Below are 53,928 nucleotides of genomic sequence, written 5' to 3' on the forward strand. Positions count from 1 at the left end.
GGTACGCAGCTGCTCCTGGACGGCGCCCAGGCCGACCGAAACCACCACGACCTCGCTGGCGATACCCTGTTCCTTGAGGCGCACGGCTTGTTCCACGGCGATTTCGCAGAAGGGGTTCATGGCCATCTTGGCATTTGCCAGGTCGATACCGCTGTTGTCCGCCTTGACGCGAACCTTGACGTTGTAATCGACCACTCGCTTGACGCTTACCAATACCCTCATAGGTTCTCCAGTCATTGATGGTGGGGCGGCGGGGAGGGGGTTGGCATCGACGGTAGCGCAGCGCGTGAAGGCGGGGATCGTCCGTTTCAACTAGCAGGGGCTGGCGGCCAGTCATCCATTGCAGCCTTTCCATCGCTAGCCTGATGGTCTAGGATGCCGCTCGCCGGTTTCCATCACGGAATTAATAGGGAATCCGTCGCTCGCCTGCGCGCGAGCCAAACGGAACTGCCCCCGCAACTGTAGGTGCCGAGCCTGCTCCTGAAACGCCACTGGACAAGATCCGGGAAGGTTGGAGCCAGGCCATGACGCATCAGTCAGGAGACCTGCCGGCAAACATTCACCAACCGGCGGGGTGTCCGGGATGGCCATCCTTTGCCCTGTCCAGGGGCCTGTCCCGTGCCTGCGCGGGGCACGGCGATGCCTGTCCGTGCGTCTCTCGCGCAACGTTTGACAGGAGATCGCCCCATGCAGGCTCACCACAACGGCCGGGAAAAGCCGGCCTGGGCATATGCCAGGGTCCTCACCCCCAGCGAGCACCTGATCGTGATCGGTGAGGTGAGGGGGCGGGCGGCTTCCCATGATTGATCTGAGACACCTGCGCACCCTGCAGGCCCTGCGCGAAACCGACAGCATGCCCGAAGCCGCCGAGCGCCTGCACCTGACCCAGTCGGCGCTGTCGCACCAGTTCCGCGAGCTAGAAAACCGCGTCGGCTTGCCGGTGTTCGTGCGCAAGTCCAAACCGGTGCGCTTCACCACCGCAGGCCTGAAGCTGCTGCAACTGGCCGACCAGGTGCTGCCGCTGATCCGCACCACCGAGCGCAACCTGAGCAAGCTGGCCAACGGATCGGCCGATCGGCTGTACATCGCCATCGAGTGCCACAGCTGCTACCACTGGTTGATGCCTTCGCTGGACGAGTTTCGCAGCGCCTGGCCGGAGGTCGAGCTGGACCTGGCATCAGGCCTGTCGTTCGCGCCGCTACCGGCACTAGAACGCGGCGACCTCGACCTGGTGGTGACCTCCGATCCGCTGCCCCTGCCCGGGATCACCTACGTGCCGCTGTTCGGCTATGAGGCGATGCTGGCCATCGACAAACATCATGCCCTGCGCGACAAGCCGTATGTGGAACCCGCCGACATCGCCGGCCAGACCCTGATCACCTACCCGATCGAGCGCAACCGCCTGGACATCTTCACCGGCTTCCTTGACCCCGCCGGCACCGAGCCAGCCCAGGTTCGCACCGCAGAGATGACCGTCATGATGATGCAGCTGGTGGCCAGCGGCCGTGGCGTGTGCTGCCTGCCTAACTGGGCGGTGCATGAATACACCTCGCGTGGCTATGTGATTGCCAGACGCCTGGGCGAACATGGCCTGCAGGCGACGCTGTACGCAGCAGTGCGCAGCGACATGCTCGAAGTGCCTTACATGAGCGATTTCCTGCTCACGGCAAAAGACATTTCCTTTGCCACGCTGGAGGGCGTGAACGCGGTTACAGGGCGCTCTGCCTGACAACCCCGCCTCGCCGCCCAGCACTTTGGCGAGGCGCTACGGCGTTCATGGTACTTGTCCCTCCTGGCGCTGGTGTGAGGTCAGTCTGCAGCGTAGGCGAAATGCAGCCAGGATGAGGCTCAGTTCACCAGCACTTCGTCCAGTGCCTGTTCAAGGGTGCTGACCGTGCGCTCGATGTTGTGCAGCTTTTCCAGCCCGAACAGGCCGATGCGGAAGGTCTGGAAGTCGGCTGGCTCGTCACATTGCAACGGCACCCCGGCGGCGATCTGCAGGCCGTGCTCGGCAAATTTGCTGCCGTTCTTGATGTCGGCATCATCGGTGTAGCTCACCACCACGCCCGGGGCCTGGAAGCCGGCTGCGGCCACGCTCCTGATGCCTTTGCCGGCCAGCATGGCGCGCACCCGATCGCCCAGCGCCTGTTGTTCGCCGCGCAGCTTGTCGAAGCCATAGGCTTGCATCTCGTTCATCACGTCGTTGAACCGCGCCAGTGAATCGCTGGGCATGGTCGCATGGTAGGCATGCCCGCCCTGTTCGTAGGCCTGCATGATCTGCAGCCACTTTTTCAGGTCACAGGCAAAGCTGCTGCTCTGCGTCTGCCCGATGCGCTCCAGGGCCAAGGCACTGAACATCACCAGGGCGCAGCAAGGGGAGGCGCTCCAGCCTTTCTGTGGCGCGCTGATCAACAGGTCGACGGCGCACTTTTGCATATCGACCCAAAGGGTGCCCGAGGCGATGCAGTCCAGTACGAACAAGCCACCCACCGCATGCACGGCGTTGCCGACGGCCCGCAGGTAATCGTCGGGCAGGATCATCCCTGATGAGGTTTCGACATGGGGGGCGAAGACCACCTGCGGCTTGTGCGTCTTGATCGCCGCCAGCACTTCGTCCAGCGGAGGAGGGGCGTAGGCCGCCTGGCGACCGGTTTCGACCGGCCGGGCTTTCAGCACCGTGGTGGCCGCCGGGATGTTGCCCATCTCAAGGATCTGGCTCCAGCGGTAACTGAACCAGCCGTTGCGGATCACCAGGCATTGCTGGCCGGTGGCGAACTGCCGCGCTACCGCTTCCATGCCGAAGGTACCGCTGCCTGGGACTACTGCAACGGCCTGGGCGTTGTAGACCTGTTTCAGGGTGCTGGAAATGTTCCTCATCACGCCCTGGAAGGCCTGCGACATGTGATTGAGCGAGCGGTCGGTGTAGACCACCGAGTACTCTACCAGCCCTTCGGGATCAATGGCGGGATAGATCTTGGACATGGGGTGACTCCTTTCGGCAGAGAGGTTTCGGCAGAGATGTCAGTGGTATCGACCTTGGCCCAGGATTTGGCAAATGACAAGATTGGGCGGAGGTGATTGCAGGTATTGCACAGTTTCTGCTACTGGCATCGTTTGAACGCAGCCGTTCGCGAGTGAGTGCTGACGACCCTTTGCGGACGTTCACCATGACACCGTTTGCGGCTGTCAGATCGAGCGCCGCCCGCGCGGCGCATCGCGAGCTGCGCTCGCTCCTACGTCTGTTTCGGGCCAGTAAAGCCTGTGCCAGCCGCACGCGACCGCCTTGTGGGCACCACGCACTACCGCGCTGTGCACCAAGGCGTTCGCGCGCAAATCCCCAGGAGTAATTGGCCCGAAACAAACGTAGGAGCGAGCGCAGCTCGCGATGCGCCGCGCGGGCGGCGCTCGATGTCATAGGCGCTAAAAATTCCACGGCGAACACACTGGAACACTGCACTGCCCCCAAGGCATGGAATGTCCGCCACGGGTCGAAAGCGGTCGTGTGCCAATAGTGACAACCAACCCGAAGCTGCCTGTCACTAACCCTACCCGTCGCGCACAGGAGGGTCTGTTAGCAGAAACATGGGTGCGTATCTCAAAGCCGGATGCTCTGGTATAAAATACCCCTTCTCAAGTCACGGATGACAACCATGCATGTACGCAAGATGACTCAGGAGGACCTGCCAAGTGCTAACGCCCTGTGCCTGGAGGCGTTCATGCTTGCGGTTGCGCCATCTCTGTCGGCGCAGGGCGTGGAAACCTTCGCAAAGGTGGCTGCGCAGAAGGCGTTTGCCGAGCGAATGGCAAGTGACAACCTCATGCTGGTCTGTGTCGCAGAGGAAACTCTGGTCGGGCTGATCGAGCTTAAGGAAGGGCGTCATGTGGCGATGCTGTTCGTTGCGCCGGTCTGGCAGCGCCATGGCATTGGCAGGCGTTTGGTCAATGCGGCTCTGGATCAGGCCAGGGCCAATGTAGTAACAGTCAAAGCGTCGCTATCTTCAGTTGCCGCTTATGAACGTTACGGTTTTGCGTTGGCAGGGGAAGTTGGCGAGTTTGCCGGGCTGATCTACCAACCGATGGAGAAGCGGTTGACCACTTGAAGGGCCGCCTTTGATCCAGGCTACCGTTTACTAAAGACTTCAGATGGCCGTTAGGGGGCCTTGCGCCAAAGGCCGCAATGGGTCGTTTGCAGCCATCAACGACCGGTTGCAGCGATAGCTCGCTAGCTGCCGGCAAGGCCAACAGTGACCATCGTGGGAGCGGGTTTACCCGCGAAGCAGGCACTGCGGTGGATGGCACGGGGTTCGCCCGTGTTCGCGGGGCAAGCCCGCTCCCACAGGGATCGCGTCAGCTTTTAGAAATTGAGCCAGACAGTTGTTCCCTCATGTGTAGCATTTCGCTACAGGACAAAGGCAACGTCAGAAGTGGTACTTGACCAGGGCACTCGCGGTGTTCTGGTCGGTAGTAAAGCCTTTCGAGTCCCTGATGCCGTATTTGTCCGACCAGTAGTCATACTCCAGCCCCACATACAGGTGCTTGGCCTCGTACCCCATAGCCTTGCCGAGGTCGTACTTGAGCTGTGGGTTGAAGTGCAGGTTGGCGTGGTAGTCCGACTGGTTGCGGTGGCTGGAACTGGCGTCCTTGTTGTTGACCACCCAATCCATGAAGCCGTCGAACAGGATGTCCGAGTTGCCGACGGGAATCGTGATGGCCCAGGCCGGCGTTACCTGCCACGCGCCGGAGGGCACGCGATTGCCGTCGGGTTTGCGGTAGTAGACGTTGAGCTGAAAGTAGTCGAAACCGGGTATGGCCAGGTCCACGGCAGGGCCGAGCAGGTAGGTCTCGACATCCCCCTCGCCGAATTCGTAGGTGCTGGCGATCAGCACATCCTTGATCGGTCCGAATGACAGGTCGGTGCCGCTGATCTTGCCCAGCGACAGGCGCGGGCTGAACTCGCCGTAGTAGCTGCTGTTGCCGTTGTTGGCGCTTTCCTTGCCGTTGTAGTTGATCTGGTCGACGAAGAACCAGATGTCGCCCCAGGTCCAGTTGCTGGCACTTTCAAAGGTGAAGGTCTGCTGGATTGGCGGGTCGACCTTGTAGTTCTTGCCCCAGAGATAGGTCAGGCTTTCGTTGTGCCAGAGCAGTGGCCCGTCGTTGACGGTCGGCCCTGGCGCCAGGTCCTTTCCGCCGGCAAGGGACTGCCCGGTTACCAGCAGGCCACTCGCGATCAGCAGCGAAGCCAGGGTACGTTCCATGTTCATGCGCCTCACATCGCGATTTGACAAACCTATTCACTAGTTTGCCTGGAGGGGGCTGTCAAATGCTGCGGGCCTTCAGAGCCAGCACGGCAGCTCTTCCACCGGTAGTCGGAACCCGTTGGCATTCTGCGTCGGTCGCGTTGCGCTATCGGCCTTCTCCGCTATGGTGTGGTGAGCCATACACATAAGACTAAAGTCGTAGGAGGGCGGCATGCGGATTCGCGGGGATGTGTTCTGGAACTGGGCTGATCCGATACTTCACCATCGGGCTCACGAAGAAACCCTGGACGATGGCACGACCATCGATGTCCAGGTACGACTGTCGCGAACAGGCAACACGCAAATGTTCATCGGCGTGTACGCCGGATGCGGGATGGCGCTGCATGAAGAAGCCTTTGCTTCAAGGCCTGGCGAGTCGATGACCCGGGCGCTGGCCTGGGGCGTGGGGCAGGCGAGGCGTGTCGCCGTCGAAGCGCCGCCTCGGTTCAGGCAAGCGGCTTACGCATGAGCCGAGGCTGGCGGCGAATCGCGGGTCACACCGCAGCGAGCGCCTTGCCCCGCGCCGTCGCGCCGTTTTGATGGGTGAGGGACAAGCGTTTTAACAAGGGCAGTAGCACCAGCGCCAGGGTCATGCCCGCGATCGCTGCCCAGCCAAGCCCGCTGAACAAGCGCATGTAGAGCGGCAGCGACAGGGCCGCCTGCATGCCTGCCGGCGGCAATTGCGCAAGGTTCGCCACCGCACTGCCCGCGTACTGGGCCACGCCAGCGGCAACCAGGTAGGCGCCCATCATGAAGCCACTCATTCTTATCGGCACATAGCGTGAAATCATCGCCAGGCCCAGGCCACTGATGAGCAAGTCGCCGAGTGCGTACAGCGCATAGCTCCAGACCACGAACCAGGACGACACTCTGCCATCTACCCCGAACTGGCCACTGATCGCGAGCAGGAAGAAGCTGGCCGCTACCGCAGCGAAGCCGAGGGTGAACTTCACCGCGACTGGGGTATCGTGACCACGGCTGGCCTGCCGGTTGTAGAGCAAGACCAGGAACGGCCCCAGCACGATGATCCAGATCGCGCTGAGCGCCTGGAGCTGGGCTGCACTCCAGGTAAACAGCGTGTGCCCGAAGAAGGTGAAGCGGGGGTCGACATTGCGCAGTGCGAACAGCGTGATGGAGGTGTATTGCTGTTGGTAGAAGATGAAGAACAGGAACACCTGCAGGGTCAGTATGAGCGCTGCCAGCAGGCCGGCGCGTTCAGCTGGCGCCGCTCTGACCGTCATGTAAACAAAGATCGCCAGAATGCTGAGCCCGGCGGCCCAGATGGTGAAGGTGGCCAGCAAGGTGTGTTCGAGGACCAGGGCGGTGAACAAGCACAGTGCCACAGCGCCGGCCACGATGCCGGCGACGCGCTTCCAGCACACCGGTTGGCTATCGGCGGGCGAGCCAATGTGCGCCAGCGTGCGGTACATCAGCAGGAAGTTGAGGATGCCGATGGCCATCCCTGCGCAACATACCGCGAAGGCTGCGCTCCAGCCCCAGTGGTCCTTGATCCAGGGCGTCGCCAGCATCGAGGCCGCGGCCCCGAGGTTGATCGCCAGGTAGTAGGTGGTGAAGGCGCTGTCGATGCGCGCCTCATCGCCTTCGTAGATGCGCCGCACCAGGCTGGCGGCATTGGCCTTGAACAGGCCGTTGCCGACCACGATCACGCTCAGGGCGGCAAACAGGTAGGGCAGTTCCTGGCGGGCCAGGGCCAGCATCAGGTAGCCGCTGCACAGCACCACGGCGCCAGCGATCATGGTGCGGCGCGCGCCAAGTACCCGGTCGCCGATCCAGCCGCCGATGGCGGGGGCGGCAAACGCCAGGGCACTGAAGGCGCCCCAGGTCAGGTTGGCGCGGCTGTCCTCGAAGCCGAGTTTGTCGATCATGAACAGCACCAGCAGCGCGGCCATGCCGTAGAAGCCGAAGCGTTCCCACAGTTCGACCAGGAAGACGGTAGTGAAGGAGCGATGTGTGGATGTCGGGCGCATGAAGGGCGGCTCTCCGATTATTGTTTTTCGAGTGATCGAGCACAGGCGCCGCACCCGTTTGGCCTTGGGCGGCGCAGGGGCAAGGCTACGATCTCCACGGCGGGTTAACGAGCCAACAAAAAGCCACGGTGTTCACCGTGGTTTGCCACCTTCGACGCTCAGGCCAGCCCGCGTCTTCTGGCAGCGTCCCGCAGGCAGTCGATCAACAGGCTGGCCGCCGGGGTGGGCGGGCTGTTGCGCCGGGTGACGATCTGCATCGATATCGGCGGGATGTTGTCTTCAAGGGGCAGCACCGACACCGAGCGTTGCCACTTGAAATCCAGCAACTGGCGGGGCATGGCCGTGATCAGGTCGGAGCCCTGGACCAGGCCATGGGAAACACCGTAGCTCAGGCATTCGACGATACGCGACGGTGTCGGCAGGCCCTGCCGGTGGAAGGCATCGAACAGCACCTGGGACGAGCTGTCCGGCGCCAGGTTGAGCAGCCAGTCGGCATCGACCAGTTCTGCCAGGCTGGTGGCGTGCGACAGGGGATGCCCGAGCCTTGCGACCACCACCAGTTCGCTGCGGTACAGCGGCGCGTGCTCGAATTCGTCGGCGATCGTCTCGGCGCCCATCGCCAGTACAGCGAAATCGAGCGTACCGTCGTGCAGTTGCCGTAGCGCGGTACCCGGGAACCCCTCGCTGATGTTGACCCGCGCGCCCGGAAAGCGCCGGCGGAAGGCGGCAAAGGCCTCGGGCAGGATGGTCAGGGCCGTGGCCGGGGTGATGGCGGCAGCCAGCGAGCCGACGGCGCCGTCGCGTGCTTGCTCGACATCCTCGCGGGCGCGCTGCATCTCGGCCACGATAAGCCGGGCGCGGACGTTGAGTTGTTGCCCGATGGCAGTCAGTTGCACGCCCCGGGTGGTGCGCACGATCAACGACACCCCGAGGACGTGCTCGAGTTCCTTGATGGCTTTGGTCAGCGCGGCAGGCGACAGGTGCAGATGCCGTGCTGCCGCACGAATGCTGCCTTCCTCGACGATGGTGACGAAGGCTTTGAGCTGGTGGTATTTCATGGGCGATCCGTGGCCTGGACGGGGGAGCGGATTATCTGTGCTGCGCAGGTGACTGCCCAGCGGCAATCGTCGGTGAACACCAACACCATTCATTGGCTTATGAGCTGCCGCCTGGGGGGATAGGCTCCTGTCACACAAGAACCACCCCAAGAGGAAAACCCCATGCACCCCGTCTTGCCCGACATCGCTGCCATCGCGCCAGAGTCGATCGCGCTGCGCAGGCGTATTCATGCGCACCCTGAGCTTGCCTTTGAAGAGACCGTGACCAGTGACCTGGTCGCCGAGTGCCTGACGGCATGGGGCTACGAGGTCCATCGAGGCCTCGGCGGCACTGGCGTGGTTGGCGTGCTGCGATCCGGCAGCGGCACCCGCAGCGTCGGCCTGCGTGCGGACATGGACGCCTTGCCGCTCACCGAGCACACCGGCTTGCCTTATGCGAGCGTGAATGCGGGGAAGATGCATGCCTGCGGGCATGATGGTCATACCGCCATGCTGCTGTGTGCAGCCCGCCACCTGGCGCAGTCCCGTGCGTTCAGTGGCACCTTGAACCTGATTTTTCAGCCGGCCGAGGAGGGCTTCGGTGGCGCCAAGGCGATGATGGATGACGGCCTGCTCGACAGATTCCCCTGCGACGCCGTGTTCGCCCTGCACAACATGCCCGGCATTGCCGCCGGTGACATGGCCTTCTGCGTGGGGCCGATGGCGGCATCTTCCGACAACGTGACCATCACCTTGCGCGGCGTAGGCGGGCATGGCGCATTTCCCCACCGGGCCTGCGACCCGATGCCAGCGGCTGGCGCCATCATGGTTGCGCTGCAGACCATTGTCGGGCGTGACGTCGATCCGCTGGATGCCGGGGTGATCTCGGTCGGCAGCGTGCATGGGGGCGAGGCCTTCAACATCATTCCAGAGACTGTCGAGATGAGGCTGTCGGTGCGCACGCTGGATGCCACGGTGCGGCAGCGGGTCGAGCAACGCATCCGGGCACTGGTGATCGGCCAGGCGGAAAGCTTCGGGCTGCATGCCGAGATCCACTATGAGCGTGGTTACCCGGTATTGGTCAACGATCGACGCATGACCGAATTCGCCACGGCTGTTGCAGTCGATCTGCTGGGCCAGGCACATGTGCAAGCGCAATCCCGGCCCGTGATGGGCAGCGAGGACTTTGCCTACATGCTCGAACAGGTGCCCGGCTGCTATGCCTATATCGGCAATGGCATCGGCAGCCGGGGCGGGTGCATGGTGCATAACCCGGAATACGACTTCAACGACGACATCCTGGCGGTCGGCGCCAGCTTCTGGGTGCGGCTGGTGCAAGCCTGGCTGGCCTGATCACCTCACAGGCACTTCAGCGATTGCGCCGGGTCGACAAACCGATACCCCTCGGTGATCAGCCCATCAACTTTCAGCCCCGTGCGGTTACGCTCCGCCTGCTCACGCATGGCCGCAGTGACATTGACGTTCAGCTCGATCTGCCGGGGCGTGAAGTCGGCATCCGTCTCTTTGACCGGGACTGCGGTTTTCTGTAGCTGCGCAAGGCTCTGCTCGGAGAGCTGCACCGGGTTGATGTTGCGTTGCACGTCCCGCTCGCTACGGCGGTTGTTGCTGCGGATGGTGAAATCCGGCTGGGTAACGCGGCCCGTGGGGCTGTAGAAGATCGAGGTGGCGAGCCGGTCCAGGGCGCAGTCTTCTTCCTTGCGCCGATGCACCAGATCACGCACCGGGCGCTCGGGTAGCGCCAGGCGGGTGATGCCGAAATCGTTGATCGCACCCAGAATCTCGCGGTGGTCGTCCGACACCTGGATCTCACGACGCGGCGGCCAGAAATCGAAGTTGCCATGGCCGCCCCACCAGCCGCCAACATGGATCGCGAACATCTCGGGGTAGACCTTGCGCTCGGTGCGGCGCATCGGCTTGATGTCGTAGAAACACATGCATGCCAGCTGGATGAGGTGGGTCGCCCCCAGCGCGGCCAGTGGTTCGTAGATGACGATGCCGAAGCGATCATGGGCGTTCCAGCCCGGGAACACGTCCCACATGCTGGCCGGTTTGTCTGCGCACTCGACTTCGTAGAAGTCCGAGCTCAAAGCGTCGATCACGTGCATATCAGTCCCTTATCGTTGAATGGGGTGCTCGGTCACACCAGGCATTGCACTTCATTGCCTTCGATGCGCACGGGGTAGGTTTTCAGGGCGCATTCGGCCGGCCCTTCGAGCACTGCGCCGGTGGTGATGTCGAAACGGGCGCCGTGCAGCGGGCATTCGATCTCGCTGCCTTCCAGCCAGCCGTCCGACAGCAGCGCATAGGCGTGGGGGCAGACGTTGTCAGTGGCGAAGTAGCGTTCATCGATCTGATACACCGCAATCATGCGGCCTTCCACCTCGCAGGCGAATGCCGCGTCCGGTTGCACTTCGGCGGCATCGCAGACTTTGATCCAGGCTTGTTCCATGGGGCGGTTCTCCGACCGGTTTCAAAAGGGATTGGCAACCGCTGTGGCGATGGTCGACAAGTAGACGTCCGGCAGCGCCTCGTTGCGTTTCAGCGCGCGCCTGATTGCCGACAGATCGCGCCCCCGGTTCGCGGCGATGGCACAGACCAGCTGGCTCTGCTCGTTCCAGCCCAGTGCCAGCCATTGCTCTGTGCCGGGTTCGCCGATGAACGAGTAGGTGCAGGCGAGGTGGGTGAGGCCGATGCACTGCACGTTGCTGCGGTATTGATCGGACCACAGCCAGGGCATCTCGCTGTAGGTGGCGCACGTCTCTCCGGCTGCCGCCCGACCTGCCACGCTGCCTTGGTCGCTGGCGGCGCTCCATGACTCGGAGCGGGTGCTGACGCCCAGGTGGGCCACCGGGTAGCGGGTCACTTCGCCGGCAGCGAAAATGCCTGGGTCGGACGTCGCGCAGGTCGCATCGACCACGATGCCATCGTCTACCGAGAGCCCGCAGGCCGCAGCCAGTTCAACGTTCGGCTGCACGCCAATACCGACGATGACGATATCGGCCAGGATAGCCCCGGCGCTGGTCTCGACCCGTGCTTTGTCGCCGTCGGCCTGGCCGATGTCCAAGACCTGTGTGCCGAGCTGAATGTCCACGCCATGGGCGCGGTGCAAGGCCTCGATCCACTGGCTCAGGGCCGCTGACCCGGTGCGGGCGAGCAGGTGCTGGCGAGGTTCGATGACAGTGATCCGACAGCCCCGCTGGCGGGCCGCCGCCCCTACTTCCAGGCCAATGAAGCCGCCGCCGACGATCACCACTGCGGCGCCATCGACCAGCTTGGCGCGTATGGCCTGTGCTTCATCGAGGGTGCGTAGATAGTGCACGGGGGTGCGCACCTGGTCTGCCGGCAGCTGCCTGACCCGTGAGCCGGTGGCGAGGATCAGGCGGTCATAGGCAAGGCCTTCGCCGTTGTCGAGGCGGATACGCGCCGCCGTTCTGTCAATCGCCTCCACACGCCTGCCGTGCATCAGCTTCAGCCGGGCTTGCGCATAGATATCCGCGCCGGCCAGTAGTTGGGGTTCAACACCTTCACCGGCGAGAAACCCTTTCGACAGGTGAGGGCGGTCATAGGGCCGGTGATGTTCGGCGCTAACCATCGAGACGCGAGCGTCGGGCCGCGCCTGCAAGAGGCTTCTGGCCGACTGGTGCGCTGCCAGGCCGCCGCCGACGATGACGAAATGCTCCATGTTTCCCTCACTCGGTCAGGTAGTAAACCGACTCTAGTGCGCGTAGCCTCTGTACTACAATGCACACATTTCTGTGATTTCATGTAGTACAGATGGGAGGGCGGATGCAGCGCTTCAGACAAGTTGCCGAGTTGCTGCAAAAGCGCATCGACTCAGGTGTCATCGCGCCGGGTGACAAGCTCCCTTCGCTGCGTCGCCTGGCCAGTGAGACAGGCTTCAGCGTGGTAACCGTATACCGGGCCTATGAACTGCTGGAGGCGCAGGGCGTTTGCCATTCCAGGGATCGCTCGGGGTTCTACGTCGCCAGCCCGGCCAAGACGGCGCAACATCGAATGTCTCCCAGGATGCCGGTCATGCCGCCGGATGACGTCCGTTCGCTCGACGATGGGCTGGCCCGGCTGCCGTTCCATGCCAAGGCCGCGGCCGCGATGCTGCCGGCTTCCGGGCTGATGCCCGAGGCAGGGCTGATCAAGGGCTTTCGCCGCGCACTCCTGCAAAAGCCTGTCGATACAGGCCATGGGATCGTGGAGTTGGCAGCGTTGAAAACCGCCATTGCGCAGCGCGCAGGGCAGCGGCAGGCGTTCACCGGTCAGGACGGGGTGCTGCTCACGCGTTCGGCGATGGAGGCTTTCAATCTGGGCCTGGACAGTCTGTCCCAGGGCGGGGCGCCGGTGCTGGTCGAGAGCCCGTCGTTCTATCCGGTACTGGAAAGCCTGCGTCACCGGCGCATCAAGACTGTGGAGATCTACTCCCACCCCACGTACGGCGTAGACCCCGAGCAGTTCGAGCACATTCTCAAAAGTACGGGGGTGAAGCTTTGTGTGCTGATGGGCGTCAATCGTTTCCCCACGGGCGTCACTTACAGCGGTGAAAGCCTGGCAAGGCTGGTACGTGCAGCACGGCAGAACAAGGCGTTGGTCATCGAAAACGACATGGCCGGGGAGCTGGGCCATGGCGAGCTCAACACCCTCTCGCTCAAGGCGTTCGACGACGATGACACGGTGGTGCAGTTCGGCGGCACGGCCTCATACCTGTCCTCGGCCTATGAAATCGGCTGGGTTCTGGCCGGACGGCACGCTGCCAGGCTGGTTGCCAACCGGCACCTTGCGGGCACGCACCTGCCCCATGTGGCGCTGCAGGCCGCATTGGCCGATTACTTGAAAGGCCGACAGATCGAGCGGGACCTGCGTCACGCAGGCCACGCATTGACCGAACGCATGAACCACGGCATTGAGCTGATCACCGCCGCGTCATCCGGCAGGGTCGCCGTGTCGGCCCCAACCGGCGGTTACCTGTGCTGGGTGCGAGGCCCCCGGAATTTCGACTCGATGAAGCTGGCGATGACGGCCGGGCATGACACGTTCGACTTCATTCCCGGGCCGTTTTTTTCGCCGGCCGGGGCGTTTTCGAACTTCATGGCGCTGAATTTCTCTGCGCCATGGTCCGGTAGCCGGCGGGAGCGTCTGCATCGACTGGTTGCCCAGATGCTCGGCAATGCCAGCATGGCAGGCTAGGCCGGTTGGCCAATCGAAAGTTGCAAGGCATCGCGCAACTGAATGACCCCTTCGAGTGCCAACGCCTGAGCCGAATAGCACAGGCCGATGCGCCGACGCATGTCCAGTTGCGGCAGCGGTTCGGTGCGCACATCACGCTGTTCGGCGGCCAGCGACTGCGGCACGATCGCCGACCCCAGCCCGACGGCTACCAGTTCCAGGGCCAGTGCAAAGGTTTCGGCTTCGGCCACCGGGACGCCATCGTAGAACGGCTGAAGCCGTTGATGGCTTGGCTGTGCAGGGCAGATGATCCAGCGTTCATGCCCGTCGCTGGCCAATGGCAGGGCCCGCACGAACGGGTCACTGTGCAAGGGTAGAAACAGCTCATCCTCACAGCGCAGCTCTTCGCTGGCCAGCCGCGCAGCGCCCATGCAACCGGTCACCAGCTGCAGGCGCACGGCAGGTGTGATGGCTGCCGCAGCCAGCGCAAGCTGTTTCACCGTCGCCGAGCTGACATCGTGCTCCACGCCGATCTGCAAGGCTGCACAATTACGGTCGCTGCGAAACCGGGTCAGCAGCCTGCTTGCCTCGGCGACCATGCGCTGAGCTTCGGGGTAGAGCGCACGCGCATTGTCGGTGACCTCCACGCCCCTGGGCCGACGCACGAACAGTGTGGTGCCCAGTGCATCTTCCAGTGCCTTGATGCTGCCCGACAACGCTGGCTGGCTGAGGTGTATGGCGCGTGCGGCGGCGGTGATATTGCGTTCTTCAAACACGGCGATGAACGCACGAAGCTGACGATAATCCACAGGTTACCCATAAGTTCTGCCGATGGCAGGCACAAGAATATCCCATTTTTCGTGCTTTTAACGCTTACCTATACTTGCACTGCGTTTTATCAATAGGCACTTCGAATATCAGGAGTTTCACCATGATTACCCATAAACCCCTGGTCGTTATCACCGGTGCCAGCTCCGGCATTGGCCTGGCCACCGCCAGGCTGTTATCTGGCCGCGGCCACGCGTTGCTGCTGCTGGCTCGCCGTCTGGAGCCGATGCTGCAGCTGCAACTGCCCAATACCCTGGCGCTGTCGGTCGACGTGACTGACCGGGCGGCGGTGCTGGCGGCGGTCGACCAGGCCGAGCAGCGTTTCGGCCCGGTGGATGCGATCATCAACAACGCTGGCGTGATGCTGCTGGGCAACATCGCGACCCAGGACCCTGGCGAATGGGACCGCATGCTCGACATCAATGTGCGTGGGCTGCTCAACGGCATCCATGCCGTGGCTGCCGGCATGGTCGCGCGCAAGCACGGCACCATCATCAATGTCAGCTCCGTCGCCGGGCGCAAGACGTTCCCCAACCACGTCGCCTATGTCGGTACCAAGTTCGCGGTCAGCGGCCTCTCCGAGAACCTGCGCGAAGAACTGTCGCCGAGCAATGTGCGGGTGATCACCATCGAGCCGGGCGCCGTGGATACCGAACTGCTGAGCCATACCAGCGATGAGGGCATCAAGGCAGGCTACGACGAGTGGAAGAAAGACATGGGCGGGGTACTGAGTGCCGAGCACATCGCTGAAGTGATCGACTTCGCCTATGGCCAGCCGCAATCGGTCTGCGTACGCGAGATCGTGGTCTGCGCCACGCGTCAGCAGCAATAACGGCAGGCGGCTCAGAAGATCACCGAGCGCCGATGTTCTGCGGTCGCCACCACCTTGCCACGCTTGAGCACCATCAACCGCGCTGGCAGGTCGAGAATCACATCTCTGACCGCCTGCGTGTCCATCAGCACCAGGTCGGCGTCGTTGCCCACCGCCAGGCCATAGTTGCGCAAACCGAGGGCCCTGGCCGGGCGGGTAGTGAGCATCGACAACACCGTGGCCTGGTCATCGGCGCCGCCCAGGTGGCAGGCCGGGAGGGCGAGTTGGGCGATGTTCAGCAAGTCGCCGGTACCATACGGGGTGAATGCATTGCGAATGTTGTTGGTTGCCAGGCACACGTTCACGCCGCCATCGCGCAGTGCCCGCACCGGGGTCAGGGTGCGCCGTACATTGTGGCTGTCGCCGCGGGCACCCAGGTGCAGGTCGGTGGCCGGCAGGCACATCACGCTGATGTCGGCCTCGCGCAGCACTTCGATGATGCGCGCTTGCCGCTCGGGTTCGACTGCGGCCAGGCTGGTCAGGTGGCCGACGCAGACGCGGCCTTGGTAGCCCTCGGCGAGGGTGCGGCGGGCTACGTACTCGATGGTCATCTGCTCGGCGTCATCGGCGAAGTCCTGGTGGAAGTCGATGTCCTTGCCGTAGCGCTTGGCCAGGTCGAAGACGAAGTCGATGTGATCGAAGGGGGATACGTCGTTGTAGGGAATGCCGCCGACGACATCGGCGCCTTTTTCCATGGCCTCGACCATCATCGCCTTCATGCCCGGCAGTTTCAGGATGCCTTCCTGGGGGAACGCGACCACCTGGATGTCGATGATCTCGCGAAACTTTTCGCGCAGCTCCAGCACCACGTCGAGGCCGGTGAAGCCTTGTACCGGGTCGAACTCGGCATGGGCGCGGACATGGGTGCTACCTGCCTGCACGAGGGCGCGCAGCACCTGGGTCGAGCGTTCGAGGATGTCCTCGCGGGTCAGCGTCGGCTTGAGCGCGGCGGTGACCGCGATCGCTTCCTTCAGGGTGCCGGAGCGATTGGCCTTGCGCTGCATGACGTTGGCTTTTTCCAGGTGCAGGTGGCCTTCGACGAAGCCCGGAATCAGCACATTGCCGTTGCCTTCGATTTCCTGCGCCGCCTGCGCGGCAATCGCCGGCGCGATCTGGGCGATCTTGCCGTCGTGCACGGCCACGTCCAGCAACGGTTGCGCGTCGTCGATGCGCACGTTTCGAAAGATGAGATCCATGGGCATTGCTCCTCGCATCGGGTCGGGCCCGCCGCCCTCTGGCGGCGAGCCGGTTACAGCAGGATCAGAACGGTTTGGTCGGCAGGTACTTGCCATCCAGGGTGATCACGGCGCGGGAGCCGCCTTCCGGGTCGTCGACCTTCTTCACGTCCAGCTTGAAGTTGATGGCGCTGATGATGCCGTCGCCGAACTTTTCGTGGACCAGTGCTTTCAATGTGGTGCCGTAGACCTGCAGCATCTCGTAGAAGCGGTAGATGGTCGGGTCGGTCGGGATGCCGTTCTGCATGCAGCCGCGAATCGGGATGGTCTGCAGCAGGGCGATGCCGTCAAGGTCGAGGCCGAGCTTGTCGCCCACCACCTTGGCTGCGTCGGCGGGCAGCGGGTGCTGGCCAAGCAGGGCGGCGGTGACGAAGGCTTCGGACAGGCCGGTGCCCTCGGTGATCTGGGCGTAGGACAGGTCCTTGCGGGCTTTGGCCATGAGGATGACTTCGGTCAGGGCCTGGCGAACACTTTGGGTAGCTTGCGACTGGATCATGGGTTATCTCCGTGGGTGGAAAGCAGGGTCAGGCAACGTGCCTGGCTTGATGGGAAACGGCGTGTACCTCGGGGTTGTCGGCGAGGGACACGAAGCTGTTGGTGCGGCCATCGAAGGCGTCGATGCGACCGCTCTCGATGTCGTAGATCCAGCCGTGCAGGGTCACCCGGCCTTCTTCGAGGGCCAGGCGCACCGATGGATGGGTCTGGATATTGGCCAGTTGGGCGATGACGTTCTCACGCACCATGGCCGCGACCTTGGTCGGCTGGTCCGGGTGCTGACGGGCTTCGTTGACCACCCGGGCGGAGTCGGCGTAGCGCAGCCAACCGGCAACGGCGGGCATGTGCTCCAGGCACTTGCAGGTGGCGATGGCGGTCATGGCGCCGCAGTCCGAGTGGCCGCAGATGACGATGTCGGCCACCTGCAGCGCTGCGACGGCGTATTCGACCGAGGCGGAAACACCACCTGGCTCAGGGCCGTAGGAGGGCACGATATTGCCGGCGTTGCGGATGACGAAAAGGTCGCCGGGCTCGCGTTGGGTGACCAGCTCCGGCACCAGGCGGCTGTCGGAGCAGGAGATGAACAGCGCCCGTGGGCTTTGCTGGGTGGCCAGGTCCTTGAACAGCTTGACCCGCTCCGGGAAGGCGTCGCGCTGGAATTTCAGGAAACCGTCGATGATGTCTTTCATGGCTGCTGCCTCAGTGTCGCGGTGTGTTGAAGCAGAGATTACTGAGCATGTGGCATAAGATAAAAGTCTCATTTATGATCGCTGCTATCAGATTATCTTATGTGAATGACCATGCTAGCTCGACACATCCAGTACTTCCTCGCCGTGGCGGCGCACCACAGCTTCACCAAGGCCGCAACGGCCCTGCATGTGTCGCAGCCTGCGCTGTCGCAACAGGTCCGCCAGCTGGAGGAGAGCCTGGGTGCCCAGCTGTTCGATCGCTCGGGGCGTACCACGCGGCTGACCGATGCCGGGGAGGTCTACCTGGCCTATGCGCGCCGGGCCGCGCAGGAACTGGAGGAAGCCAGGCGCGCCATTCATGACGTGAGCGACCTCAGCCGCGGTTCGCTGCGGGTAGCGGTGACGCCGACGTTCACCACATACCTGGTCGGCCCCTTGGTCGAGGCGTTCCACAATCGCTATGGGAACATCACCCTGAACGTGCGTGAAATGTCCCAGGAGCGCATGGAAACGCTGCTGCTCGCGGATGAGCTGGACGTGGGGATCGCCTTCGAGGGCGCCCAAGCCCAGGACATCGAGGCCAGCCCGCTGCTGGTCGAGACATTGGCGTTGGTGGTCAACCGCCGCCACCCCTTGGCCCAGGCAGCGTCCATCGGGCTGGAGGCCCTGAGCGCAGAATCGTTGGTACTGCTCAGCGGCGAGTTTGCTACGCGAGAACAGATCGACCGCTTCTGCCAGCAACATGGCATTCACCCGCAGGTGCGGATGGAAGCCAACACCATCAGTGCGGTGACCGAGATCGTCCGTCGCACGACCCTGTCGACCCTGTTGCCTGCGACCATCGCGCTGGCCCATGGCGACCTGGCCGCCATCGCGCTCGACCCGGTCCGCCTACAGCGCACGGCCGTGCTGATGCAGCGCAAAGGCGCCTATCAGAGCGCTGCGGCACGGGTGTTCGTCGAGATGGCTACCCAGGTGGCTGCGCAACTGGGCAATTGAACCTGGCGTCGCTTGGGTCAGCCTCGTGCGGCGAAGCGCAAGGCCAGCGGCAGTGCCAGTGCCCACACAGGTGCCAGGATGAACGCCGTTTCCAGCCGCCCCATTGGCAATTCGACGTCGGCCAGCCGGGCACCTGCCAGGTAAGCCAACGGGCCACCGAACAGGCCCAGCAGCACCGCGAGCCACGCGGGGTGGCCGAGCCCTGCCAGGCTATGACGCATGCCGCTGGCCAACACCAGCCACAGCAGTGCCAGCCAAAGCGGCAACGGCCACGTATTGAAACTGAACACACCGAGCATGCCTAAGGTGCTGTCCAGCAGGCAGCCAGCCGCCGCTACCCATAGCAGCACGCGCAGCTCACCGCCTGGGCTCAAGCAGAGATGCAGCAGCAGGCCGACCAGCACGATCAGCAACAGCCAGGGCCTGTGCGCCCCCAGTACGCAAAGCCACCAGCCAGCCTGCAGCCACAATGCATTGCCCAGCAGCCAGGCACGGCGCCCCACGTTCAAGCGCCTGGTAGCGGCGCCCGCCGCGCGTTGGGCCCGGCCCAGAGCATTTGTGCCACGCCGATGGTCCGTTCCTCGAAGCCGCCCTGGCAATAGCACAGGTAGAACTCCCACAGGCGCTGGAAGGTGTCGTCGTAACCTAGCCTGGCCAGCTCCGCGCGCGAATGGCGCAGGTTGTCCCGCCAATGGCGCAGGGTGCGCGCATAGTCCTGGCCGAAATCTTCGAGGTGCACCAGGTTCAGCGCGGTCTGGCGGCTGGCGGTGTCGAGCAGGACGCTCAGCGAGGGCAGGGCGCCGCCGGGGAAGATGTAGCGCTGGATGAAGTCCACCGAGCGCCGGGCCTGGGCGTAGCGCTGGTCGCGGATGGTGATGGCTTGCAGCAGCATCAGGCCGTCGTCCTTGAGCAGCGCGGCGCACTGGCGGAAGTAGGTGGGCAGGTAGCGGTGGCCGACGGCCTCGATCATCTCGATGGACACCAGCTTGTCGAAGCGCCCGCGCAGGTCGCGGTAGTCCTCGTGCAGCACGGTGACCAACCGCTCCAGGCCCAGCGCCTTGACCCGCTGCAAGGTGTGGGCGTGCTGCGCGGCAGAGAGTGTAGTGGTGGTGACCCGGCAGCCATGCTGCAGGGCCGCGTGGATGGCCAGGCTGCCCCAGCCGCTGCCGATTTCCAGCAGATGTTCGTCGGCCTTGAGCTCGAGCTTCTGGCAGATCTGCCGGAGTTTGTTCGACTGGGCTTGTTCCAGGCTTTGTTCGGCACTGTCGAACTGAGCGGCGGAATACATCATGGTCGGATCGAGCAACCGCTCGAACAGCGCATTGCCCAGGTCGTAGTGGGCCAGGATGTTGCGCCGCGCACCGCGCCGGCTGTTGCGGTTGAAGCGGTGCAGCAGGCGCAGGGCCGGGCGCGCCAGGCGGGCCAGGCCGCCTTCCATGGCGTCCAGCACGTCGAGGTTGGCGACGAACAGCCGGGTCACCGCGGCCAGGTCGGGGCTGCGCCAGTAGCCGTGAATGTAGCCTTCGCCGGCACCGATCGAGCCATTGCCGGCCACCAGGCCCCAAGCGGCCTCATCAACAATTTCCACTTCCGCATACAGCGGGCTGGCGACGTCGCCGAAAGTCCATTGCCGGCCCTGGCTGATCAGCCGCAGATGGCCACGGCTCAGCTGGCGCAGCTGCGCCAGCACCGCACGCCGGGCCAGGCCGCCGAGCAGCGGCGCAATGCCGGCCGATTTGCTAACGCTCAAGGTCGGTTCGGACATGGTCGGGTTCCTCGCGGATGGCTTGGCCAAGCGCCAGGTCGTGCTGGCTGGCGGTGTGGTTGTGCACGGGGGTGCGTTTGAGCAGCAGGCGCAAGGCTTGCCAGTAGATGCCGCTGACGGTGCGCAGGCTCATCCAGGGAAAGGCCAGCAGGTGCCGATGCAGGCTGGCGCGGTCGAGCGGCCGGCGTTGCACGGCGAGGTCTGCTGTGAACACCGGGCGCCCGGCGCGCCAGTTTTCCATGTGCACGCGCACCTGCAGTGCATCGACGGCGAAGCGCAGCCGGTAGTCCATGTCCATTGGCATGAACGGCGAGACATGGAAGGCCTTGGCTGCGGCAAATAGCTGGGTCAGGTCGCCCTGTACCGGCAACACGTAGTGAAAGCGTTCGCGCCAGGGGGTGTTGCGCACCTCCAGCAGTACGGCCGTGACTTGCCCTTGGCGGTCGTGGCAGAAGTAGACGCTCACCGGGTTGAACGACAGCCCCCAGCAGCGCGGTTGCGTCAGCAGGTGCACGGGGCCTTCGGGCACCTGCCCGGTGGCCTGGCCAACCAGCAGGCGCACGGCCTCGATCAGGGGCATGCCTTGGCGGGTCAGCGCGGGCAGGTAGTCGGTTTCGCGCCAACACAACGGCGCCAGGCGCGATCGGCAGAGCCAGCGGGAGAGGCTGAGCAGGCGCGGCAGTTCGTCGAGGTCCAGGTAGAACAGCCCGATACGGTAGCGGAACGCATGGGGCCTGGGCGTCAGGCGCCGGTGGCTGAGCCAGCCGTGGCACAGGCTGCTGTTCACAGCGTTTCTCCAAAGCGCCTGGCGACCGTCAGCGCACTGAGCACGCCGTCCTCGTGAAAGCCATTGGCCCAGTAGGCACCACAGTAGTAGCTGTGCAGCGGGCCTTGCAGTTCACCCTGACGGGCCTGGGCCGCCAGCGCGGCAAGGCTGTACTGCGGATGCGCGTACTCGAAGCGGGCAATGATTTGCGCCGGGTCGACCATCGCGGTCTGATTGAGGCTGACGCAAAAGGTGACCGGCGCTTCGATGCCCTGCAGGATGTTCATGGCGTAGGTGAGCGCGGCGGGGGCCTGCTCACTGCCACCGAGGCGGTAGTTCCAGCTGGCCCAGGCCCTGCGCCGACGCGGCAGCAGGCGGGTGTCGGTGTGCAGCACCACGTCGTTGCTGGCATAGCGAATGGCGCCGAGGATCTCCCGTTCCTGCTCGCTGGGGCTGCCCAGCAGCGCCAGGGCCTGGTCGCTGTGGCAGGCGAAGACCACCTTGTCGAAGCGTTCGCTGCCGCCTGCCCAGGTCACCGTCACGCCTTCATCGTCGCGGTTCACCTGTTGCACTGGGCAGTTCAGGCGGATGCGCTCGGCAAAGGGCCGGCACAGCGGAGCCAGATAGCTGCGTGAACCGCCCTCGATCACCCGCCATTGCGGGCGCTGGTTGACCGACAGCAGGCCGTGGTTGCGGCAAAAGCGCACGAAGAACTGCAACGGAAAATGCAGCATGTCGGCCCGTGACATTGACCAGATCGCCGAGCCCATGGGCACGATGTAATGTTCGATGAAGCGCTGGCCGTAACGATTGTCGTGCAAATACTCGCCCAGGGTGGTCGCGGCATCGATACGTTGCTGGTCGAGGTCGGCCAGTGACTGGCGGTTGAAGCGCAACACATCACGCAGCATGCCCCAGAAGCCTGGCGACAACAGGTTGCGGCGCTGGGCAAACAGGCTGCGCAGGTCGTGCCCGTTGTATTCGAAGCCGGTTCGCGGGTCGTGCACCGAAAAGCTCATCTCGGTGATCCGCGAGGCCACGCCCAGGTGTTCCAGCAGGCGGATGAAATGCGGATAGGTCCAGTCGTTGAAGACAATGAAACCGGTGTCCACGGCAAAGTGCTGGCCGCGCCAGTGCACATCGACGGTATGGGTGTGCCCGCCGACCCGGTCTGCCGCTTCGAATACCGTGACATCATGTCGGCGTGACAGCAGGTGGGCGCAGGTGAGGCCGGCAATGCCACTGCCGATGATGGCGATTCGCATGGTTCAGCCTTGGGGTTGGCGCGCCAGGCGCTGGCCCAGCTTCAGGCGCCAGCGTGCCGGCAGTGCGCCGAGCAGGCGCAGCAACAGGGTGAAACTGGCAGGGAAGGTGATCTCCAGCGGGCGACGGGGCAGACGTGCGGCAATGTATTTGGCGGCGCGCTCGGCGCTCCACAGCTGGGGCATGGGGAAGTCGTTGCGGCGTGTCAGCGGGGTGTCGACGAAACCGGGGTTGACCAGGGTGACATCAATGCCCTCGCTGGCAAGGTCGAGGCGCAGCGACTCGACCAGATAGCGCAGCGCGGCCTTGGACGCGCCATAGGCACCGGCCCGTGGCAGGGCGAACCAGCTGACCGAACTGCCCATCACCACCAGATGCGGCCGCTGGCTGCGACGCAGCAAGGGCAGGGCGGCGGCCAGGCAATGGCTGGTGCCGATCAGGTTGGTGTGGATGACCCGCTCGACCAGCGCCGGGTCGAACTGGCCAGGCTCCAAGTACTCGCAGGTGCCGGCATTCAGGATCACCAAGTCCAGCGAGCCCCAGGCCTGCTCGATCTGCCCGGCGATGCGTGCCACCTGCTCAGGCTGGTCGACATCGCCGACGGCCAGCAGCACTTGACCCGCAAAGCGTGTGGCCAGGTCTGCCAGACGCTCTGCCTGGCGAGCTCCAAGCGCTACCTGGTGGCCTTGCTCAAGCAGGTGCTGCGCCAGTTGCGCGCCGATGCCGCTGCTGGCGCCGGTCAACCAGCAGCGGCTCATGCCAACCTGCCCTTGAGCCAGCGAATCGCGCCGCCCAGGACTGGAACATGTTCATAGAGCAAGGCGCCGGCGTCGAAGTAGTCCTGATGGAAGTAGACCCGTCCACGCCAGCGCAGGTGGCTGCAGCCTTGCAGGCTGATCGGCTGGCCGCTGGCCAGGCGCGGGTGGCGATAGTGCAAGGTCCAGCGGATGTAGCCGTGGCCTGGCTGTGGCTCGTCAAGGTCTTCGAAGGTGTAGCGGACTTCGGCAACGTTGGCGTACAGCTGCGCGAAATAGGCACGCAAGGCGGTGAGCCCACTGACGTGATGGAGCGGGTCGCGAAAGCTGACATCGTCGCTGTACAAGTCGCCGAGCAGGTCGAGATTGTGCGGACCCAGCGTGGCAAAGCGTTCGGTGAAATGCTGCAGGTAGGTGGACATGCACAATACCTGTACAAAAAGGAGTATCTGTACAAGGTATAGTGCAGGTCAGCGGGGAAATCTATACAGCAAAATTATTTTGTACAAATATTCTGAGGCTGCTTGCGGACCAGGCCGCCACACAGCACGCCTATCTCGAACAGCAGCCACATGGGCACGGCGAGCATGGTCTGGGAGAAGATGTCCGGCGGGGTGAGGACCATGCCGACGACGAAGCAGCCGATGATCACATACGGGCGAACCTTCTTCAGGTACTTCACGTCGACCACGCCGATCCACACCAGCAGCACCACCGCCACCGGGATCTCGAAGGCAACGCCGAAGGCGAAGAACAGCGTCATGACGAAGTCGAGGTAGTTGGCGATGTCGGTCATCATCGCCACGCCTTCCGGCGTGGCAGCGGCGAAGAAACTGAACATCAGCGGGAACACCAGGAAGTAGGCGAAGGCCATGCCGGCGTAGAACAGCAGGATGCTCGACACCAGCAACGGCACGGCGATGCGTTTTTCCTGGCGATACAGCCCCGGCGCGATGAAGCCCCAGATCTGCTGGAGGATGAACGGGATCGCCAGAAACAGCGATACGATCATGGTCAGCTTGAAGGGCGTGAGGAACGGTGAAGCCACGTCGGTGGCGATCATCGTCGCGTTGGCCGGCATATGGTCGCGCAACGGCGCCGAGACCAGGGTGTAGATCTGCTGGGCGAAGGAGAACAGCCCGGCAAAGATCAGGAAGATGACCGCCACGCAGCGCAGCAGGCGGGTACGCAGTTCGGTCAGGTGCGAGACCAGCGGCATGGGCTGGTCGTGTTCGATTCTTTCGCTCATGGGGCTCGCGGCGGTTGAGGCGGTTCGGGCGTGGCAGGCGGATGCAGGCTATGCGTGTTGTGCGGCGGGTGATGGATGTCGCTGGCAGCGATCTCGCGTTCGACTTCGTGCTTGATCGCATTGAAGCTGCGCTTCAGCCGCCCGATCCACAGCCCCGCAGTACGCGCGGCACCGGGCAGGCGCTCGGGGCCGAGCACCAGCAAGGCCACCAGGCCGACCAGCAGCAGCTCGCTGAAACTGATTCCGAACATGCTTCAGGCGTTCTGCTGCGGCTGCGCGCTGCTTTGTTGCTGCGGCGCTGGTATCGGCGCGGCCGGGGTTTTCTCTTCATCGCTCATGGCCTTGCGAAAGCCCTTGATCGATTCGCCCAGGTCACCGCCAAGGTTCTTCAGCTTCTTGGTGCCGAAGACCAGGACCACGACGACCAGCAGGACGATCCAGTGTTTCCAGTCAAAAATGCCCATGGTGTTCTCTATTGTCAGGGTGGGGAGAGGCTGGCGCGCGAAGCGCCAGCCTGCCGGATCAGGCTTCCAGGCCAGCCTTGGCCTGGCCGGTGCGCAGGGTGAAGTTGACGCCCATCGACAGCACGGGCTGTGGCGGGTTCCAGTTTGGCTTCGGTGCGCTCAGCAGGAACTCGGTCAGCGGCTCCATCTTGCCCGCCAGCATGTTCGCCAGGAGGGTGCCGGTGGCGGTGCCGCGCACAGTGCCCAAACCGTTGCAGGCCAGTGCGCCATACACGTTCTCGCGCAGCTCGCCGAAGAAGCCGGCGCCATTGCGGGTCATGCCAAGGCCGCCGCCCCAGGTGTGCTCGAACGGCACCTCGGTGAGGGTCGGGAAGCGGCGTTCGAACGACAGGCGGTGGGAAGCACGGACCTTGTCGGTGTAGCCATCCTTGGAGCGGCCGTCAGGGTTGAAGCTGAAGCTGTTGCGCACCAGGATGCGGTTGTCGTGGGTACGACGCAGAGTCGAGCCGAACGGGTCGGCCGGGATCACGCCCCAGAACTCCTGGCCACCGATGCTGGCCTGTTCGGCCGGGGTCAGCGGGCGGGTCAGGCTGCCGTAGGTGAAGATCGGCAGCATGCGGTTCTGCAAGAAACCGAAATGCTGGCCGAAGTGGTTATTGCCGAGGATCAGCTTGCCGGCGGTAATGCGACCGGTCGGGTGGTGCAGCACGATCTTCTGACCGTAATCGACCGCAGTGATCACCGTGTCTTCGTACAGCGTGACGTTCTCCGGCAGGCTGTCGGCCAGGCCTTTGACCAGTGCCGAAGGCTGAACCAGCATGGTGCCCGGGGTATACAGCGCCTTGCGGTAGAACGAGGTGCCGATGTGGTCCTTCAGCTCGTTGCCTTCTATCAGCTCGACCTTTTCGCCCAAGGCTTCCAAGCCGCCACGGTAGGCATTGAGCACCGCGATGCCCTTGTCCTCGATGGCTGCCTGGTATTTGCCGGAGTGGCGCAGGTGGGCGTCGACGATGTTGTGCTGCTCGACCAGGTCGCGAAGGATGCCCTGGCCGCGTTGGTTCAGGTGCAGGATGTTTTTGGCGTTGGTCTTGTCACCGATGTAGTCCGGCGCGCCGATGTCGTGGGGCACGTCGATCAGGAAGCCGGCGTTACGGCCCGAGGTGCCGAAACCGACCTGCTGTGCTTCCACCAGGATCACCTTGTCCTGAGGGAAGTTCAGAGCCAGCTGGCGAGCAGCGGCAAGGCCGGTGAAGCCGCCACCGATCACGACCCAGGGCGCCTGGTCATCACCGATCAGCGGGGCTTTGGGTTGACGCACGCGGCTGGTGTGGAACCAGCCAGGGGACGAATCGTCACGTGGCAGCGCATCGACGCGCACCAGCGAGGCCGGGTCGGCCGGGATTCCGTCATTGAGCAGTGCGCTTGCGCCACCTGCTGCGACAACACCTGCGCCGACGCCGGCACCAATAAGTACTTTCCTGCGGGTAACTGCCATTTACATCGATCTCAGTCAAAGGTGATTGCGGCAAATCTGGGAAACGCATTGATTCGTATTTGAAGAATACAATGTGTATACAGATTGTATGGCCGAGTTTGAGGGTGCGTCAATCTGACTCTGCGACCGAGTGGCCCATTCCTTGCTTTCGTATGGCGCATGCATTCGAGGTAACAGTCACGCCATGCACGCCCAACGCCACTGCTTCAACGACGTCAACACCCATGCCAGCGCGATCCTCGGCTGGCAGCAGACCTACGACCAGATCAGCGCTGGCAGTGCACACACCGAGCTCACGCACCTCACTGCCGAGCGCTTCCAGATTTTTCGTGAATGCCTGGACAAGCGTGTGGTCCAGCACGGCGCGGCACCGGCGCGGCGCTTTTGCCTGGCGCTACCCGCTGGCAGCGCGGGTACCGGGGTGTTTCAAGGCAGCAGCGTGGGTAGCGCGGATGTCACGCTTCTTCACAGTGGTCAGGAGTTTTTCGTCCATGCGCCCGAGGGCATGGACCTGCTGGCGGTCAGTGTCGATGCCGATCGTCTGGCACAGTTGGCCGAGCGTGAGTTCAGCGCGCAGGAACTGCGTGCGCTGAACCGGGCCACCCGGTTGAACGTCAGCCCGGCTTTTTTAAGTGCGATACGCCTGCAACTGCAGGGGCTGATCGATGCGGCGCTTCAGGGCGAAGCACTGGTGGAGGTGCAGCTGGAAGACTCGCTGCTGGAGTGCATGCTGGTGCTGCTGGACCAAGTCAGCCAAGATGGCGCGGGGCGAGGGGGGAATGTTGCGGTGAGCGCCTACCTGGTCCGCCAGGCGCACCAGATGGCCCTGGATTGCCTGGACGAGCCGTTGTCGGTGCTGCAGATTTGCGAGCGGCTGGATGTCAGCCGCAGCACCTTGCAGCGCAGTTTTCTCGGGGTCACCGGCCTGAGCCCGGTCGAGTACCTGCGTGCGGTGCGCCTGAATGCCGTGCGTCAACGGCTGCAGTGCACAGCCGCCGAGCAGTTCACCGTTGCCCGGGTGGCCAGCGACCTGGGGTTTACCCACCTCGGGCATTTCTCCGGCGCCTACCGCGCACTGTTCGGTGAACTGCCTTCACACACCGCTCGCCAGGACAGCGTCGTTCAGGCAAAGCGTTCCAGGCGGTAGGGCGTGGGGTCGACCAGTGGGGTGCTGCCATCGACCAGGTCCGCCGCCAGTTGCCCGGCTGCGGGCGAGGTACCGAAGCCGTGGCCGGAGAAACCGGTCGCCAGCACCATCCCCGGTAGTTGCGGAACGTGCCCGATCACGGGCAGCGAGTCGGGTGTCACGTCGATGGTGCCGGCCCACGCCTGTTCGATGCGCGCCTCCTTGAACACCGGCCAGGCCGCCCTGAGGTTGTTCAGCGCCTCCTGGTTCAATGCCGGGTTGGCAGCGGGGTCTTGGGTGCGAATGCGTTCGAACGGGGAGACTGAGCTGGGCGACCAGCGCCGCGCCAGCGCCAGGTCCTTGAAAAACGGCTTGCCGAACGAAACCCGCAACAACCCCCGCTGAGCGCGGAATTGCGGCAGGTAGCGTCGCCCGAGCAAGGCATGATCGAGGGTAAGGTGGGCATCGAGGGCACCCCGTTGCGTGATGATGAAACCACCGTCCATATGCTTGCGGAACGAGAAGTCCGGGCCGCCCACGGCGATGTCGGTCGGGCCGTCCATGGCCGCTGTGCGCAGTACCGAGCAGTTCAGCGGCAAGGTTGGCAAGGCGACCCCGTGGTTGCCCAGCAGGCGCCGCGACCACAAGCCACCAGCCAGCAGCACCTGCTCGCAGCGGATCTCGCCGTGTTCGGTCACCACGCCGTCGATGCGCCCGGCGGCGGTGGTCACGCTGCGCACGGCGCAATGCTCGACAATCACCGCGCCACGGGCCATGGCGGCCTTGGCGATGGCACTGCTGGCCAGGGTTGGCTCGGCACGGCCGTCGCTTTCGGTGAAGATGCCACCGGCCCAGGTGGCCTGCCCACCTGGCACGCGCTGGGCGATTTCGGCGTTGCTCAGCAGGCGCGAACCGACCGGCAGGCCTTCTACCGACTTCAGCCAGGCCTCGTGCATCGCCATCTGCCCGGGCTCCCGGGCGGCGAACAGGATGCCCGCCTGCCGGTAGCCGACCTCGCGCCCGACCCGGGCGGGCATTTGCGCCCACAACCGGTCTGCGGCCAGGGCCAGGGGCAGGTCCTCGCGGTGGCGGCTGGTCTTGCGCACCCAGCCGAGGTTGCGCGAGGACTGCTCGCCGGCGATGCGGCCTTTCTCCAGCACCACCACCGGGATGTTGCGCTCGGCGAGGGTCAGGGCAGCGGTCAGGCCGACGATGCCGCCGCCGATGATGACCACGGTGGTGGCGCTGGGTGGCGTGTTTGCGCAGTGCACCGGCGCGATGACAGGGGACATGGACGGTTCTCCTCGAAGGCGGGCTAGCGCGACAGGTCGATCAGCTGGGTGGTGGCACGGGAGGCACCGCGGTAGGCGGTCACTTCCAGCTCCACCCGGTACACCGTTGCGCCCAAGGGCGGGCAGGTGACTGTGCTGGCCGGGTCGATGCCGCGAAACACTTCGCCGACAATGGTCATCACGCTGGCGACATCCTCGGGGTTCTGGATGAACACCCGCGAGCAGACCACGTCGGCCAGGGTCGCATCCACGGCCTTCAGCGCCGCTTCGATGTTGGCGAACACCTGGCGGGTCTGTGCCTCGAGGTCTTCGGGGATTTGACCGGTCGCCGGGTTACGCCCGGCGGTGTTGGAAACGAAGATCCAGTCGTCCACGGCCACCAGGCGCGAGTAGCTGCCCAGGGTCTCGTACTTCGATCCGGTCTTGAGTTTGGTGATCTGCAGCATGGCGTTGTCCTTATGGTTGGAGGTATGAATCAGCTCAGGGCCGGGCTTTCCCACAGGTTGAGGCGTACGCCGACGCCGCGCTCCAGCGCCTGGCGGTACACCACCGTGCCCCAGGCCACGTCCTCGACCGGCATGCCGCCCACCGACATGATGATGATCTCCTCGTCGTTACTGCGGCCGGGGGCAACGCCTGCGACGATCTTGCCGATGTCTTCCAGCTGCTCGGCCGGCAGGCTGCCTTCGGCGATCATGTCCATGAAATGCACGCCCACCAGCGGCACATGGTTGTGCGCAGGCTTGGGCAGCTCTTCGAACCAGGCCTCGTACAGGCCGGTGTTGTCGACCACCTTGCGTACGTCGGCCTGCTCCATGCCGGCGTCGATGCTGCAGCCGGCCGGCATGGCAAGAAACGCGCCGGGCTTGACCCATTCGCGCTTCACCAGCGGATAGGTGGAAGGGTCACCGGTTTCGCCGGAGGTGCAGTAGGTCACCAGGTCCGAACCGCGTACCACCTCCTCGATGCTGTCGACCACTTCGATGGTGGTGATCTGCGGGTAGGTGTCGCCAACCCAGCTGATGAAGTCGTCCAGGCTCTTCTGCCCGCGGCCCTTGAGCTTGAGCGTGTCGACCTGGGGGCACACGGCCATGAATGCGGCCACGGTGGTCTTGCCCATCACGCCTGGGCCCAGCAGGCCGATCACACGCGAGTCGCGGCGGGCCAGGTGGCGTGCGCCGACACCGGGGATGGCGCCGGTGCGGTAGGCCGACAGCAGGTTGGCTGACATGTGCGCCAAGGGTGCGCCGGTGTCGGGATCATTGAGGGTGAACATCAGGATCGAACGCGGCAGGCCCTTTTCGCGGTTGGCGATGTTGGAGCCGTACCACTTGACCCCAGCAGTGCAGAAGTCGCCGCCCAGGTAGGCGGGCATCGCCATCATGCGGCGGTCGGCCGTGGGCTTGGGCATGTTGGGGAAAGGCGAGTCCTTGGGGAAGGTGATCATCGCGCCGTGGGAGTCGCTGTTCGGCCCGGCCATGCGGTAGTCGCCGTGGTGGAGCAGGGCGAACATCTGCTCCATGGTGTTCACGCAGGCCAACATGTCGGTGACGCCGGCGCGGATCATGTCCTGCTCGGACAGGTAGAGAAAGTCGATTTTTGTAGTTGTAGTCATGGCTCATCTCGGGGCGGAGGAAGAGGGCCGGCAGCGAAGGCTGCTGCCGACGGTGCCGATGTTAGGAACCCGCCCGGGCCCCCGGCTATCCCGAATTGGTCAGGAATGACGGGGTGGCTGCAGCCATCTTGATCTGCGCGCTCTAGCCTGCGGTTTGCCGCGTTTTCATCGGCGTTCGGGCCGCATCGGCGTTGGCAGCCATGACCAAAAGCGCGGCAACGGGGTACATGCCGGGTACTTGCGGGCATTGCACACTGTGGCGGTCACAGGGCACCCGCTCGGCACACTCCATTCAGGATCAATCCATGAGAACAACAACATCCAATCCGATTGACAAAACCTCCGTGTACATCTGCGCCGGCCTGGTTTCCGCCGGCGGGGCGCTGCTGCTCAATGTGCTGCCGGTGCTGTTCGGCGCCCTGGCCGAGCAGTTCGGCTATGGCGAACAGCAACTGGGCAGCCTGGCCATGGCCATGAACCTCGGTTTCGGGGTGCTCGGCCTGGCCTCGCTGCTGTGGATCCAGCGCCTGAGCTGGCGGGTGATTTCCACCTTGTCCTCGCTGCTGGTGGTCGCCGCCCTGGCGGGCATGCTCGGCAATCCCAGCTACGAGACGCTGATGTTGCTCATGGCCCTGGCCGGGGCCGGCACCGGTGCGTTGTATGCCCTGGCGATGACCATTTTCGGCGACAGCGCGCAACCTGAGCGGGCCTTCGGCTTCAAGCTGGGCATGGAGACCGTGCCCGGCGCCTTGCTGCTGATCGTGCTGCCGGTCGCGGTGGCGCCCCTGTGGGGCTTCCAGGGCATGCTGGTAACACTGGTCATCAGCATGCTGCTGATGGGCGTGGTCCCTTTGCCGTGGGTGCCGCGCCGCAGCGCACGGCAACTGGAGGCGCGTGCTGGCGGAGCGCCGGTGGTGTGCCGCCACAGCCGTACCATCGCCTGGCTGAGCCTGCTCGCCAGCCTGGTGTTCCTGACCGGCATCATGTCGGTGTGGGCCTTCCTTGAACTGATGGGCAAGAAAAGCGGCCTGTCTTCGGACACCATCGGCTCGGTGCTGGCGCTGGGCTTCATCATCAATGCGGGCGGCGGCTTCATCGCCTCGTCGGTCGGCCTGAAGGCCGGGCGCTTCCTGCCGGTGGCGGTGATCATCGCGGCCGAGGTGGCGGGTTTGGTGCTGCTGGCACAGTTCGATTCGTTGACCACCTACGTGGCCGGGGTGATGTGCTTCCTGTTCTCGATCAGCTTCGTACTGGCCTACACCTTCGGCGTGATGGCCGAGTTCGACCTGTCGGGCCGCTTGGTGGCCCTGGGGGCACTGTGCCTGTCGGTCGGCGCGGCGGTGGGGCCGGCGGTCGGTGGCCTGCTGATCGAAGCCTATGGCTACACGGCAGTGCTGCTGTTCTCCGGTGCATGCTCGATCAGCGTGCTGGCGATCTACGGTGCAGCGGTGCTGCGTTCGCAGCAGGCGGGCAAACGCGAGCCGATGGGCGACGCGGTGACCTTGCCGAAGCTTTAATGGCAGCCACTTATCCAGATGAGGCTCGCCGGGGATGACCCGGCGAGCTTTTTCATGGTGCAGACAACAAGGACGAAACCCAACATGAAGATTGCCGTGATCGGGGCAGGGGCAATGGGCAGCCTGTTTGCCGCCCGGTTGATCGACGCCGGTGCCGAGGTGACCCTGGTGGATGTCGATGAGCGCTTGCTCGACACCCTGCGTATCCATGGCCTGCGCCTGGAGGACGAACAGGGTGCGCGCGTGTACCGGCCTCGGGTGGCTCGTGCCGAACAGTTGCAGGGTGAGTTCGATGCCTTGCTGATGTTGACCAAGAGTCATCACACCCGCCAGGCCATCCAGTCGAGCCGGCACCTGCTTGGCCAGCAGACCTTGGTGATGACGTTGCAGAACGGCCTGGACAGCGTGCCGGTGCTGCGCGAGTACGTGGCCGACCATCGCCTGGCGATCGGCATGACCCTCTACCCGGCCGATGTGCTGGCACCCGGCAGCGTACGCAGCTGCGGTGGTGGCGAGGTGCGCTTGCGCGGGCTGTTGCCTGGGACGAATTACGCCGGGCCGTTGCGGGCTCTGATCGATGGCTTGCGCCGGGGCGGGATGAACTGCATCGTAGACCCGGATATCGAAGTGAGCATCTGGGAAAAGGTCGCCTTCAATACGGCCCTGAACTCGCTGTGTGCCCTGAGTGGAATGAGCGTGGGCGAGCTAGGCCGTTGCGCGCGTGGCCGCGAGCTGGCCTTGGCATTGGTTGCCGAGGCGGCCGCGATTGCCGAGTCGGTGGGCGTTGCGCTGGATCGACAGCGGATTGTGCAGGCGGTGGAGGAGGCGTTTGTCGTGCACGCCGGGCACAAGCCCTCCATGCTCCAGGATCTTGAGCACGGCAGGCGCATGGAGATCGACGCGCTGTCCGGCGCCTTGCTTGTTCATGCCCGGCGCCAGGGCGTGCAAGCCCCGGCCATGGCCGCCGTTGACCGGCTGTTGCGCCAGGCGCAGCGGCGTTGCATACCGGCTCAGCGCAGCGGTGAGAAGGCCGCAGGCAGATAGACCACCGAGTTCATCTTCTGCAGTTGCGGGGCAGAGTTTTCCGGCGGCCATACCCCATCGCCGACGGCACGGGTGCGCACATCCAGGCGCTGCTCCAGGCTGGCGTAGGGCCAGATGTGCAGGTAACGCGGCACCCGGCCATTGGTGGCGTAGAACGCGGCATACACCGACGAATACTGCTCCCCGGTGCGCGGCCCGACCGCCTTGCGCCAGCCAGCCAGGGTTGGCGCCAGGCCCGAGGTGACCAGGTCGTACTCGCGCAGCTCGTAGAAAGGCCCATGTTTGCCTGGGGCCAGTGGCTCGAGAAAGGGGAACAGGCGATAGTCGTCCATGTGCTGCTCAAGCACGAACTCACCAATGCCGAAGGCGTCGCTGGCCAACAGCACGCGCTCGCGTTCGGCCGCCTGGACCTCGACGCTGGCGAAGCGGCGCAGCACGGCAACGGTGTTCTGCGGGCCGATCTCGGACACCCAGCAGCCGATCAGCTCGACGCCTTCGATGGCAGCCTGCAAGGCCTCCTGCAGGCGCGGCAAGGCCTGGCCGGGTGTGCGCACGCGCAAGGTGAAACGCAGCAGTTCGTAGTGGTTGGACATCAAGCGTACCTCCTGGATAAAAGACGAGGCAAAAACGGTAGGGAACGCTAAAGGGCAGCGGGCCAGGCGCTCAATGACCGGGTGGATCAATGTTGTTGCGTTACACGCAACGAAAGCTCGGCCGCAGGGTACGATGGGCAATGTGGCGCGGTATGTGCTTGCGCTTCGTTTACCTGTCTTTTTGTTACCCAGAATCACGTGAATATTGCACTAATATGGCGCGTGCTTCCGATAGAGGTGGTTCATGAACGGTCAAGCGATGTCTGTCTGGAACGAGCGTGTCCACGCAGTATGCGGGCGCTTCGAAACCCGCTACGACCAGTGCCAGAGCCTTTTCATCGGCGATTTGCGCCCCTCGCTGCTGGGCACCACGCAGGTCGCCCACATCCGTAGCAATGCCCATGCGATCGCCCGTTCTGGGCGCGAGGCGGAGCGTGATGGCGACTCACATTGTTTCCTTGTGTTACAGCAGCAAGGGGAAATGTCCATCGAGTTGGGCGACCGGGTGGTGGAACTGCGCGAAGGTGACATGGCACTGCTGGATTCGGCGCAGGCGATGAAGATGATCCCGCGCGGGCTGTTCTCCCATGTGTCCATTCACCTGCCCCGTGAGCGCTTGAAAAACCTCGATTGCAGCCGTTTCGGCAAGCTGTCCACCGCCGGCGCCTGCGGCCAGCTGTTGGCGACGATGGTACGGCAGGTGGCCGAAGGCGAACTCGAACAGTGGGCCTGCGCGGAAGACGGTGACGGCCTGCAGGCCGCGCTGGTGGGGCTGCTCGGCTCGGTGTTGGAATACCGGGCGCGTGACAGTTCGCCCGGCCTGCACCTGCACGAAGTGCAGTCGCTGATCCAGCAGCGCCTGGACTCGCCGCGCTTGACCCCCGTTGTCCTGGCCGACGAGCTGGGTATTTCCAGTCGCCAGCTGTATCGCCTGTTCGAAGCCAGTGGCGACAGCGTTTGCCGTTACATCCTGCGCGAGCGGCTGCTCAAGGCTGCTCAGGACTTGCGCAACCCTGCCTATGGGCATCGCTCGATCACCGATATCGGCACCCGCTGGGGCTTCGCCGATTCCGCGCACTTTTCCAAGACCTTCAAGAAACAGCTGGGCATGACGCCGCGCAGCTACCGCAGCCAGCCATGAAAGGCTGCTTCGGAGCGGGAGCGCCGCGCGGGCGGCGCTCGATCTCATCGGCGCAGACGATGTCACGGTAAACGTCCGCAATGGGTCGGTTAGCGAATTCGGGTCGACCCTGTTGCCTTTTAGAAAGATGCCCCAGCTCGCCTTTCAGTACTCCCAGCGCAACGTGGCGGTCACGCTGCGTGGTTCCCCATAAAGGTCACTGTAAACACTGGTACTGGCGTAGTATTTCCTGTCGAACAGGTTGTTGACATTCACGGTACCGGTGAAATGTTCGTCGAACCGGTAGCGTGCCAGCAGATCAACCAAGGCGTAGCTGCCTTGACTGGCCTCCAGGGTAGTACCCGGAATCACTTCGGTGTTGCCGTAACTGGTTGCGCTTTCCCAGCGAATACCGCCGCCCAAGGTCAAGCGATTGAGGTCACCGGTCAGGTCATAGGTGGTGAACAGCTTGAAGGAGTTCTTCGGGAAGCCGACATTGACGTCGACTCCCTCAGGGTAATAGGTATTGACGTGGCTGTAAGACGCCTGCATCTGCCAGCCCGGCAGCACTTCTCCCGCTACTTCCAACTCAAGCCCTTTGATTTTCACATCGGCCGGTTGCACCAAGGTGGCGAACGAGTTGGGGTCGGTCAGGCCTGAGTCAACAGGGTAGTTACGGATCTTGGACTCGAACAGAGCGGCAGTCAGGTTAAGCCTGCCGTCGTAGTACTCACCTTTGGCACCCACCTCATAGCTGTCGCCTTCGGTAGGCTCCATGAAGGTGCCCTGGACGGTCTTGCTCGATTGTGGCTTGAAGATGCTGGTGTAGCTGGCGTAGATCGAGTAATGCTCGTTCAGGTCATAGACGATGCCGGCGTAGGGCGTAAGCTCGCCATTTTCTCGTTTCTTGCCATCACCCGGCGCATAGTCGATGGGGTCACCATAGTAGGTCACCGACTGATCCAGCTTGAAGTAGCTCAGGCGCGTGCCGACGATTACCGACAAAGCATCGGTGGGTTTCAGCCGCACAGTACTGTAGGCGGCGTACTGGCGCTGGCTGTACTTGACATCGCCCTGGCGGTCGAATGGCGGTTTGTCGATATCGCCACGCCATTCGAAAACATTAGGGATCGACGGATCCCAGCCACTTCCGCTGCGGTCATACCACAGGGGATAGGCTCCGGTATTGCTGCGGTAGCGCATGGCACTGACCCCGAGCACCAATTCGTGCTCGCGCCCCAATAGGTCGAAGGGGCCAGTGACATAGGCGTCCAGCGAGTTCTGCTCGGGCTTGCTCGGCCACTTTGCCATGAACAGCCCGGTACCGGCGCCGGTCTGTTGGTTGGGGTAGCCGAAGCTGCTGAACCAGCCGTACTCGATATCATTGTCGTCACGCACATTGGTGACCGCGACCTTGGCCAGCCAGTTGTTGTCGAAGCGGTGTTCATACGTGCCGAAGATCGAGGTTCGCTGGCGGTCGGCATGGCTCCAGTCCGCCGCAGAGTTGAACGAGCGCTTGAAGTCGGTGCGTTGGCCATTGCTGTAGAACGCCGGGAAGCCGAAGTATCCGCACGCGTCACAATTGCGCACCTGGTAGTCGATACCGAAGTTCACTGTATCGCGCTCGCTCAGGTCCGCCTCGATGATGCCGTAGGCCACCTGCCGCTCGGTGCTGAGGCGGTCGGTGAAGGAATTGGCGGTCTGGTAGGCACCGACAAGGCGCCCACGCACAGTACCGTTTTCCACCAACGGGCCAGAAACGTCGACCTCTGTGCGGTAATTGTCCCAAGAGCCGACACTGCCCTGGACCGAGGCGGCGAACTCGCGTGTAGGCCGCTTGCGCACCATGTTGATGGTGGCTGAAGGTTGGCCGGTACCGCTGAGCAGGCCGGTGGAGCCGCGCACGACCTCGACCCGATCGTAGACCGCCATGTCGTTGGACTGGCTGCTCATGGAGGGCTCGAATACCGTGGGAATGCCGTCGACCTGGAACGTTTCGATCTTCATGCCACGCGAGAAGATGCCGACCTCATCGTCCGAAGCATTGCTCTTTTTCTTGTAGAGCACGCCAGGTGCCTGGGCCAGAACGTCCTCCAGGCTCACCAGGTCCTGATCACGCATACGTTGGCTGGTCATCACACTGACCGACTGTGGTGTTTCGCGGATCGACAGCGGCAGTTTGGTTGCGGTCCGGGCAGCCCCCGTGGTGTAGGAGCCGGTACCTTCGGTGGTATCGCCCAGGCCGCTGGCATTGATGCTGGTGGCGCCCAGTTGCAACGCAGTACCGTCTGCGGTTTTCTCCGTCAACAGATAGTTGTCTCCAGTCCTGAGCGCCTCCAGCCCGGTGCCTTGAAGCAGCACTGCGAAACCCTGGTCCACGCTGTAGCGGCCTTGCAGGCCGGGAGTGTGACGCCCATCGGTCAATGCGGTTTCGAACGAAAGCACGACCCCGGCATCGCGTGCAAACTGGTTCAATGCTGCGCCGAGCGGGCCAGGCGCAATCCGGTAAGCCTGAAGCGCTTGTTCTGCATAGGTCTGGCTGGCCTTGTCGGTGAGCGGCTGGATAAAACCGACCTGGATTACAACTGCTGCACCTAATAAAAGCCTGGGCAATGAGCGTGGCGAGGTCTTGGCGGGTGGGGTGAGGCGTGGCATGTCTGCTCCTTCAATTGCCATTGGCAGGCTGTTTGAAGGGAAAGCACGGACGAGTTTCAAAAATCGACAATGGCATCGCAACTTTTTTCAGGGCTTACGAGAAGCGAACCCAGTAGCGGGTGCGTGTTTCCATTTTCAGCTTCAGCGCCTGACCGATGACAAGCAACGTGCGTTCCATGTCGTCCAAAGGGAATACACCGGAGACGCGCACTCCCGCCACCGCATCGCTGCATCGTATGAAACCGGTTCGATAGCGCTCCAGTTCACTCAAGGTTCGGTCAAGTCGCCAGCCGTTCACTACCAGAAGGCCATGGCTCCATTCGCTTTCACTTAGGTCAGCGGGCTGTGGTGAAAGCAGTTGCCTGTTGTCAAAGTCAAGGCGCATGCCAGCCTTGACGATGGTCGCCTGATTGAGGCTGTCGCTACGCACCGCCACCGCATGCTCCAGTACTGTCAGCCGAGTACGGTCACTCAATAGCCGGACATTGAAGCGTGTGCCCAAGGCTCGCATGTCACCGTGCGAACTGCGCACATGCAGAGGGCGGGCATCGGCTGCGGTTTCCACGAGGATTTCACCCGCGTGCAACACAATGAGCCGATTTTCGGCGTCGTAGCGGATGTCTGCGGCAGAGGCCGTATTCAGATGAAGCCGAGTACCGTCGGCAAGGGTGAGACTGCGACGCTCACCCACGCGGGTGCGCAGGTCTGCAAACCATTCCGGCGACCGCATGTAACCACCGCCAATGACGGTTGCCGTCCCCAAACCAAGCATCAACCCTTTCAGCAGCGCACGCCGCCCCATGGTGCTCGGGTCTTCGCTCAGCGTTTGCCGAACCAGCGCCGCGGGGACGCCTTGCAAGCGGCACTGTAAACGCTCTACCCGTGACCACGCCCATTGATGCATCGGGTCAAGCCGAAGCCACTCTTCCTGCTGACGACGTGTGACCAGGCACTCTGGTGTTTCACCTAATCTGGCATGCCATTGTGCGGCGGCGCGCAAGGCCAAGTGCCGATCGGACAAGCTCATGCTTCTGAGTCCAGCTCGAAAAAGAGGCAGCGTTCAGTCGCCTTGGCAATGTACTTGGTGACGGAGCTGACCGAAACATTCAGGCGTTCAGCGACCTCCCTGTAGCTGAGACCGTCCAGTTGAACGAAGAAAAATGCTTGCCGTACCTTGCTGCCCAGGCCATCGAGCATCGTGTCCAGTTGCATCAATGTTTCAAGGACGATCAGACGGTGCTCGGGCGAACACGTCAGTGATGCCGGCTCATTGGCCAGGTACTCGAGATACGTTTGCTCCACTTGGCGGCGACGGAGTTGATCGATCATTAGCCGCTTGGCTACGGTCGCAAGATAACTCCGAGGCTCTTGAGGACTGCGGGTCAACGCACCGCTGATCAACCGTATGAAGGTGTCGTGAGTGAGGTCTGCTGCCCGCTCGTTGTCACCCAGACGTCTGCGTATCCATCCCGTCAGCCATTGACTGTGATCTCGGTAAAGGCTGTGAATGTCGTCGCCAATCGAGGCAGGCGGCTGCGGCCCGTTCGACATCCTTGACTCCTCGCGATCACTAATGCAGATAAGAATTGATCGCGATTGTAAACAGCCGATGAAATTTTGCAAACAACAAACGTCAGTTCCTGCTCCACGCTGGATCAGGCGCCGAGATCCAGTGCTGACTCAGATCAGGATGACGATAAGTTCGCTTTCAGGTGGAGTGGGACGAGCCCAGGTACACGTCCCTACGAAGAATTCTAGAGTGCCCTTACCCAGGCCCATTTTGAGGAGATGCTGGCTGCAGCAAGCGACCCGGGGATAATGGGAAGGTCACCCGTCCTCTGAACGTGCTATGCACTAACACGCGCCCAATGGCAGCACATCGCTGCTGAGCGAGGTGAGGCGGCCTGCCTACGTCGTGTGGGCGAGTGTGTCGATAAGCCAGTCGCTGAACGCCTTGACGATGGGGCGCTGCGCCTTGGCCGGATGGCAGACCAGAAAATACGAACGATTTGCCCGTGTGCTGATGTCGAACGGGCTCACCAGCACGCCACGCCTCAGTGCGTCGCTGCTCAGCAGGCTGTCGCCCATCGCGATGCCTTGGCCTGCCAGGCAGGCGGCCAGCGCACAGGGGGCGTCGGAGAACAGGACGCCGGATGACGCGTCGACCTTGTTGCGGCCCGCTGCCCCCAGCCATACCCGCCAATCCGTGTAGTCGTTCATGTGCAGCAAGGTGAAGTTCGACAGGTCATCGATATGCCGGAGACCGCCGTTGGCGTAGAGCAGTTGAGGGCTCAATACCGGAAAATAGTGCAGGTCCATCAGCGGCATTACCTGCAGATTCGGCCAGTCACCCGTGCCGTAGGCAATGAAGATATCCGCTTCGCTCGAACTGGTATCGGCCGGCGTGCGTGGCGAGATCAGGTGGAACTGGACCTGAGGATGGAGCGTCATGAACGCGTTGATGTGCTGGCACAACCAGGCGCTGGCAAAACCGGTATTGCAACTGACGCACAGGCGCCCCGCGATCTGTTGCCCCTGTTCACCTGCTGCGGCCAGTTGCACGCGCTCGAGGATCTGCTGCACCTCCCGGGCGTACTGCTCGCCTCGAAACGTCAGCCGGATGCCACGGCCAATGCGCTCGGTCAGGGCGAACCCCAGCTGCTCCTCAAGCGTGCCGATGCGGTGACTGACCGCACTCCGTGTGAGGCTGAGTTCGTCAGCTGCACTGGAGATGCTGCCGAGTCGTGCCACGGCATCCAGTGCGCGAAGCGCGGTCATTGAAGGGAAGTGCATAGGCCCCTGCATAGCGTGTATTGGTGAAACTAACACTACATGATCTGCGAAATTAATTCGATTGTTGCTTGTTTCAATTCACCGATACTGAGCTCACATCAGTATTGGAGCGAACGACATGACCGCAACCGAGCAAACGCTGCGCGAGGAATTGGCCGCCTGTTACCGGCTAGTCGCGCATTTCCGCATGACCGACTTGATCTTCACCCACATCTCGGTGCGCATACCGGGCCCGGAGCAGCATTTCCTGATCAATCCATACGGGCTGATGTTCGACGAAATCACCGCCTCCAGCCTGGTCAAGATCAACCTGGACGGGGTTCCAGTCGGTGATACGCCGTACGCCGTCAACCCGGCCGGTTTTGTCATCCACAGTGCCATCCACCGTGCGCGCCACGATCTTCAATGCGTCCTGCATACCCACACGCGCGCTGGCTGTGCAGTTGCCGCCCTGGAGTGCGGTCTGCTGCCCGTGAACCAGATATCCATGGAGTTCTACGGCAAGGTTGCCTATCACCACTATGAAGGGATTGCCCTGGACCTCGATGAGCAGCAACGCCTGGTCGCAGACCTGCAAGACAAGAATGTGATGATCTTGCGCAACCACGGCCTGCTGGCTGGCGGGCGCAGTGTGGCCGAAGCGTTCCTCAGGATGTACTACCTGGAAAAAGCCTGTGAGATACAGCTCGCGGCCCAGCAGGCGGGTCAGTTGCTGCTGCCGAGCCATGAGATTTGCGCCCATACCGAGCGGCAGTTCAATGAGCCGCAGCGCGAGCTGAAAGAAGGTGAGTTGACCGATCCGGGGGCCACTGCCCTGGCCTGGACGGCCTTGCTGCGCATGCTGGACCGTGTAGCGCCCGGCTACCGCGACTGAACCGCGATCCTTAAGGTTGTGCGTCATTCGGCTCAAGCATCATGCTCACGCATTCAGCGAGCGCTTGTAGCGTAAAAGGTTTGGTGAGCAGCCGCATGTGTTCGCCCAGAAACGACTCTCTGTCAGCGGCTGCCTGGGCGTAGCCTGTCAGGAACAGCACCGGTAGCCTGGGATACCGTTGCTGTGCAATCTCGGCCAATTGCCTGCCGTTCATGCCCGGGAGGCCAACGTCGGTGACCAGTATGTCGACACTCTCCATCGTCATCAGTACGTGCAAGGCTTCCTCTGCGTCACGTGCAACGAAAATTTCGTAGCCCAATTCGCAGAGCACCTCCCGGTTCAGCATCCGGACGGATTCATCGTCTTCAACCAGCAGAATGCGTTGTCCCGTTCCGTGATTGGCCGAGTGGCCCGTATCGACAGGTGGCTCGAGCGCGTTGTCAGCCGTTGGGAGGTACAGGGAAATCTTCGTGCCCTCACCGGCAATGCTCGAAATCTCCATTTTTCCCCGGCTTTGCTTGGCAAAGCCGTAGACCATCGAGAGGCCTAACCCTGTGCCTTGCCCGATGGGTTTGGTGGTGAAGAACGGCTCGATGACTTTGGGGATGAGTTCAACGCTGATGCCCGTGCCGGTGTCCTCCACATCAATCCGGATGTAACGGCCGTCGGCGAGCTCATCGGCCGTTGGGGCCTGACCCGCAATCAACACTTCGTGTGTCGACACTGTGATCGTCCCGCCGTTAGGCATGGCATCGCGGGCATTGATGACCAGGTTCAACAAAGCGTTTTCCAGCTGGTTGGTATCGGCGAGGGCCCAAGGGAGCTGGTCGCTCAAATTCACCAACACCCGGATCTGCTCGGTCGCGGAGCGCTTGAGCAAATCGTAAAGGCCGCCAATCAGGTCGTTCGCCGAGAACGGCCTGGCGTCCAGCGATTGTCGGCGGGAGAACGCCAGTAAGCGCTCGGTTAGAGACGCGGCGCGCGTGGCGGAAGCCTGAGCGGCATCGATATAGCGCTCAAGGGCGTCAACGCTACCTTTTTTAAGCCGCAGGCGAAGCAGGTCGAGCGCGCTTAAAATCCCTGTCAACATGTTGTTGAAGTCATGGGCAATACCCCCAGTGAGCTGCCCGACGGCTTCCATCTTCAGCGATTGTCGCAGTTGGTCCTCGGCCCGCTCACGCTCTCGGCTTTCCCTGTGGAGCTGCTCGACAGCCAAGGCAAGTGCCTGGGTACGGGACGCGACTTGTGCTTCCAGTGACTCGTTGAACTCACGTAGCGTGAGTTCTGCCTGCTTCTGATCGGTAATGTTGACGATGACAAGTGCCGCCCCAATGATCGCGCCCTGGGTCCCCCACAGCGGGACAGCGCTCATTCGGATCCATGACGCGTCATGACCCACCGGCTTGTGACAGAACACTACGCCATCGACAGCTTCTCCGCGCAGCGCCCTCGCGCCAGGGAACATGTCTGGCTTGACCCGCTGCCCGTGACTGTCCACTGATACCCAGTGCTCTTGCCCGCTGCCGCCTTTGGATGGAATGACCCGATCCGGAACGTATCGGTTATAAAGGGGGTTGCTGATCAACGATTGCCCGTTGATGTCGACGAAGCTGATGCCGACAGGCACATTCTCCAGCAGAATGCGCAGGCGCTCTCTTTCCAGCGCGAGCTCTGAAACACGATCCCTCATGTCGAATTGTCGCGCGCGTGACTGCCACGCGGCAGCGATGGCGCTCATCAAGGCAGATGAACCCATGGGACGCTCAAGTACCACTACGTTCGATGCACTGGCGGGCAGGCGTCTACGCACCACGTCAATGTCCTTGCCGGCGCTGTTGCGACTGGACGTGAGCAGCAGGATGGGAATGTCAGACCAGGAAGCCTGATCAGCCAGGGCGGTGCCCAGGCCCTGGGTGTCTCCCGTCAGGGCCTCTTCGGTAATCAGGATGATGCCTGTTTCATCGCCAATTTTCCGGGAGAGCGAGTCCAGGTCAGCGCATGCCTGTACCCGGTACAAGGTACCGGCCACCCGTTGCAGTACAGCAGCATCCCCACGGAAGGGCGCCACAATCAGCAACGACCGTTCTGGTGAACGGCGGCTAGCGTCCAATGGTGCGACCTTCCAGCAAGGGGGCTTGGCTACCAAAATACTCAGGTGTACCCGTAAGGATGCCCTTGAACTTCGTCAGCGGCTCGCCCACGCGAACGCCCTTGCTGTCGATGTTCAGTTCGCGAATGGCATCCTCGTGGGCTCCACCCCGGTTCTTCAGGATGGAGATCGCTTTGCGCAGACGGCCTTGGGCTTCAAAAAAACGAATCAGGATCACCGTGTCAGCGACGTAAGAGATATTCAGGCTGGTAGCCATCGTGCCGACCAGGCCGCTCTGCGCGTTGATCAGGAACGTTGCCACGCCATGTTGGGCGAGGTAGGAGAGCATTTCGTGCATCTGCAGAATCAGCTGCTGCTCCTGGGGCATCGCGGCCAGGTAGCCATTGAGGCTGTCGATAACCATCATCCGTGCATTACGGGTCTCTACCTCGGTACGAACCCTCCATGCAAACTCGCCGGGCGATATTTCGGCAGGGTTGATTTGCTCTATCGTCAGAGTGCCACTGGCGATGTACTGTTGAAGCGGGAAGCCCATGGCTTCGGCTCTGCTTAACAGTGTGCCCACTCGTTCATCGAACTCGTATACGCAGCAGTATTCGCCGCGCTCGCACGCCGCTGCCACGTAGGCGAGTGCCACCGTCGTCTTGCCCGAGCCGGCAGGGCCGGTGATCAGGGTGCTGGTGCCTCGTAGCGGCCCTCCAGAGAGCAGTCGGTCCAGCTCATCCATACCACTGGCTATAGCCTCAAGCTGGAAGTCCGAGTGTTGACCTGCCGCGATCATGCGAGGAAAGACATGCAAGCCTCCCTTGACGATAACGAAGTCATGGTAGCCAGCAACGAAGTCGACGCCTCGCAACTTCTGAACCTGCAACCGCCGACGTGCAGCGCCGAAATCAAGGGTTATCCGTTCCAGGGTGATAACGCCGTGGCAGATGCTATGGAGGTGATTATCCAGTTCACCCTGGGAGGTCGTCAGGTCGTCCACCAACAGAACAGTGATATTCAATACTGCAAAGTATTGTTTCAGTGCCAGTACCTGGCGGCGGTATCGAAGAGGGTCCTGCGCCAATAGCCTCATCTCGGACAGGCTATCGAACACCACGCGAGAAGGTTTGGATTGCTCGACCCTTTGCTGAATCAGTTTGATGGTATTGCCAAGTTCGGCTTCCCAGGGATGCAGAATGGTCTGCTCTGCTGATTCGCCGAAGATTTCGTCTGTTTGCGACAGTTCGAACACGTCGATACCCTTCAAGTCCCACCCGTGCGACTGTGCGACGCTCTCCAGCTCATCCGCAGTCTCGGAGAGTGTCACGTACAGCACCGACTCATTGTTGGCCACGCCATCCAGCAGGAACTGAAGACCTAACGTGGTCTTGCCTGCACCCGGCGTCCCCTCTATCAAATAGAGCCTGTGCACAGGAAGTCCGCCATTGAGGATGAGATCCAGACCCTCGTTGCCAACGGACAATGTTGTGGGCGTCTTACCGGGCATTCAGCATATTCCTCGTCTCGATCGTGACATTGGGGCGGTTGGCAGCAAGAACTGTCAGCGCATCAGCTGAATCTAGCAGCTCTTTCATGACCTTGACCTGCACGATGCCCGCCTCAAAGGATCGGTTTGCCGCCGGTTACCGCATAGCGTGAACCACTGATGTAGCTGGCCTCATCGGAGCCCAGCAGCACGTAGATCGGCGCGACCTCAACAGGCTGCCCCGGATTCCGCTGTCAGCGCCTGTGATGAGCGCAATCTTGCCGGCCAGGCGGTTGTGGCCGGTATACGACTGCTCGCCGCAGTCTGGATAAGGTTCCATCCTGCGTTGTGAGCCTGGAACGGCTTGAGGCTGCGAAGGGAAGGGGGCGTCGGGAAGTCTCGCATGGGAGAAGCTCCTTCAGTCGGGGTATCGTCCGGCTTGCGGCAGGTAATCAGGTTGCCGTGCAGGCGCAAAGTTCAAAGGCAATGCTTCAGCGGCGCCTGCGTTGCGCGTGGGTGATGATGAAACCGGCCAGGAAACCGATGACTGCCGCACTCAGCAGTAGCGGTACCTTGTCCTTGCGGGTCAAAGCGCTGGCTTCGATCCGTCGCCGCGTCTTGGGTGGCAGGGCATTTTCGGTAGGTTTCACCTCACTCTGGGCACGGCTTGGCACCGTGTCGGCTGTGTCCGTGTCTTCAGGCATGGCGCTGACTTCCAGTCTGGAAAGCTTCAGTGCTGTGCCATCCACCAAGGTCAGCGTCAGGTTTTCTATGTCTCCCGCTGCGCGATCAGGAAAAACGGGTTCGCCTGCGGCATCCAGGTTGTCGTAGATGAAGCGCTTGCCCTCCAGCCAGCCTACTGCGGTCAGTAATTCGGGACCGAGGTAGTACTTTCCATCGAGAAAGAAGCCTGGGAACTGGTGAGCGCGTTCTACGTTCTCCACGCAGTAACGTTCTCCCGCCCTCATGCCTGTTGTTTGATCAATCATGACCGCGACCTCCCTATGCTCGTATTGGCATGGAGGCCCGCGAGAGCGGACCTGTTCCGAGGGGCTGACCAGTGGGCTCCCTGGCAGCGGTCGTCGATCAGATCGACGCCGAGATGAATGAGCGGCTGCGTGCCATCAGCGACACCGACGAAGTTGCCTGGGACGGCTTTCGCCGGCGCTGCCGCGCCTACCTCGAAATGGCGCTGGAGCCACCGATCCAGAGGATCGTGCTGCGTGATGCGAAGACCGTGCTCGGTGGTGGCTCACCGAAGGCCCAGCGGCATTGCATCGAGTCGATGCAATGCTTGATACAAGGCCTGATCGAGCAGGGCGTGGTTGCCGATGTTCCCGCTCAGGCACTGGCCTCGCTGCCTTCCGGGGCCTGATCGCAGTAGAACAGTCAGGCTAGCGAGGCTTTGGATTTAAGCCAGTCGTAGAGCAGTTGCGCTCCCTGGCCAAGCGATCTGCCCTTGGCTTTGATCAGGTAGTAATCCTTCTCGGTTCGCAGGCCGATCGGAAAGATCTGGATCAGACGGCCTTGCTGGACGTCTTCCTCAACCAGCCATGGGCTAGTGAGCAACATGCCCTGGCTGCGTCTTGCAGCATCAATGGCGAGCTCCGACTGATCGAACTTCAAGCGTCTGTTTATCCCATCAAAGGACATCCCGATCTGTGCCAGCCAACGCGACCAGTAGGCGTGTGATGTGGTGTAAAGCAGCGTTGAGCCAGGCATGTCTTCATGACGCACCAAGTTCAACCGGTCCCGGTATTCGGGGCTGCAGTAGACCCTGACCTCGTCACCGAGCAGCAGGAAAGCATCCAGGTCCGGATGCTCACCGTCGAAATGACGGATAGCCAGGTCGAACTCGCCTGCTTGAAGGTCGGCAGGTTCCACCGACGCATTGAGGTGCAGTTCCAGCGCTGGGTATTCACTTGTCAGTTCGGGTATCCGTTTGGCGAACCATGAGTTGGCCAAGGCCGGAGGCAGGCTGATCCGTACTTCCCAGGTTCGATCACTGCGAATGCCTGCATTGGCTTCGTCGATCTGCTGCAGCGCAGGCTTGATTTGCTCCCAGTACCGTAGTGCCTGCTCTGTTGGCTCGAGCTTTCGAACACTGCGGATGAACAGTGGGATGCCCAGCCACGCTTCCAACTTACGCAACTGCTGGCCTACCGCTCCCGGCGTGACAAACAGTTGCCGAGCGGCCAGCGTTGCGCTGCCGGTTCGCATGACCGCGTCGAAGCAAGCAACAGCCTTCAGGGGAGTATCTGCTCGCATGGTGCAGTTTTTCTCTCTCATGGATGCAAAACAGATGATTTGTAGCGCGTCGGCCAGCCCAAGACAATCGCTCCATCAAAATACGTTGGATGCGATTGACCATGGCAATACGAAAACCGGTGGATGGTATGGCTGCAGGGCTAATGGTGCTGCTTTGCCTGACGTGGGGCGCTCAGCAAGTTGCCATCAAGGTGGTTGCCCACGATGTTCCGCCAATGGCCCAGATAGCACTTCGCTCCGGCGTTGCGGCGATCCTTGTGCTGGTAGCGGGCAAACTCTGGAGTCGAGAGCCGTGGCTCCCTGGGGTATGGCATCGCGCCGGCTTGGCAGTAGGCCTGTTGTTTGCTGCAGAATTTCTGTTCATTGCACAAGGGCTGCGCTATACCAGTGCGTCACACATGGCTGTCTTCCTCTACACCGCGCCACTCTTCGTGGCCATGGGGCTGCATTTTCGTTTGCCAGAGGAACGCTTGAATCACTGGCAATGGACGGGCATGGCCGTGGCATTTGCAGGCATTGCAATTACCTTCCTGGCTCCTCGTGAAGGGGCTTCAGCAGTTGATGCAATGAACAGTCTTTCGGGTGATGTAATGGGGCTTTGCGCAGGTGCTGCCCTAGGCTTCACCACCGTGGCGGTTCGTGTGAGCAAGCTCAGTGAAGCACCGGCTACCCAGACGCTGTTCTACCAACTGGCAGGTGCTTGCCTTGTCCTGCTGCCGGTTGCTTGCGCGAGTGGTCAGATCGATTCGGATTTCACTCCCGCTGTCTGGCTGAGCCTGGCCTTTCAGACAGTCGCGGTATCCTTTGCGAGCTACCTGATCTGGTTCTGGATGCTCCGGCGCTATCTCGCTGCGCGTCTTGGCGTGATGTCTTTCATGACGCCACTCTTCGGTGTGCTCATGGGGGCATTCTGGTTAGACGAAGAGATGAGTCCAGGCTTCGCCTTTGGGGCAATCCTGGCCTTGGCCGGAATCCTGATTGTCAGTTTGAGCAAAGGGCGCGCGGGGCATCTGTCGCCACCTGCGTGTGGGAGGACCATCAAGGAAAAGCCCCAGCCATGAATGTCCTCATCGTTCATGGTGCTCCCGAGCCTGGCTCGTTACAGGTCACAATTCGCAGTTGATATGTGCAAACCTCAATAAATGTCTAGCAAGGAAACCGCAGATGAAGGGCTACTGGATATCTTTGGTGGTGAGGTTGTCGATCAGGATGCGCAGGCGGAGTACGGGCGTCTCTGGACCCCAATCGGTGAAAAATATGGGGCCAGGATCAAGGTGATGGGTGCCGAGGCATTGGTAGAGGCGCGTCTGAGCAAACGCGTACTCGTCGTCGAGTTTGCAAGCCTGGCGGTGGCCAAAGCCTGCTACAACGATCCGCTGTACGTGCAGGCCAAGGCGTATGCAACCAAGGCTTCCCAGCGTGAGGTGATCATCATCGAGGGAGAGTTGCCCTGACCTTTGAATGCTGACGAGCATCCCGATGCCCAAGGCCACGGCGCCATGGCCAACATTCAGCGTGTCGAGCATGGCGCTTTCAGGCATTGCTTGCGTTCACCGTCAGGGCCGCCTTGCTCGATCGCCATCAATGCTGGCATGTCGAGTATTTCCACCAGCCTGCCGCGCAGGCTGACGATGCCTTGCGCACGCAAGCGGGCGACCGAACGGCATACGGTCTCCAGGCGCAGGCCAAGGTACGAAGCCATGTCCTCGCGCGACATGCGTAACATGAAGCCATGGGCGGAGTAGCCACGGTTGACGAAGCGCCTGGACAGATTGATCAGGAAACTGGCCAGGCGCTGCTCGGCGGTGAGGTTGCACAGCATCAGCACACGCTCGTGCTCACGCACGATCTCCCGGCTCATCAAGCGGTTCAGGCTTTGCTGCAAGACCGGAAAGTCGCGTGCCAGCGCTTGCAGGCGACGATAGGGCACCGGGCAGACTTCGCTGTCTTCCAGGGCGATTGCGTCGCATACGTGGTGGTCGGTGGCTATGGCGTCCAGGCCGAGCACGTCACCTGGCATCCAGAAGTTGATCACTACACCCTGGCCTTCGGCGCTGTTGAGGCTGGTCTTGAAACTGCCGCAGCGCACGGCATAGAGCGTGCTCAAGGGCGCATTGGCATTGAACAGCGCTGCGCCCTTGCGGATGCGCATGCGCGGCCCGATAAGCGCGCCCAGGCAACTGTTGTCATGCAGGGGTAGACCGGTGGGCAGGCACAAGCCGCTGACCCGACAATCGCGGCACAACGTGACCAGCGGTTTCAGGTGAACCGGTGGGGGCGTGTGCAACAAAGCAGGCGGATCGAGCAGCGTGACTTTCAATTGGCCAGACATGTTCAGGCCTCCTTCGCACATCGCACATCCACCCGGCCGCTAGCACCGGAGCGGGGCGACCAGTCCGCCAACATGTCCAGCGAATGGGGGGCGTTGAGGCGGGCGTTGAGCCGCTCGACGAACTGCTGGGCTTCAGCGGCGGTGCTGAAACTCACTCGCCAGTCGTCCATGCGGACCCAGCATCGGTTCTGTTCGGTATTGTTCTCGACGTAGACGTTCATGGGTGCCTCCGAAGCATGCATGGGCAAGAAACTGCGGAACGACGCAAACAAAGGCGTCCTTGCCTCCAGCGCGCGAGGGTCAGGGGGTGATCGCCACTTTCATTACCCCATCGCGCTGGTGGGCGAACAGTTCGTAGGCGGCTTCGATGTCATCGAGGCGCATGCGGTGCGTCACCAACGGTGAAACGTCGACCCGGCCACTGGCGACTACCGCCATCAACCGGCGCATGCGTTCCTTGCCGCCGGGGCACAAGGTCGTGATGATGCGGTAGTCACCCAGGCCCGCGGCGAACGGGCCCAGTGGTAGGTGCAGGTCGGCGCTGTACACGCCCAGGCTGGACAAGGTGCCGCCCGGCCGCAGCACTCGCAGCGCCGCCTCGAAGGTGGCTTGCGTGCCCAGTGCTTCGATGGCCACATCCACGCCGCGCCCGCCGGTGAGCGCCATGATCTGCTCGACCACGTTGCCCTGCCTGAAATCGACGATGTGATCGGCACCCATGTGCCGAGCGACGTTGATCCGCTCGGCCACGGTATCGACGCCAATGATGGTGGTCGCGCCGAGCAACCGGGCCCCGGCGACCGCGCACAGGCCGATCGGCCCCAGGGCGAACACGGCCACGGTGTCGCCCAGGGTCACGCCACCGCGTTCGGCCCCGGAAAAACCGGTGGACATGATGTCCGGGCACATCAGTACCTGCTCGTCGCTGAGCTGATCGGGAATGGGCGAGAGGTTGGCCATGGCGTCCGGTACACGGACATATTCGGCCTGGCAGCCGTCGATGATGTTGCCGAACTTCCAGCCGCCGATGGCCTTGAAACCATGGGCGGTGCCCACGCCGTCCTGCGAACTGCACCCGCAGAGGCAGGCGTTGCTGTGGCCGCTGGGGGTGATGGCGCCGGCGATGACCCGCTGGCCTTCATGGAACCCCTGCACCTGCGAGCCGAGCTTTTCGATCACACCCACCGGCTCGTGGCCGACGGTCAGCCCCTTGGCCACCGGGTACTCGCCGCGCAGGATATGCACGTCGGTGCCACAGATCGTGGTGGTGGTGATACGTAGCAAGGCGTCCAGGGGGCCGATGTCGGGTATGGGCTTTTCGTCCAGCACGATACGGTTCTTGTCGACGAACACCGCTGCTTTCATGAGGGCCATGGCACGCCTCCGGGGCGGGAGATTGTTGTTGATATGGGTGTAGCGTGCGCCCGGCAATCGGCGATACGTTGATCCGCGTCAAGTTTGTGTGCTGCGGGAAATACCGTTGGTCCGTGGGGCGTCAGTTGACAAACGTCAAGTCTGCAAAGCGCGGGTGAACGATGCTCCAGTTACGTATCGCAACCGCCGAGGTGTGCCATGGAAACCCCGCAAAGACTGCTTTTGATCGCATCGCCGCTGATGCGCCGAACCCCTGTCTACGACCGCGCCGCCGCCTTGGCCAAGGCCAAGGGCATGGCGCTGCACATCGTGGCTTTCGATTATGTGGAAGGGCTGGCCACAGCGGGCCTGGTCAATGACCAGGCGCTGGCAGTGATGCGCGAAGCCTATGTGCAGCAACACCGAGAATGGCTGGAAAACCAGGCGCAGCCGATGCGGCGCAACGGTGTAACGGTCACCACGGAAGTGGTGTGGGTGCAGCATCCCTTGAACGAGATCCTGGTGCACTTGCGCGAACAGCCATTCGCCCTGTTGATCAAGGAATTCGAGCATGAGCCCTGGTGGGCGCGTGCCATGTTCACCTCCCTGGACATCCAGCTGCTGCGCGAAACCCGCATCCCGCTGCATCTGGTGCACAAGGCCAGCCACGCGATGCCACGCAGGATCCTGGCGGCCGTGGACCTGTCCAGGCCCGAGGACCAGTTCGAGGGCTTCAATGATCAGATCATCAGCGAGGCGCTGAAACTTGCGCTACAGTGCAACGCGCAGATCGAATTGCTGTATGCCTACGACCTGGGTTCGATGTACCTGGATGCCGGCGGCAGCCGGGAGCATTCCTTCCTGTTCGATTCCAACCTCGCCCAGACGCTCCATGAAGCCCAGAGCGATGCCTTCCAGGCCCTTGCCGAGCGCAATGGCATTGCCGTCGAACACCGCCACATGCGCATCGGCGATCCGGCCAAGGTCCTGGCCGTGTTCATGGACAACAATGATATCGACGTACTGGTCATGGGCAGTTATCACCACCATGGCATCGGCTGGTTCATTGGCAGTACGGCCGAGCGGGTATTGCATCGCTTGTCCAGCAGTGTGCTGGTGATTTCACCCGAGCGTTCCCAAGGTTAAGGTACAAGGCCCGCAAGGGCCTTGTTTTCAGGCTCGCAGGTCAAGCTCGTGGAGAATCTCGCTGACATCGCCACCCAGGTACCGTGAGCTGAACCCCAGCCCCTTGGTCAGCCGGTGCATGGCGTAGTTGTTGGCCAAGTCCCTGGAAATCATCCACTCATAACCACTGCGCCGCGCCGCGTCGATCAGGTGCTGCAGCAAGCGCGTCCCCAAGCCTTGGCGCTGCCAGTCCTCATGCACCGCTACCGCACACTCGCATCGCGGGCTGCCCGGTATGCCGGCGTAACGGCTGACGCCAATCTGCTGCAGGCAGCCGTCGACGTGAGCCAGCGCGATATACGCCATGCGCTGGTGGTAGTCGACTGGCATCCCTTGCGGATCCAGGCTGGGCAGGCCGCCACTGAGCCCGGCGATGAAACGGAAGCGTCGGGACTCATAGGCAATTGTGCTGAGAAAGCGCCTGTCCCGGTCATGGTCCTCCTCGCGCAGCGGGCGAATCAGCACGGGGGTACCGTCATCCAGCTTTTCGACCCAGTGCTCGCAGGCATTCGGCTGTTCTGTCTGCTGCGTGTTCATGGTGCCTCCCCATTTCCCGGATAGATGCCTGAAGCCGTTGTAACGTGGCGCGCCGCCGTGGTTCTGACAATGGTCAAGTTCGGGGTGGATCATCTGTTTCTGATCTGCATCAAACGCCAGCGCGCCAGCGCTCGGAAAATCCCCTCATCACATCCCAGCCGCGCAAGCCCGGAGGTTCATCATGGGTCAATTTCGACAACTGCTGGTGCTGCTTACCCAAGTCGATCCCCATTCAGCCGCGCTGCGCAGGGGGCTGGCGCTGGCGCATGTCAGCGGTGCCAGCGTGCATGTGCTGGGGTTGTTTGAACCGAACGAGGAGCACCTGCTGCGCGAAGAGCGCCTGAACGAGGCTGATATCAAACGCCAGTACGACCACTACTGCGTGCAACTGCGGTCGCTGGTCGAACGGCACCGCGGCAGCGGTGTGACATTGACGATCGACAGCCTCGCCGCCGACGACATCCGCAGCGAGGCCATCGACTACATCAGCGAACTGCAGCCGGATCTGGTCATCAAGGACAGCGAATCCGCGTCGGCCCTGGCGCGGCTGTTCGATACCCCGCTGGACAGTGCGCTGATGCGCGGTTTCAAGGGGCTTACCCTGTTAGTGCCGAAAGCGGCCGTTTCATTGCCTCGGCGCGTTCTGGTCGCCGTGGATACCTGTTTCAGCGAGACGCCAGAGGTTCAGGAACGGTTCAATCGAGGGCTGATTCGCGTCGGCCAGGCGTTGGCACTCCAGTGCGACGCCGCATTGCATCTGCTATCGGCCTACAACCTGGCCGGGGTGTTCGCCGCGGACATGAACGTCACCCAGGCGTGGATCGAGGAGATGCGAGAGGCGCTTCAGGAACCTTTCAACGCCTTGGCCGAGGCCGAAGGCGTGGCGCAGGACCGTCGCCATTTCCTGGAGGGCGGGCCGGTGCAGGTGATCCGCGAACAGGTCGCTGCCCTGGATATCGACGCCGTGGTGATGGGTGTGGTGCAGCCCAAGGGGCTGGACAAGCTGCTCGGCGACACCACAGAACGCATCGTCGGCCACCCTCCGTGCAGCGTGCTCGCGGTTCATCCTCATGTGTTCGAAAACCAGGAGCCTTGGCCATGCATCTGACCTTTCTCGGCGGCACCGGGACGGTGACCGGCAGCAAATTCCTGTTGACCCGCGACCGTACGCGGATACTGGTGGACTGCGGGCTGTTCCAGGGCTACAAACAGCTGCGCCTGCGCAACTGGGAGCCCTTGCCACCGGCACTGCGGGCGCTGGATGCGGTCGTGCTGACCCACGCCCATCTCGACCATAGCGGCTACCTGCCGGTATTGGCCAGGGAGGGCTATAACGGACCGATCTATGCCACTCCGGCAACCTGCGCCCTGGCTGAAGTGCTGCTGCTCGACAGCGCACGGCTGCAGGAAGAGCAGGCCGACCATGCTAATCGCCACGGCTATTCCAAACACACGCCGGCGCGGCCGCTTTATACCGAGCAGGATGCCAAGCAGGCGCTGGCACTTTTGCGCCCGGTGGAGCTGCATCAGGCAACGCCGATTGCCGAGGGCATGGACCTGCTGCTGCGCACGGCTGGCCATATCCTGGGCGCGGCGACGGTGCAGATCAGTGCCGAGGGCCAGACCTTGGTCTTCTCGGGTGACTTGGGCA

Annotated in this window: 53 protein-coding genes, 5 pseudogenes and 1 riboswitch (1 of these 59 only partly in view); of the genes and pseudogenes, 18 read left to right on the plus strand and 40 right to left on the minus strand. The window is 62.7% G+C overall.

Features of this window, described 5'->3' with window-relative positions; translation table 11 throughout:
- A partial coding sequence (locus ACLEJU_RS24190) for an electron transfer flavoprotein subunit beta/FixA family protein (protein ID WP_440776755.1) occupies positions 1 to 222 on the minus strand: 222 nt, incomplete at its 3' end.
- 147 nt (positions 223 to 369) lie between these two features.
- Positions 370 to 567, plus strand: a riboswitch (cobalamin riboswitch).
- Positions 568 to 799: 232 nt separating this feature from the next.
- On the opposite strand from ACLEJU_RS24190, the gene ACLEJU_RS24195 reads away from it, so the two are divergent.
- A complete protein-coding gene (locus tag ACLEJU_RS24195; protein WP_435421363.1) occupies positions 800 to 1,729 on the plus strand; it encodes a LysR substrate-binding domain-containing protein in 930 nt (309 codons plus the stop codon).
- A gap of 119 nt (positions 1,730 to 1,848) precedes the next feature.
- Here ACLEJU_RS24195 and ACLEJU_RS24200 read toward each other — a convergent pair whose 3' ends face one another.
- Positions 1,849 to 2,982: an aminotransferase class V-fold PLP-dependent enzyme gene (locus tag ACLEJU_RS24200; RefSeq protein ID WP_435421364.1), complete on the minus strand. Its 1,134-nt coding sequence runs from the start codon at positions 2,980 to 2,982 to the stop codon at positions 1,849 to 1,851.
- 668 nt (positions 2,983 to 3,650) lie between these two features.
- On the opposite strand from ACLEJU_RS24200, the gene ACLEJU_RS24205 reads away from it, so the two are divergent.
- Positions 3,651 to 4,100, plus strand: a complete 450-nt coding sequence (locus ACLEJU_RS24205) for a GNAT family N-acetyltransferase (protein WP_435421365.1) — start codon at positions 3,651 to 3,653, stop codon at positions 4,098 to 4,100.
- Positions 4,101 to 4,418: 318 nt separating this feature from the next.
- On the opposite strand, the gene ACLEJU_RS24210 is transcribed toward ACLEJU_RS24205, so the two are convergent.
- Positions 4,419 to 5,255: an outer membrane protein OmpK gene (locus tag ACLEJU_RS24210; protein ID WP_435421366.1), complete on the minus strand. Its 837-nt coding sequence runs from the start codon at positions 5,253 to 5,255 to the stop codon at positions 4,419 to 4,421.
- 214 nt (positions 5,256 to 5,469) lie between these two features.
- Here ACLEJU_RS24210 and ACLEJU_RS24215 point away from each other — a divergent pair, with 214 nt between their 5' ends.
- Complete coding sequence (locus ACLEJU_RS24215; protein ID WP_435421367.1) at positions 5,470 to 5,766, plus strand: hypothetical protein; 297 nt, start codon at positions 5,470 to 5,472, stop codon at positions 5,764 to 5,766.
- A 25-nt stretch (positions 5,767 to 5,791) separates the two neighbouring features.
- Here ACLEJU_RS24215 and ACLEJU_RS24220 read toward each other — a convergent pair whose 3' ends face one another.
- Both ACLEJU_RS24220 and ACLEJU_RS24225 read right to left on the minus strand, forming a co-directional pair.
- Complete coding sequence (locus ACLEJU_RS24220; RefSeq protein ID WP_435421368.1) at positions 5,792 to 7,285, minus strand: peptide MFS transporter; 1,494 nt, start codon at positions 7,283 to 7,285, stop codon at positions 5,792 to 5,794.
- Between the two features lie 158 nt (positions 7,286 to 7,443).
- Positions 7,444 to 8,343 (minus strand): LysR substrate-binding domain-containing protein, encoded by a 900-nt coding sequence (locus tag ACLEJU_RS24225; protein WP_435421369.1) that lies wholly within the window; start codon positions 8,341 to 8,343, stop codon positions 7,444 to 7,446.
- Between the two features lie 162 nt (positions 8,344 to 8,505).
- On the opposite strand from ACLEJU_RS24225, the gene ACLEJU_RS24230 reads away from it, so the two are divergent.
- Positions 8,506 to 9,675: a M20 aminoacylase family protein gene (locus tag ACLEJU_RS24230; RefSeq protein WP_435421370.1), complete on the plus strand. Its 1,170-nt coding sequence runs from the start codon at positions 8,506 to 8,508 to the stop codon at positions 9,673 to 9,675.
- Between the two features lie 5 nt (positions 9,676 to 9,680).
- Here ACLEJU_RS24230 and ACLEJU_RS24235 read toward each other — a convergent pair whose 3' ends face one another.
- The 3 genes from ACLEJU_RS24235 to ACLEJU_RS24245 are packed head-to-tail and all read right to left on the minus strand — an operon-like array spanning position 9,681 to position 12,025.
- Positions 9,681 to 10,448, minus strand: a complete 768-nt coding sequence (locus ACLEJU_RS24235; protein WP_435421371.1) for a hypothetical protein — start codon at positions 10,446 to 10,448, stop codon at positions 9,681 to 9,683.
- A gap of 32 nt (positions 10,449 to 10,480) precedes the next feature.
- Positions 10,481 to 10,792, minus strand: coding sequence for a non-heme iron oxygenase ferredoxin subunit (locus ACLEJU_RS24240; protein ID WP_435421372.1), 312 nt, complete (start codon positions 10,790 to 10,792; stop codon positions 10,481 to 10,483).
- Positions 10,793 to 10,813: 21 nt separating this feature from the next.
- Positions 10,814 to 12,025 carry an NAD(P)/FAD-dependent oxidoreductase gene (locus ACLEJU_RS24245; protein ID WP_435421373.1) on the minus strand — a complete coding sequence of 404 codons (1,212 nt, stop codon included), beginning with the start codon at positions 12,023 to 12,025 and terminating at the stop codon, positions 10,814 to 10,816.
- A gap of 104 nt (positions 12,026 to 12,129) precedes the next feature.
- Here ACLEJU_RS24245 and ACLEJU_RS24250 point away from each other — a divergent pair, with 104 nt between their 5' ends.
- A complete protein-coding gene (locus tag ACLEJU_RS24250) occupies positions 12,130 to 13,539 on the plus strand; it encodes a PLP-dependent aminotransferase family protein (RefSeq protein ID WP_435421374.1) in 1,410 nt (469 codons plus the stop codon).
- Here ACLEJU_RS24250 and ACLEJU_RS24255 read toward each other — a convergent pair.
- Positions 13,536 to 14,327 carry a LysR family transcriptional regulator gene (locus ACLEJU_RS24255; protein WP_435421375.1) on the minus strand — a complete coding sequence of 264 codons (792 nt, stop codon included), beginning with the start codon at positions 14,325 to 14,327 and terminating at the stop codon, positions 13,536 to 13,538. The genes ACLEJU_RS24250 and ACLEJU_RS24255 overlap by 4 nt on opposite strands.
- A gap of 122 nt (positions 14,328 to 14,449) precedes the next feature.
- Here ACLEJU_RS24255 and ACLEJU_RS24260 point away from each other — a divergent pair, with 122 nt between their 5' ends.
- Positions 14,450 to 15,178, plus strand: a complete 729-nt coding sequence (locus ACLEJU_RS24260) for an SDR family oxidoreductase (protein WP_435421376.1) — start codon at positions 14,450 to 14,452, stop codon at positions 15,176 to 15,178.
- Positions 15,179 to 15,189: 11 nt separating this feature from the next.
- On the opposite strand, the gene ACLEJU_RS24265 is transcribed toward ACLEJU_RS24260, so the two are convergent.
- The 3 genes from ACLEJU_RS24265 to ACLEJU_RS24275 all read right to left on the minus strand — a co-directional run bounded on the left by ACLEJU_RS24265 (position 15,190) and on the right by ACLEJU_RS24275 (position 17,636).
- Positions 15,190 to 16,413 carry an amidohydrolase family protein gene (locus ACLEJU_RS24265; RefSeq protein WP_435421377.1) on the minus strand — a complete coding sequence of 408 codons (1,224 nt, stop codon included), beginning with the start codon at positions 16,411 to 16,413 and terminating at the stop codon, positions 15,190 to 15,192.
- A gap of 64 nt (positions 16,414 to 16,477) precedes the next feature.
- Entirely contained in the window at positions 16,478 to 16,948 is a 471-nt protein-coding gene (gene cynS / locus ACLEJU_RS24270) for a cyanase (RefSeq protein WP_159410864.1), read from the minus strand.
- Between the two features lie 28 nt (positions 16,949 to 16,976).
- Positions 16,977 to 17,636 carry a carbonic anhydrase gene (locus tag ACLEJU_RS24275; protein ID WP_435421378.1) on the minus strand — a complete coding sequence of 220 codons (660 nt, stop codon included), beginning with the start codon at positions 17,634 to 17,636 and terminating at the stop codon, positions 16,977 to 16,979.
- A gap of 111 nt (positions 17,637 to 17,747) precedes the next feature.
- Here ACLEJU_RS24275 and cynR point away from each other — a divergent pair, with 111 nt between their 5' ends.
- Complete coding sequence (gene cynR / locus ACLEJU_RS24280; protein WP_435421379.1) at positions 17,748 to 18,635, plus strand: transcriptional regulator CynR; 888 nt, start codon at positions 17,748 to 17,750, stop codon at positions 18,633 to 18,635.
- A gap of 17 nt (positions 18,636 to 18,652) precedes the next feature.
- Here the strand turns inward: cynR and ACLEJU_RS24285 are convergent, their stop codons facing one another.
- From ACLEJU_RS24285 to ACLEJU_RS24330, 10 genes and pseudogenes are all read right to left on the minus strand, one after another.
- Complete coding sequence (locus ACLEJU_RS24285) at positions 18,653 to 19,138, minus strand: DUF2878 domain-containing protein (RefSeq protein ID WP_435421380.1); 486 nt, start codon at positions 19,136 to 19,138, stop codon at positions 18,653 to 18,655.
- Positions 19,139 to 19,140: 2 nt separating this feature from the next.
- Positions 19,141 to 20,400, minus strand: a complete 1,260-nt coding sequence (locus ACLEJU_RS24290) for a class I SAM-dependent methyltransferase (RefSeq protein WP_435421381.1) — start codon at positions 20,398 to 20,400, stop codon at positions 19,141 to 19,143.
- On the minus strand, positions 20,375 to 21,187 hold the full coding sequence (locus ACLEJU_RS24295) for a DUF1365 domain-containing protein (protein WP_435421382.1): 813 nt from the start codon (positions 21,185 to 21,187) through the stop codon (positions 20,375 to 20,377). Before ACLEJU_RS24295 ends, ACLEJU_RS24290 begins: the two co-directional genes overlap by 26 nt.
- Positions 21,184 to 22,431, minus strand: coding sequence for an NAD(P)/FAD-dependent oxidoreductase (locus ACLEJU_RS24300; protein ID WP_435421383.1), 1,248 nt, complete (start codon positions 22,429 to 22,431; stop codon positions 21,184 to 21,186). The genes ACLEJU_RS24295 and ACLEJU_RS24300 overlap by 4 nt, the downstream gene beginning before the upstream one ends.
- A 3-nt stretch (positions 22,432 to 22,434) precedes the next feature.
- Positions 22,435 to 23,187: an SDR family NAD(P)-dependent oxidoreductase gene (locus ACLEJU_RS24305; protein WP_435421384.1), complete on the minus strand. Its 753-nt coding sequence runs from the start codon at positions 23,185 to 23,187 to the stop codon at positions 22,435 to 22,437.
- Complete coding sequence (locus tag ACLEJU_RS24310; RefSeq protein WP_435421385.1) at positions 23,184 to 23,606, minus strand: nuclear transport factor 2 family protein; 423 nt, start codon at positions 23,604 to 23,606, stop codon at positions 23,184 to 23,186. The genes ACLEJU_RS24305 and ACLEJU_RS24310 overlap by 4 nt, the downstream gene beginning before the upstream one ends.
- A 74-nt stretch (positions 23,607 to 23,680) precedes the next feature.
- On the minus strand, positions 23,681 to 24,433 hold the full coding sequence (gene tatC, locus ACLEJU_RS24315; RefSeq protein ID WP_435421386.1) for a twin-arginine translocase subunit TatC: 753 nt from the start codon (positions 24,431 to 24,433) through the stop codon (positions 23,681 to 23,683).
- A 2-nt stretch (positions 24,434 to 24,435) separates the two neighbouring features.
- A pseudogene (gene tatB / locus ACLEJU_RS24320) lies at positions 24,436 to 24,684 on the minus strand (Sec-independent protein translocase protein TatB); the annotation flags it as partial.
- Between the two features lie 3 nt (positions 24,685 to 24,687).
- A complete protein-coding gene (locus ACLEJU_RS24325) occupies positions 24,688 to 24,897 on the minus strand; it encodes a twin-arginine translocase TatA/TatE family subunit (protein WP_435421387.1) in 210 nt (69 codons plus the stop codon).
- A 58-nt stretch (positions 24,898 to 24,955) separates the two neighbouring features.
- Positions 24,956 to 26,278 carry an NAD(P)/FAD-dependent oxidoreductase gene (locus tag ACLEJU_RS24330; RefSeq protein WP_400728113.1) on the minus strand — a complete coding sequence of 441 codons (1,323 nt, stop codon included), beginning with the start codon at positions 26,276 to 26,278 and terminating at the stop codon, positions 24,956 to 24,958.
- 298 nt (positions 26,279 to 26,576) lie between these two features.
- Here ACLEJU_RS24330 and ACLEJU_RS24335 point away from each other — a divergent pair, with 298 nt between their 5' ends.
- Positions 26,577 to 27,539: a helix-turn-helix domain-containing protein gene (locus tag ACLEJU_RS24335; protein ID WP_435421388.1), complete on the plus strand. Its 963-nt coding sequence runs from the start codon at positions 26,577 to 26,579 to the stop codon at positions 27,537 to 27,539.
- Here ACLEJU_RS24335 and ACLEJU_RS24340 read toward each other — a convergent pair.
- Genes ACLEJU_RS24340 through ACLEJU_RS24350 form a run of 3 tightly spaced genes read right to left on the minus strand, consistent with a single transcriptional unit; the run spans position 27,515 to position 30,425 of the window.
- On the minus strand, positions 27,515 to 28,810 hold the full coding sequence (locus tag ACLEJU_RS24340; RefSeq protein WP_435421389.1) for an NAD(P)/FAD-dependent oxidoreductase: 1,296 nt from the start codon (positions 28,808 to 28,810) through the stop codon (positions 27,515 to 27,517). The genes ACLEJU_RS24335 and ACLEJU_RS24340 overlap by 25 nt on opposite strands.
- A gap of 23 nt (positions 28,811 to 28,833) precedes the next feature.
- Positions 28,834 to 29,256 (minus strand): RidA family protein, encoded by a 423-nt coding sequence (locus tag ACLEJU_RS24345; protein WP_435421390.1) that lies wholly within the window; start codon positions 29,254 to 29,256, stop codon positions 28,834 to 28,836.
- 29 nt (positions 29,257 to 29,285) lie between these two features.
- Positions 29,286 to 30,425: a tyramine oxidase subunit B gene (locus ACLEJU_RS24350; RefSeq protein WP_435421391.1), complete on the minus strand. Its 1,140-nt coding sequence runs from the start codon at positions 30,423 to 30,425 to the stop codon at positions 29,286 to 29,288.
- 305 nt (positions 30,426 to 30,730) lie between these two features.
- On the opposite strand from ACLEJU_RS24350, the gene ACLEJU_RS24355 reads away from it, so the two are divergent.
- Together ACLEJU_RS24355 and ACLEJU_RS24360 are read left to right on the plus strand one after the other, a co-directional pair.
- A complete protein-coding gene (locus ACLEJU_RS24355) occupies positions 30,731 to 31,942 on the plus strand; it encodes an MFS transporter (protein WP_435421392.1) in 1,212 nt (403 codons plus the stop codon).
- 84 nt (positions 31,943 to 32,026) lie between these two features.
- Entirely contained in the window at positions 32,027 to 32,986 is a 960-nt protein-coding gene (locus tag ACLEJU_RS24360) for a ketopantoate reductase family protein (protein ID WP_435421393.1), read from the plus strand.
- Here the strand turns inward: ACLEJU_RS24360 and ACLEJU_RS24365 are convergent.
- A complete protein-coding gene (locus ACLEJU_RS24365) occupies positions 32,953 to 33,579 on the minus strand; it encodes an NIPSNAP family protein (RefSeq protein WP_435421394.1) in 627 nt (208 codons plus the stop codon). The genes ACLEJU_RS24360 and ACLEJU_RS24365 overlap by 34 nt on opposite strands.
- A gap of 244 nt (positions 33,580 to 33,823) precedes the next feature.
- Here ACLEJU_RS24365 and feaR point away from each other — a divergent pair, with 244 nt between their 5' ends.
- On the plus strand, positions 33,824 to 34,720 hold the full coding sequence (feaR, locus tag ACLEJU_RS24370) for a transcriptional regulator FeaR (RefSeq protein WP_435421395.1): 897 nt from the start codon (positions 33,824 to 33,826) through the stop codon (positions 34,718 to 34,720).
- Positions 34,721 to 34,864: 144 nt separating this feature from the next.
- On the opposite strand, the gene ACLEJU_RS24375 is transcribed toward feaR, so the two are convergent.
- The 4 genes from ACLEJU_RS24375 to ACLEJU_RS24390 all read right to left on the minus strand — a co-directional run bounded on the left by ACLEJU_RS24375 (position 34,865) and on the right by ACLEJU_RS24390 (position 40,147).
- A complete protein-coding gene (locus ACLEJU_RS24375) occupies positions 34,865 to 37,354 on the minus strand; it encodes a TonB-dependent siderophore receptor (RefSeq protein ID WP_435421396.1) in 2,490 nt (829 codons plus the stop codon).
- A gap of 94 nt (positions 37,355 to 37,448) precedes the next feature.
- On the minus strand, positions 37,449 to 38,381 hold the full coding sequence (locus ACLEJU_RS24380) for a FecR domain-containing protein (protein ID WP_435421397.1): 933 nt from the start codon (positions 38,379 to 38,381) through the stop codon (positions 37,449 to 37,451).
- On the minus strand, positions 38,378 to 38,905 hold the full coding sequence (locus ACLEJU_RS24385; RefSeq protein WP_435421398.1) for a sigma-70 family RNA polymerase sigma factor: 528 nt from the start codon (positions 38,903 to 38,905) through the stop codon (positions 38,378 to 38,380). Before ACLEJU_RS24385 ends, ACLEJU_RS24380 begins: the two co-directional genes overlap by 4 nt.
- Positions 38,906 to 39,262: 357 nt before the next feature.
- A complete protein-coding gene (locus ACLEJU_RS24390; RefSeq protein WP_435421399.1) occupies positions 39,263 to 40,147 on the minus strand; it encodes a LysR substrate-binding domain-containing protein in 885 nt (294 codons plus the stop codon).
- A 118-nt stretch (positions 40,148 to 40,265) separates the two neighbouring features.
- Between ACLEJU_RS24390 and ACLEJU_RS24395 the strand changes: the two genes are divergently transcribed.
- Positions 40,266 to 41,021 (plus strand): class II aldolase/adducin family protein, encoded by a 756-nt coding sequence (locus tag ACLEJU_RS24395; protein WP_435421400.1) that lies wholly within the window; start codon positions 40,266 to 40,268, stop codon positions 41,019 to 41,021.
- A gap of 10 nt (positions 41,022 to 41,031) precedes the next feature.
- Here the strand turns inward: ACLEJU_RS24395 and ACLEJU_RS24400 are convergent, their stop codons facing one another.
- The 5 genes and pseudogenes from ACLEJU_RS24400 to ACLEJU_RS24420 form a co-directional block, all read right to left on the minus strand.
- A complete protein-coding gene (locus ACLEJU_RS24400; protein WP_435421401.1) occupies positions 41,032 to 43,131 on the minus strand; it encodes an ATP-binding protein in 2,100 nt (699 codons plus the stop codon).
- Positions 43,121 to 44,623 (minus strand): ATPase domain-containing protein, encoded by a 1,503-nt coding sequence (locus ACLEJU_RS24405; protein WP_435421402.1) that lies wholly within the window; start codon positions 44,621 to 44,623, stop codon positions 43,121 to 43,123. Before ACLEJU_RS24405 ends, ACLEJU_RS24400 begins: the two co-directional genes overlap by 11 nt.
- 113 nt (positions 44,624 to 44,736) lie before the next feature.
- Positions 44,737 to 44,847, minus strand: a pseudogene (locus ACLEJU_RS24410) (NAD(P)-dependent oxidoreductase); the annotation flags it as partial.
- Positions 44,847 to 44,996: pseudogene (locus tag ACLEJU_RS24415) on the minus strand (NAD(P)-dependent oxidoreductase); the annotation flags it as partial. The pseudogenes ACLEJU_RS24415 and ACLEJU_RS24410, both read right to left, overlap by 1 nt.
- A gap of 312 nt (positions 44,997 to 45,308) precedes the next feature.
- Positions 45,309 to 45,591: pseudogene (locus ACLEJU_RS24420) on the minus strand (SDR family oxidoreductase); the annotation flags it as partial.
- 74 nt (positions 45,592 to 45,665) lie between these two features.
- Between ACLEJU_RS24420 and ACLEJU_RS24425 the strand changes: the two are divergent.
- Positions 45,666 to 45,974, plus strand: a pseudogene (locus ACLEJU_RS24425) (TetR/AcrR family transcriptional regulator); the annotation flags it as partial.
- Between the two features lie 17 nt (positions 45,975 to 45,991).
- Here ACLEJU_RS24425 and ACLEJU_RS24430 read toward each other — a convergent pair.
- Entirely contained in the window at positions 45,992 to 46,870 is an 879-nt protein-coding gene (locus tag ACLEJU_RS24430; RefSeq protein ID WP_435421403.1) for a LysR substrate-binding domain-containing protein, read from the minus strand.
- A gap of 101 nt (positions 46,871 to 46,971) precedes the next feature.
- Between ACLEJU_RS24430 and ACLEJU_RS24435 the strand changes: the two genes are divergently transcribed.
- Positions 46,972 to 47,931, plus strand: a complete 960-nt coding sequence (locus tag ACLEJU_RS24435) for a DMT family transporter (protein WP_435421404.1) — start codon at positions 46,972 to 46,974, stop codon at positions 47,929 to 47,931.
- Positions 47,932 to 48,012: 81 nt separating this feature from the next.
- The gene (locus ACLEJU_RS24440) at positions 48,013 to 48,324 is read left to right on the plus strand and encodes a DUF1330 domain-containing protein (protein WP_435421405.1); all 312 of its coding nucleotides are present in this window, start codon (positions 48,013 to 48,015) and stop codon (positions 48,322 to 48,324) included.
- Between the two features lie 56 nt (positions 48,325 to 48,380).
- Here the strand turns inward: ACLEJU_RS24440 and ACLEJU_RS24445 are convergent, their stop codons facing one another.
- From ACLEJU_RS24445 to ACLEJU_RS24455, 3 genes are all read right to left on the minus strand, one after another.
- A complete protein-coding gene (locus ACLEJU_RS24445) occupies positions 48,381 to 49,202 on the minus strand; it encodes a helix-turn-helix domain-containing protein (protein ID WP_435421406.1) in 822 nt (273 codons plus the stop codon).
- 2 nt (positions 49,203 to 49,204) lie between these two features.
- Complete coding sequence (locus tag ACLEJU_RS24450; protein ID WP_435421407.1) at positions 49,205 to 49,423, minus strand: hypothetical protein; 219 nt, start codon at positions 49,421 to 49,423, stop codon at positions 49,205 to 49,207.
- 79 nt (positions 49,424 to 49,502) lie between these two features.
- On the minus strand, positions 49,503 to 50,576 hold the full coding sequence (locus tag ACLEJU_RS24455; RefSeq protein ID WP_435421408.1) for an NAD(P)-dependent alcohol dehydrogenase: 1,074 nt from the start codon (positions 50,574 to 50,576) through the stop codon (positions 49,503 to 49,505).
- Between the two features lie 198 nt (positions 50,577 to 50,774).
- Here ACLEJU_RS24455 and ACLEJU_RS24460 point away from each other — a divergent pair, with 198 nt between their 5' ends.
- Positions 50,775 to 51,701, plus strand: coding sequence for a universal stress protein (locus tag ACLEJU_RS24460; protein WP_435421409.1), 927 nt, complete (start codon positions 50,775 to 50,777; stop codon positions 51,699 to 51,701).
- Between the two features lie 27 nt (positions 51,702 to 51,728).
- Here ACLEJU_RS24460 and ACLEJU_RS24465 read toward each other — a convergent pair whose 3' ends face one another.
- Positions 51,729 to 52,277, minus strand: a complete 549-nt coding sequence (locus tag ACLEJU_RS24465; protein ID WP_435421410.1) for an N-acetyltransferase family protein — start codon at positions 52,275 to 52,277, stop codon at positions 51,729 to 51,731.
- 181 nt (positions 52,278 to 52,458) lie between these two features.
- Between ACLEJU_RS24465 and ACLEJU_RS24470 the strand changes: the two genes are divergently transcribed.
- Together ACLEJU_RS24470 and ACLEJU_RS24475 are read left to right on the plus strand one after the other, a co-directional pair.
- A complete protein-coding gene (locus ACLEJU_RS24470) occupies positions 52,459 to 53,385 on the plus strand; it encodes a universal stress protein (RefSeq protein WP_435421411.1) in 927 nt (308 codons plus the stop codon).
- A protein-coding gene (locus ACLEJU_RS24475) for an MBL fold metallo-hydrolase RNA specificity domain-containing protein (protein WP_435421412.1) crosses the window boundary here: on the plus strand, positions 53,376 to 53,928 show its start. Its footprint extends 815 nt past the window's final position; only the first 553 of its 1,368 coding nucleotides appear in the window; the start codon lies at positions 53,376 to 53,378; its stop codon lies off the right edge, out of view. Before ACLEJU_RS24470 ends, ACLEJU_RS24475 begins: the two co-directional genes overlap by 10 nt.

The sequence above is a fragment of the Pseudomonas sp. SMN11 genome, from assembly GCF_052041945.1.
Taxonomy (GTDB): Bacteria; Pseudomonadota; Gammaproteobacteria; order Pseudomonadales; family Pseudomonadaceae; genus Aquipseudomonas.

What these genes read in the sequence shown, in the direction of transcription:
- ACLEJU_RS24195 (WP_435421363.1), top strand. Translation starts at nt 800, where the DNA reads ATGATTGATCTGAGACACCTGCGCACCCTGCAGGCCCTGCGCGAAACC.
- ACLEJU_RS24200 (WP_435421364.1), bottom strand. Translation starts at nt 2,982, where the DNA reads ATGTCCAAGATCTATCCCGCCATTGATCCCGAAGGGCTGGTAGAGTAC.
- ACLEJU_RS24205 (WP_435421365.1), top strand. Translation starts at nt 3,651, where the DNA reads ATGCATGTACGCAAGATGACTCAGGAGGACCTGCCAAGTGCTAACGCC.
- ACLEJU_RS24210 (WP_435421366.1), bottom strand. Translation starts at nt 5,255, where the DNA reads ATGGAACGTACCCTGGCTTCGCTGCTGATCGCGAGTGGCCTGCTGGTA.
- ACLEJU_RS24215 (WP_435421367.1), top strand. Translation starts at nt 5,470, where the DNA reads ATGCGGATTCGCGGGGATGTGTTCTGGAACTGGGCTGATCCGATACTT.
- ACLEJU_RS24220 (WP_435421368.1), bottom strand. Translation starts at nt 7,285, where the DNA reads ATGCGCCCGACATCCACACATCGCTCCTTCACTACCGTCTTCCTGGTC.
- ACLEJU_RS24225 (WP_435421369.1), bottom strand. Translation starts at nt 8,343, where the DNA reads ATGAAATACCACCAGCTCAAAGCCTTCGTCACCATCGTCGAGGAAGGC.
- ACLEJU_RS24230 (WP_435421370.1), top strand. Translation starts at nt 8,506, where the DNA reads ATGCACCCCGTCTTGCCCGACATCGCTGCCATCGCGCCAGAGTCGATC.
- ACLEJU_RS24235 (WP_435421371.1), bottom strand. Translation starts at nt 10,448, where the DNA reads ATGCACGTGATCGACGCTTTGAGCTCGGACTTCTACGAAGTCGAGTGC.
- ACLEJU_RS24240 (WP_435421372.1), bottom strand. Translation starts at nt 10,792, where the DNA reads ATGGAACAAGCCTGGATCAAAGTCTGCGATGCCGCCGAAGTGCAACCG.
- ACLEJU_RS24245 (WP_435421373.1), bottom strand. Translation starts at nt 12,025, where the DNA reads ATGGAGCATTTCGTCATCGTCGGCGGCGGCCTGGCAGCGCACCAGTCG.
- ACLEJU_RS24250 (WP_435421374.1), top strand. Translation starts at nt 12,130, where the DNA reads ATGCAGCGCTTCAGACAAGTTGCCGAGTTGCTGCAAAAGCGCATCGAC.
- ACLEJU_RS24260 (WP_435421376.1), top strand. Translation starts at nt 14,450, where the DNA reads ATGATTACCCATAAACCCCTGGTCGTTATCACCGGTGCCAGCTCCGGC.
- ACLEJU_RS24265 (WP_435421377.1), bottom strand. Translation starts at nt 16,413, where the DNA reads ATGGATCTCATCTTTCGAAACGTGCGCATCGACGACGCGCAACCGTTG.
- cynS (WP_159410864.1), bottom strand. Translation starts at nt 16,948, where the DNA reads ATGATCCAGTCGCAAGCTACCCAAAGTGTTCGCCAGGCCCTGACCGAA.
- ACLEJU_RS24275 (WP_435421378.1), bottom strand. Translation starts at nt 17,636, where the DNA reads ATGAAAGACATCATCGACGGTTTCCTGAAATTCCAGCGCGACGCCTTC.
- cynR (WP_435421379.1), top strand. Translation starts at nt 17,748, where the DNA reads ATGCTAGCTCGACACATCCAGTACTTCCTCGCCGTGGCGGCGCACCAC.
- ACLEJU_RS24290 (WP_435421381.1), bottom strand. Translation starts at nt 20,400, where the DNA reads ATGTCCGAACCGACCTTGAGCGTTAGCAAATCGGCCGGCATTGCGCCG.
- ACLEJU_RS24300 (WP_435421383.1), bottom strand. Translation starts at nt 22,431, where the DNA reads ATGCGAATCGCCATCATCGGCAGTGGCATTGCCGGCCTCACCTGCGCC.
- ACLEJU_RS24305 (WP_435421384.1), bottom strand. Translation starts at nt 23,187, where the DNA reads ATGAGCCGCTGCTGGTTGACCGGCGCCAGCAGCGGCATCGGCGCGCAA.
- ACLEJU_RS24310 (WP_435421385.1), bottom strand. Translation starts at nt 23,606, where the DNA reads ATGTCCACCTACCTGCAGCATTTCACCGAACGCTTTGCCACGCTGGGT.
- tatC (WP_435421386.1), bottom strand. Translation starts at nt 24,433, where the DNA reads ATGAGCGAAAGAATCGAACACGACCAGCCCATGCCGCTGGTCTCGCAC.
- ACLEJU_RS24325 (WP_435421387.1), bottom strand. Translation starts at nt 24,897, where the DNA reads ATGGGCATTTTTGACTGGAAACACTGGATCGTCCTGCTGGTCGTCGTG.
- ACLEJU_RS24335 (WP_435421388.1), top strand. Translation starts at nt 26,577, where the DNA reads ATGCACGCCCAACGCCACTGCTTCAACGACGTCAACACCCATGCCAGC.
- ACLEJU_RS24340 (WP_435421389.1), bottom strand. Translation starts at nt 28,810, where the DNA reads ATGTCCCCTGTCATCGCGCCGGTGCACTGCGCAAACACGCCACCCAGC.
- ACLEJU_RS24345 (WP_435421390.1), bottom strand. Translation starts at nt 29,256, where the DNA reads ATGCTGCAGATCACCAAACTCAAGACCGGATCGAAGTACGAGACCCTG.
- ACLEJU_RS24350 (WP_435421391.1), bottom strand. Translation starts at nt 30,425, where the DNA reads ATGACTACAACTACAAAAATCGACTTTCTCTACCTGTCCGAGCAGGAC.
- ACLEJU_RS24355 (WP_435421392.1), top strand. Translation starts at nt 30,731, where the DNA reads ATGAGAACAACAACATCCAATCCGATTGACAAAACCTCCGTGTACATC.
- ACLEJU_RS24360 (WP_435421393.1), top strand. Translation starts at nt 32,027, where the DNA reads ATGAAGATTGCCGTGATCGGGGCAGGGGCAATGGGCAGCCTGTTTGCC.
- ACLEJU_RS24365 (WP_435421394.1), bottom strand. Translation starts at nt 33,579, where the DNA reads ATGTCCAACCACTACGAACTGCTGCGTTTCACCTTGCGCGTGCGCACA.
- feaR (WP_435421395.1), top strand. Translation starts at nt 33,824, where the DNA reads ATGAACGGTCAAGCGATGTCTGTCTGGAACGAGCGTGTCCACGCAGTA.
- ACLEJU_RS24375 (WP_435421396.1), bottom strand. Translation starts at nt 37,354, where the DNA reads ATGCCACGCCTCACCCCACCCGCCAAGACCTCGCCACGCTCATTGCCC.
- ACLEJU_RS24380 (WP_435421397.1), bottom strand. Translation starts at nt 38,381, where the DNA reads ATGAGCTTGTCCGATCGGCACTTGGCCTTGCGCGCCGCCGCACAATGG.
- ACLEJU_RS24385 (WP_435421398.1), bottom strand. Translation starts at nt 38,905, where the DNA reads ATGTCGAACGGGCCGCAGCCGCCTGCCTCGATTGGCGACGACATTCAC.
- ACLEJU_RS24390 (WP_435421399.1), bottom strand. Translation starts at nt 40,147, where the DNA reads ATGCACTTCCCTTCAATGACCGCGCTTCGCGCACTGGATGCCGTGGCA.
- ACLEJU_RS24395 (WP_435421400.1), top strand. Translation starts at nt 40,266, where the DNA reads ATGACCGCAACCGAGCAAACGCTGCGCGAGGAATTGGCCGCCTGTTAC.
- ACLEJU_RS24405 (WP_435421402.1), bottom strand. Translation starts at nt 44,623, where the DNA reads ATGCCCGGTAAGACGCCCACAACATTGTCCGTTGGCAACGAGGGTCTG.
- ACLEJU_RS24430 (WP_435421403.1), bottom strand. Translation starts at nt 46,870, where the DNA reads ATGCGAGCAGATACTCCCCTGAAGGCTGTTGCTTGCTTCGACGCGGTC.
- ACLEJU_RS24435 (WP_435421404.1), top strand. Translation starts at nt 46,972, where the DNA reads ATGGCAATACGAAAACCGGTGGATGGTATGGCTGCAGGGCTAATGGTG.
- ACLEJU_RS24440 (WP_435421405.1), top strand. Translation starts at nt 48,013, where the DNA reads ATGTCTAGCAAGGAAACCGCAGATGAAGGGCTACTGGATATCTTTGGT.
- ACLEJU_RS24445 (WP_435421406.1), bottom strand. Translation starts at nt 49,202, where the DNA reads ATGTCTGGCCAATTGAAAGTCACGCTGCTCGATCCGCCTGCTTTGTTG.
- ACLEJU_RS24450 (WP_435421407.1), bottom strand. Translation starts at nt 49,423, where the DNA reads ATGAACGTCTACGTCGAGAACAATACCGAACAGAACCGATGCTGGGTC.
- ACLEJU_RS24455 (WP_435421408.1), bottom strand. Translation starts at nt 50,576, where the DNA reads ATGGCCCTCATGAAAGCAGCGGTGTTCGTCGACAAGAACCGTATCGTG.
- ACLEJU_RS24460 (WP_435421409.1), top strand. Translation starts at nt 50,775, where the DNA reads ATGGAAACCCCGCAAAGACTGCTTTTGATCGCATCGCCGCTGATGCGC.
- ACLEJU_RS24465 (WP_435421410.1), bottom strand. Translation starts at nt 52,277, where the DNA reads ATGAACACGCAGCAGACAGAACAGCCGAATGCCTGCGAGCACTGGGTC.
- ACLEJU_RS24470 (WP_435421411.1), top strand. Translation starts at nt 52,459, where the DNA reads ATGGGTCAATTTCGACAACTGCTGGTGCTGCTTACCCAAGTCGATCCC.